The sequence below is a fragment of the Variovorax boronicumulans genome, assembly GCF_009811375.1.
Taxonomy (GTDB): domain Bacteria; phylum Pseudomonadota; class Gammaproteobacteria; order Burkholderiales; family Burkholderiaceae_C; genus Variovorax; species Variovorax boronicumulans.
On record NZ_BKDH01000003.1, the window covers coordinates 451,803 to 508,327 of the forward strand.

Here is a 56,525-nt window from a genome sequence, read left to right on the forward strand (position 1 = left end):
CAGCGCATTCATGCGCGGCAGCGGGTCTTCGTTCGTGCCATCGACGACGCGCGGATGCACGTCGTTCCAGAAAGCCTGCAGCACCGCATCGACCTGGCGCAGCCCGTCGACATAGCCCGGCAGGCCGCGGCTTTCGGTCCATGCGAGCGTGAGCGGCACCAGCACGCGCAGGTCGCGCGTGCGCACGCACAGCTGTCGTGCGATGCGGTCTACACGCGCCCAGTCGGGCGGCTCGGCGGGAATGATCGTGTCGCCGAACTGCTGCTCGCGCTTGCCCGTGGCCGCCTGTTGGAGCGCCATGAAATCGGCGTCGTATTCCAGATCTTCACCACAGGGAAGCGGGCCCTCGACGGGCGTCTGCAACAGATCGATCTCATTCGGCAGCAACCACGACTCCCTTGATTTATCCACTCGCGATGGTAGTCATCTTGAGGGTAAGAAGAGGCATGGTCAACCGCAACAGAATGCAAAGTGCAGCCTCTGAATTCCAAAGGAGTACATCTGCTTTTAAAGTGCAGAAGTACGGGCTACAGCAGCCGACGCGACGCGAGGTTGCGCATCAACGCACCGAGGCCGAAAGACCACCGTGGCGCCTGGTCTGCATGCACGACGCGGTTGTTCAACGCACCCAATTCAGGGGCCGCGATGCGCACATGGTCGCCCACGACATGCGTGAATCCTTGCCCCGGCCCGTGACGGTCTTGTGTCGGCGCGAACATCGTGCCCAGAAACAACATGAAACCGTCTGGGTAGGCGTGGTGGCGGTTGAGTGTCTGTGCCACGAGGTCGAGCGGATCGCGGCTGATCTTCGACAGCGAGCTCGAGCCTTCGAGCGTGAAGCCCTCGGGGCCTGTCACGTTCAGTGCGACCGTGATGCGGCGCACATCGGCAATACCGAAGTGCGCATCGAACAGACGGATGAACGGGCCGATGGCGCACGAGGCGTTGTTGTCCTTGGCCTTGCCCAGCAGCAGTGCGCTGCGGCCTTCGAAGTCGCGCAGGTTGACGTCGTTGCCGAGCGCGGCGCCGAGCGTCTCGCCGCGGCTGTTCACCGCGAGCACGACCTCGGGCTCGGGGTTGTTCCAGGCCGAGTCCGCGTGGATGCCCACGTCGGCGCCCGTGCCCACGGCCGCGAGCACCGGCGCCTTGGTGAAGACCTCGGCGTCGGGGCCGATGCCCACTTCGAGGTACTGCGACCACATGCCTTGCGCGATCAGCACGTCCTTCACCTTCATGGCTTCGGGCGAGCCCGGCACGATATCGGCGAGGTTGTCACCCAGCACATCGCCGATGGCCGCGCGCGTGGCTTCGGCGCGCGAGGCATCGCCGCGTGCCTGCTCTTCGATCACGCGTTCGAGCAGGCTCGCGACGAAGGTCACGCCGCTGGCCTTCACGACCTGCAGGTCGCAGGGTGCGAGCAACCAGGCCTGGTGGCTGTCGCGCGTGCTTTCGTCGCTGTTGGCGAGCACGGCATCGAGTGCGGCGATGCGTGGCGCGGTGCCACTCTGCAATGCAGCGCGCACGGCTTCGGCCGGCGAGCCCTGGCCTTCGAGCAAGTCGCTCATGGTGGGCGCGAGCTTTGACAGGTCGTGCAGGCCATCGCCTTGCACGGCCACCAGCACCGGGCCCACGCCGGGTTGCCAGAGACGACCGACAAGGGTGGCGCGCTCGGCGTCGCGGGGCAGGCTGGAAGCGGTCGAAAGGTCCAAAGGCATGGTGGGGTGTCTCCGTGAATAAGGTCTGCGCGCCATCGTAGCCGCGGCCGCGCGCGCCGCGGGTCAGTGGCCCGGCGTGGCCCGCACGCGCGCCACGTCGGCGGGCAGGTTCGGCCACGGCGCTTCCTGCGGCGCGAAGCGTGCGCGCATGTAGCCGGCGAGGTCGGCGATCTGGCGGTCGTCGAGCGCCTCGCGGAACGCGGGCATGAAGCCGATGTCGCGGTGCGCGGGCCCGCGCACGCCGTCGAGGATGGTGCGCAGCAGGTTGTCGGGCCGTGTGCTCGTGAGGCTGCTGTTGAGTGCGAGCGGCGTGTTCACGCCCAGCAGCGTGGGGCCGTCGCCGTCGTGGTGGCACGAGGCGCAGGCGCTGTCGAACATGCGCTGCGCGGGGCCGAGCAGCTGGCCCTGCGTGCGCGCGGCGTTGTCGATGGCCTGTTGCGCGAGCGCCTGCGGTTGCGCGACCGGCGCGGGGTTGAACGCGCCGAGGTAGACGGCCATCGCGCGCACGTCGGCATCGGGCACCTGCGCGAGTTCGCGCACCACCTCGGCCATCGGCCCGCCCGCGATGCCGTGGCGCGGCGAGTGGCCGTTGCGCAGGTAGCGGTACAGCGCATCGGTGTCCCACGGCACGGCGGCCTTCGACAGCTGCGTGAGCGCGGGCGCTTCCCAGCCATCGACCATCGCGCCCGAGAGGAACGCGCTGCCGCCCTGCTCCGCGCCGAGCGCGTTGCGCGGCGTGTGGCAGGCGCCGCAATGGCCCAGGCCGTTGACGAGGTAGGCACCGCGGTTCCACTCGGCGCTCTGCGTGGGCACGGGCGGAAGCGGCGCGGGGTCGTGGAACAGCGCGTTCCAGCCGGCCATCAGCGGGCGCAGGTTGAACGGGAACTTGAGTTCGGACTTGGGCGTTGGCGCACGCACCGCCGGCATCGCCATGAAGTACGCATAGAGCGCCTGCAGGTCGTCGTCGCTGGTCTTCGCGAAGGCGGTGTAGGGGAACGCGGGGTACAGGTGGTGGCCGTCGCGCGAGACGCCTTCACGCATCGCGCGCTGGAAGGCGCTGAAGGACCAGCGGCCCAGGCCCGTCTCGGCGTCGGGCGTGAGGTTGGTGGTGTAGAGCGTGCCGAAGGGCGTGTCCATCGCACGGCCACCGGCGTTGGGTGCGCCGCCCGGCGCGGTGTGGCACACGGCGCAATCGCCGAGCGCGGCGAGCACGCGGCCGCGTTCGATGGTGGACTCGCTGTAGACCGGCGCGCTGAGTGACACCGGCGCGATGGCCGCGCGCCAGCCGAGCAGGCCGGCGATGACGCCGAGGCCGCCGATGAAGAGCGCGGCGCCGGTGGCCCACAGGCCCTTGCGACGCGGCCACAGGGCGTCCCGCACACCTGCGCCTGAGGCAGGTGCGGGAGAGGGTCCGGCGGCATCGCCCTTCGCGCGTCCCTCGCCCTGCCCCGGCGGCGGTGGCAGCGACCCACGGTTCAATTCCGCCAGCACCGTCTCCGGCGTGAACGGTGGCGAGCGGAAGCGCACGCCCGTCGCATCGAAGATCGCATTCGCGATCGCCGCCGTGCCCGGCACCGACGACGACTCGCCCGCGCCCAGCGACGGCTCGCCGGGGCGCGGCATGTGCATGACCTCGATCACCGGCACGTCGCGGAAACTGAGGATCGGGTAGCTGCCCCATTCGCGGCTCGCGACCACGCCCGAAGGCAGCACGCCCGGCAACTGCGCACCGCCCGTTGCAGCGCCCTGCTGCGGCGCGAACTGCACCTGCTCCTTGAGCGCGCGGCTCGTGGTCTGGATCACGTTGCCGTGCACCTGGTGCTCGACCCCCGCCGGGTTGACCAGCAGCCCCGCGTCGTGCCCCACCACCACGCGGCGCACATGCACCTCGCCGGTCTTCTGGTTGACCTCGACATCGGCCACCCACGCGGCCCAGGCCGCGCCGAAGCCCGGCCACTTGCTGTGGATGTAGCGCGCGTACGCGAAGCCCTGGCCAAAGAGGATGTCGCCGCCTTCGCCGAGCCCGCCGTCGGCGTTCTCCTGCGGCCCGGTGCGCATGCGCCAGCCGGCCTTCTGCGCGGTGGCCTGCACGAGTTCGACCGCGCGCGGGTCGTCCAGGTGCCGCAGGCGGAACTGCACGGGGTCGACACCGGCGGCCGTCGCCAGCTCGTCGATGTACGACTCGTGCGCGAACGAACTCGGCAACGCCGACACGCCGCGCAGCCACGAGGCGCGCACGATCGGCGCCATGTCGTTGACCTTCACGCGCAGGTTGTCGTAGCTGTACGGCGGGCGCGCGGTGCGGTCGCCCATCTCGTAGGCCTGCGCCACGGGCTCGACCGTGCGCGTGAGCAGCAGCGCCAACGTGGGCGCGCCGTTCGAGGGGTACGAGGTTTCGAAGTCGTAGGCCGCGACGCGGCCGTCGGCCATGAGGCCGCCGTCGACCTCCATGAGCTGCGCGGCGCCCTTGGGCTCCCACGCATGCTCCTGCTCGCGCGAGAGCTGCACGCGCACCGGGGCGCCCACGGCGCGCGCGAGCAGCGCGGCATCGGCCGCCACGTCGTCGGCGCCGTTGCGGCCGTAGCAGCCCGCGGCCTCCATGCGCACCACGTCGACCTGCACGTCGTCCACGCCCATGAGCTTGGCCAGATCGGCGCGCAGCCCGTGCGGGTTCTGCGAGCCGGCCCAGCAGCGCAGCTGCATGCCGCTGCCGTCGGCGGGTTGCCACTCGGCCAGCGCGCACGAGGGGCCGATGGACGCATGCATCTGGTAGGGCCACACATACGTGCGCTGCATCGGCTGCGCGGCGGCGGCCATGGCACCGTCGACATCGCCTTCGTCGACCAGCAGGCGCTGCGTCGAGGGGTTGTCGCGCAGGGCCTGTGCCACGTCGCGCAGGTCGGGCATGCCGGGCCAGGGCTTCCAGGTCACGCGCAGTTCGCGCATCGCCTGCTCGGCGTGCTCTTCGCGCTCGGCGACGATGCCGACGAAGTCGCGCACCACGACCACGGCGCGGATGCCGGGGATGTGCGCGATCGACGATTCGTCGACCGCTTCGAGCGTGTTGCCGATGAACTCGCCGTGGTCCGCGCCCGCGTACGGCGGGCGCACCACGCGGCCATGCAGCATGCCGGGCACGCGCATGTCGTGCACGAACACGAGGTCGCCCGCGAGCTTGGCCGGGATGTCGACACGCGCCTGGCGCGTGCCGACGAGGCGGTAGTCGGCCGGGTTCTTGGGTGTCGTGTCGAGGTCCAGCCGCAGCACCGTGCGCTGGTGCGCCACGAGGTCCGCGTAGTTGAGGTGGCGCTCCGGCGCCTCGGCCACGCGCACCACGCCGTTGCGCACCTGCAGCGCATCGACGGCCACGCCCAGCCGTTCGGCCGTGCGCGCCAACAGCCAGGCGCGTGCCTGCGCCGCGGCCAGCCGCAGCGGCTGCGCGTGGATCTGGATCGACGCGCTCGCGATGGTCGCGCCCTGATTGGGCGCGCGCGCGGTGTCGCCGAGCATCATGCGCACGCAGGGCATGCCGAGGTCGAGCTCTTCGGCCACGATCTGCGCGAGCGCGGTCTGGATGCCGGTGCCCAGGTCGACGTGGCCGTTGAGCGCGGAGACGCTGCCGTCGTCCCACAGCGCGAGCAGCACCTCGTCGCCTTCGACGGGGTTGCTGGCGATGAAGGCGGGCTGGCCTTTGGCGGGCGGTGGCGGCGGCGGGGCGTCGCGCACCACCAGCAGCACGCCGTCGGCAGACAGGAATTCCGCCCGAGTCTGCGGCAGGTCGGCGCGGCGCGTCATGCGGCGGTGGCGTCCGGCGGGGCCGCGCGCATTCGCACGGCGGCGCGTTGCACGGCGTCGAGGATCTCGATGTGCGTGCCACAACGGCACAGGTTGCCCGACAGCTCGCTGCGGATGCGCGCTTCACTCGCGTGCGGATCACGCGCGAGCAGCGCCGCGGCCTGCATGACCATGCCGCTCAGGCAGTAGCCGCACTGCGCAGCCTGCGCGTCTTCAAAAGCGGCCTGCACCGGATGCCAGCGCCCGCGCATGCCGAGCCCTTCGAGCGTCGTGATGCTGCGCCCCGCCACGCCGTGCGCCGGAATCACGCAGGACCGCGCGGCCACGCCGTCGACGTGCACCGTGCACGCGCCGCACTGCCCGAGCCCGCAGCCGTACTTGGGCCCGTTGAGCCCGAGGTCGTTGCGCAGCAGGTGCAGCAGCGAGGCTTCGCGCGGCACGCCGGCGAGCGCGTGGGCCCGGCCGTTGACCTGCAGGTGCAGCGGCTCAGCGCCGCAACTGGCCGTCACGGGTGTACATCTCCAGGTCCACGAAGGTCGAGCCGTTGTGGTTCTTCGCGCTGTAGTCGACGGGGAAGTCGCCGAAGCGCGTGCTGCCGATGCTCTCGAGCCCGGCGATGAAGCTGTCGCGCGTGAGTGCCTTGCCCGCGCGGCGCAGGCCCTCGGCCATCACGCGCGCGACGATGTAGCCCTCGAGTGCGGTGTAGCTGTCGATCTTCTGGCCGAACTCGGCGCGGTCGCGCTGGTAGTCGGCCACGATGGGCACGCGCTGCGCACCGGGCGGCGGCACGATGCTGGCCGTGACCAGCCCGGCGAGCTTGCCGTCCAGCCGCTTGGCCGAACCCGCCGCGTCGGTGATGCCGACCGACAGCGTGTACAGCGGCGCGGCCGCGCCGCTCGCGCGGTAGTCGCGGATGAAGACCTCGGTCATGCGCCCGGCCATGATCATCACGACGGCGCCGGGGCGGCCTTCGGCGAGCCCGCCGATCACCTGCTTCGCCTCTTCGGCGGCGATGGCCATGGGCAGCGTCTGCACCACCTTCACCTTGTACTCGGCGGCCAGCTGCTCGCAGGTGGCGAGGTTCGACTTGCCGAAGGCGCTGTCCTGGTAGACCACGGCGATCGACTGGATGCCCAGCGTCGAGAGGTGGCTGATGATCTTGCGCAGCTCCAGGTCGTAGCCCGCGCGCACGTGGAACAGGTAGCGGTTGGTTTTTGTGCGGAACGACGTGGTGCCCACCAGCGGCGCGAACATCGGCACGCCGGCCTTCTCGGCCAGCGGCATCGCGGCCGCGAGGTTGCCCGTGGCGACGTAGCCGGTGAGCGCGAAGACCTTGTCCTCGTCGATCAGCTTGGCGGTGTTGACGGCCGTCTTCGCGGGCTCGTAGGCGTCGTCGTAGGTGACGAGTTCGATCTTGCGCCCGTGGATGCCGCCCGACTTGTTGACGCGGTCGAAGTACAGCTGGATGCCCGCGCGATAGTCGACGCCGAAGTCTTTCGCCGGGCCGCTGAACACGGCCGACTGGCCGATGCGGATGGTCGTGTCGGTCACGCCGTTGTCTGCGCGCGCCGGCCGCAGCAGGCCGGGGCCGAGGGCCAGGGCCGCGCCGCCCGCCACCAGGGTGCGCCTTGAAATCGAAAGCTTCATGCGTCGTCTGTCTCTTTGTTGTTGTCGTCGGAGGGGTGTTGCCGCGGCGGCGCCGCGGACTTCGGGGTCGTCAGCCGGCCTGGATGTCGCCCGACTGGATGCGCTTGACGCCCTTGGCCGTCATCTGCTTCCAGGCGGCGGCCAGCGAGCCGTTGAGGTCGATGCCGCGCGTGGCGTCTTCGATCACGTAGGCCTCGAAGCCGGCCTTGCGCGCGTCCATCGCGGTCCAGGCCACGCAGAAGTCGGTGGCCAGGCCGGTGACGAACACGGTCTTGATGCCGCGCGCCTTGAGGTAGCCGGCCAGGCCGGTGGCCGTCTTGTGGTCGGCCTCCTCGAAGGCGGAGTAGCTGTCCATGTCCTTGTGGAAGCCCTTGCGGATGATGAGCTGCGCGGTCGGCACCTTCAGCTCCTTGCCGAGCGCGGCATCGTCGGTGCCCTGCACGCAGTGGTCGGGCCACAGCACCTGCGTGCCGTAGTTGAGCTTGGTGGTCTCGAAGGGCTTCTTGCCGCTGTAGGTGCTGGCGAACGAGGCATGGCCCGCCGTGTGCCAGTCCTGCGTGACGACGATGTTCTGGAACGCGGGCGCCAGCGCGTTGATGACCGGGATCACCTCGTTGCCGCCCTTCACCGCGAGCGTGCCGCCGTCGAGGAAGCAGTTCTGCACGTCGACCACGATCAGCGCGGCCTTGCCACCGGGCTTGATCTTGCCGGCCGCGAAAGCGGAGAGGCCGAAACTGCCGAGGCTGCCGACGAGCCCCAGGGCAGCGGCGGACTTCAGGACGGTTCTGCGATGCATGGTGTGGACTCCGGTGGGTTGAGGAAACGAAATGATCAGACGCTGAGGTAGGCCCTGCGCACTTCTTCGTTGGCCGCCAACTCGGCCATCGTGGCGTGGTAACGGATCTGCCCCTTCTCGAGCACGTAGGCGCGGTCGGAGACCAGCTCGGCGAAGTGCATGTTCTGCTCCGACAGCAGGATGCTCACGCCCTGCGCCTTGAGCTCGAGGATCATGTTGGCCATCTGCTCGACGATGACGGGGGCCACGCCCTCGGAGGGTTCGTCGAGCAGCACGAGATACGGGTTGCCCATCAGCGTGCGCGCCACGGTGAGCATCTGCTGCTCGCCGCCGCTCATGCGACCGCCGGGGCGGTTCGGCATCTCGCCGAGGTTGGGGAACAGCTGGAACAGGCGCTCGGGCGTCCACAGCGGCGCGGCCGTGCCGTCGGCCCACTGGCGCGCGGGCTGCTTGCCGACCTCGAGGTTCTCCATCACCGTGAGGTCGGTGAACACGCGCCGGTCTTCGGGCACGAAGCCCAGGCCCAGGCGCGCCGCGTGGTGCGGCTCGCTCTTCGAAATGTCGTGGCCCAGGAAGCGCACCGCGCCGCGGCGCTTGGTGAGCATGCCGATGAGCGTCTTGAGCGTGGTCGACTTCCCGGCGCCGTTGCGGCCCATGAGCGCGACGACTTCGCCGCGCCGCACTTCGAGGTCGACGTCGTAGAGGATCTGCGCGGCGCCGTACCAGGCGCACAAGGCCTTGGCTTCCAGAAGAGGTTCATGCGTGCTCATGCGGTGACTCCAAGCGCTGCGGCTTTCTCTGCAATCTTCTCGAAGGTCTTGCCGCTGCCGAAGTACACCTCCTGCACCTTCGGGTGGTCGCGGATTTCCAGCGGCTTGCCCTGCGCGATGAGGCGCCCGCGCGCCAGCACGATCATGCGGTCGGCGTACGCGAACACCACGTCCATGCTGTGCTCGGTGAAGAGCACGGCCATGCCGCGCTGGATGACGAGGTCCTTGGTGAGCGCCATGAGCGAGTTGCGCTCCTGGGGCGCCATGCCGGCGGTGGGCTCGTCCATGAGCAGCAGCTTGGGCGAGTTGGCCATGGCAATGGCGAGTTCGACGCGCTTCACGTCGCCGTAGGCCAGCACGCTGCAGGGCCGGTCGGCCTGCGCCTTCATGCCGACCTGGTCGAGCAGCGCCAGCGCTTCGTCGCGCTTGTGGTCGGCCGCGCGGCGCCACATCGAGAACAGCTTGTGGTCGTGCGAGAGCAGCGCCATCTGCACGTTCTCGACCACGGTGAGCGAGGCAAAAGTTTCGGCGATCTGGAAGGTGCGGCCCACGCCCTTGCGCCAGATCTCGCGCGGCTTGCGGCCCACGAGTTCGTGGCCGTCGAGCGTGATCGAGCCCTGGTCGGCCTTGAGCTGGCCGTTCACCATGTTGAAGGTGGTCGACTTGCCGGCGCCGTTGGGGCCGATGAGCGCGAGCAACTCGCCGGGCGGCAGCTCGAAGCTGATGCCGTCGACGGCCTTCACGCCGCCGAAAGACTTGCCGAGGTTGGTGACTTTGAGGAGGCTCATGCCTTCACCTCCTTGAGCTTGGCGTCTGCTTCATCATGCTTCGGTGCGCGCCACCGGTCGACGAGCTGCTTGATCGAGCCTGCAATGCCCTGCGGGAACAGCAGCACCAGGATCAGGATGATGGCGCCGAGCATGGCGCGCCAGTAGTCGGTGTTGCGCGCCACGGTGTCGTGCAGCCAGGTGAAGGTGACGGCGCCGACCACCGGCCCCGCCAGGGTCTGGATGCCGCCCAGCAGCACCATCACGAGGCCGTCGACCGACTTGCCGACCGACAGGCTCTCGGGCGAGATGCTGCCCTTGGAGAACGCGTAGAGCGCGCCCGCCAGGCCGGCCACGGTGCCGGCGATGACGAAGGCCGCCCACTGCATGCGCTTGACGTCGATGCCGATGGCGTCGGCGCGCAGCACCGAATCGCGGCCCGCGCGCAGCGCATAGCCGAAGGGCGAGAACAGCACGCGGCGCAGCCACCACACGCCCGCGCCCACGAGCACCAGCGTGAGCCAGTAGTACACCTGCTTGTTCGACAGCCACTCCGAAGGCCACACGCCGGTCAGGCCGTTGCTGCCGCCCGTGAAGCTGTCCCACTGGTAGGTGACGGCCCAGGTGATCTGCGCGAAGGCCAGCGTGAGCATCGCCAGGTACACGCCCGACAGCCGCACGGCGAACCAGCCGTAGACGAAGGCGCCGAGCGCGGCCACCAGCGGCGCGACCACCAGCGCCAGCTCCATCGGCAGGTGCAGCGCGCGCACCAGCAGCGCCGCGCCGTAGGCCCCGAGGCCGAAGTAGGCGGCGTGGCCGAAGGAGTGCATGCCGGCCGGCCCCATGATGAAGTGCAGGCTGGTGGCGAACAGCGCGGCGATCAGCAGGTCGATCATCAGCACCGTGGTATAGGGCGAGCCGGCCGTCAGCAGCGGCAGCGCGGCCAGCACCAGCGCGAGCCCGGCGGCGGCCACGATGTAGGCGGTGCTCGGGCGGCGCAGCGGCTCTTCCTGCATGCCGACGTAGCGGCTCGGCGCCTGCGGCCGGCCGAACAGGCCCCAGGGACGCCACACCAGCACGATGGCCATCACGAGAAAGTCGACCATCAGCGTGAGCTTGGAGAACGACACGTCGATGCCGAAGATCTGCACCACGCCCAGCCAGATGCACACGGCCTTGATCTCGGCGATGAGCAGCGCGGCCACGTAGGCGCCGGGCAGCGAGCCCATGCCGCCGACCACCACCACGACGAAGGCGGCGCCGATGGTGTTCAGGTCCATCTCGAGCGTGGCGGGTTCGCGCGGCAGCTGCAGCGCGCCGCCCAGGCCCGCGAGCAGTGCGCCGAGCGCGAACACGGCGGTGAAGAGCCAGGCCTGGTTGACGCCCAGTGCGCTGACCATCTCGCGGTCTTGCGTGGCGGCGCGCACCAGCGTGCCGAAGCGCGTGCGCGTGAGCAGCAGCCACACGAGGCCGAGCACCAGCGGGCCGACGACGATCAGGAACAGGTCGTAGGAAGGAAACTGGCGACCGAGGATTTCGACCGAACCCTTCAGGCCCGGCGCGCGCGGGCCAAGCAGTTCGTCAGGCCCCCAGAGCCACAGCACCGCGTCCTTGATGACCAGCACCAGCGCGAAGGTGGCCAGCAGCTGGAACAGCTCGGGCGCCTTGTAGATGCGGCGCAGCAGCAGCACCTCGATGAGCGCACCCAGCACGCCCACCGCGAGCGCGGCGATCAACAGCGCAGGCCAGAAGCCCACGCTCGGGCCGAGCTTCTCGACCAGCGTGTACGCGACGTAGATGCCCACCATGAAAAAAGATCCATGGGCGAAGTTGACGATGCGCGTCACGCCGAAGATCAACGAGAGGCCGGCCGCCACCAAGAACAGCGAAGACGCGCCGGCCAACCCGTTGAGCAACTGAACAACGAAGCCTGAAAAGCTCATGAGGGACCCTGAGGAAACTGGAGACACCGCGCCCCGCCGCAAACGATCGACGGCGGCAGGCGCGTTGCGGGAGCCGCGCGATCAGTCCGCGGGGCGCATCTTCTTCACTTCGTCGTCCGTCGGCTGGAACTTGGCGCCATCCAGATAGACGTAGTCGACCATCACGCCCTTGCCGCCGTCGTTCTTGGTCTTGCCGACGTACGCGCCCATGGTGGACTGGTTGTCCTGCGCGCGGTAGCTGATCTTGCCGAAGGGCGTGTCGACCTGCAGGCCCTTGAAGGCGGCCACGAGCTTCTCGGTGTCGGTGCTGCCGGCCTTCTTCACGCCGGCGGCGATCGAGTAGATGGCGCTGTAGCCCACCACCGAACCCAGGCGCGGGTAGTCCTTGAACTTGGCCTGGTAGGCGTCGTTGAAGGCCTTGTGCTCGGCGGTCTTCACGCCGTACCAGGGGTAGCCGGTGACGACCCAGCCGTTGGGTGCTTCGTCCTTCAGCGGGTCGAGGTACTCGGGCTCGCCGGTCAGCACGCTCACGACCTCGCGGTCCTTGAACAGGCCGCGCGTGTTGCCTTCACGCACGAACTTGGACAGGTCGGCGCCGAACAGCACGTTGAAGATGGCGTCGGGCTTGGCATCGGCCAGGGCCTGCACCACGCTGCCCGCATCGACCTTGCCCAGCGGCGGCGCCTGCTCGGCGACGAACTCGACGTCGGGCTGGATCGCCTTGAGCAGCGTCTTGAAGGTGGCGACCGACGACTGGCCGTACTCGTAGTTGGGGTACACGATGGCCCAGCGCTTCTTCTTGAGCTTGGCAGCCTCGGGCACCAGCATCGCGACCTGCATGTAGGTCGAGGGGCGCAGGCGGTAGGTGTACTTGTTGCCGTTGCTCCAGACGATCTTGTCGGTGAGCGGCTCGGCGGCGAGGTAGAAGAATTTTTTCTGCTTGGCGAAGTCGGTCAGCGCCAGGCCGGTGTTCGACAGGAAGGCGCCGGCCAGCACGTCGACCTTCTCGCGCGAGATGAGCTCTTCGGCCACGCGCACGGCATCGCCGGGGTTGGCGTTGTCGTCGCGGCTGATGAGCTCCAGCTTCTTGCCGTTGACGCCGCCCTTGGCGTTGATCTCGTCGACCGCCAGTTCCATGCCCTTCTTGTAGGGCTCGAGGAAGGCGGGCTGCGCCTTGTAGCTGTTGATTTCGCCGATCTTGATCACGCCCTGCGCATGCGCGGGGACGAGGGCGGTGGCCAGCGTGACGACGGAAGCGGCGCAGAAGGCAAGGCGCAATGGATTCATCGGGAAGCTCCTAGAAGTTCGAACAGAAAACACGATGCGGGTGACGATGCAATGACAGGTCAGCGAAGACCGTCTTCGCCCTTGATTTCGCTGGCTTGCAGGCCGCCGACGCGCGGCAGCGGGCGGCCGCTGTCGGTGACGGCCACGGCCACGACGATCTCGTTGGCGCGCGGCGCGTCGCTCACGCGGGCTTCGACGGCGTCGAAGTGGCTGCGCACGAAGGCGGCGTCTTTATGGCCCAGCGGCACGTCGATGGCGGTGCCCAGCGTGCCCTGCTTCTTGGCCGAAGGCACGAGCGCGGCGCCCTTTTCGACCGCCACGCGCAGCGGCGCGCCCAGCTTGGGATGCAGGATGGCGGCGGCATGCTCCAGCTCGCCGCGCTCGCCGACGATGGCGGCCTTGCCGTAGCTCTGCGCCTGGCCGGGTTCGATGCCCAGCGCCTTCACGGCCTTCTGGCCGAGCAGCGCGCCGAGCTCTTCGCCGATGGCGATGAGCTCGTCGAGGTTCTCGCTGTAGCGGCCGGCGTAGGGGTTCTCGATCACGGCGATGGCGACGGCGCGGCGCGTGGGCGGCGTGACGTCCTGGCCCATTTCCTTGCGGGTTTCATCGACCTGGATGACGAGCTTGCGGATGTTGGCGGTCATGTCTGTGTGTTCCTTGTCTTGTCTCTTGTCTTGTGCGGTCAGCGCAGGCCGTCCCACTTGCTGATGTCCTTGGCGAGCAGGCCGCCGACGCGCGCATGCACACGGTAGCCGGTGCTCATCGCGAGGATGAAGACGATCTCGTCGGCCATCGGCGCGCCGGGCACGCGCACCTCTATGGCGTCGAACTGGCCGCGCACGTAGCTGGCGTTGATGTTGGTGAGCGGCACGTCGAGCGCGGCGCCGGGCGGGCCGACCTTCTTGGTCGAGGGCACGATCGACAGCGCGTTGCCGGGCTGGCCGGTTTTCTCTTCGGCCTTGCCCGCGGTGTAGGCGGCGCGGCTGCCCTTCCAGCCGAGCAGCTCGCGCATCGCGTAGCCGCCGGGCACGTGCCACAGCGCGCCGTGCTCCAGCTCGCCGTCGGCGCCGACGATGGCGCCCTTGCCGTAGGTGGCGATCTGCTCGAGCGGCACGTCCATGGCGGCGTGCAGCTGGTGCGCCATGTCGACGCCCACGGGGTCGAGCAGCGCCATCATCGGCAGGATGTCGGGCTCGTAGCGGCCCGCGAAAGGATTGGTCAGCACCGCGCCGATGGCACCGCGCACCAGCGGGGTTTCGGCACGCGGTCCGAACTCGTGGTGGATGTGCTCGACATGGGTGAAGACGCGACGGATTTCGATCATGAAAAAGAACCTTGCTTTTCGTTAAGCAAATACTGAACCAACTGCTTCGGGCAGCGCGATGTCCAGCGACTTCGAGCATAAGGGTTCCACCCGCCGCCACTGCCCCTGGCAAACGAGCAGAACGGCCCACACGAGCCCCCTTTTCTGCAGCATGCGGGCGCAAGCCGCGCCCGCATCGAGTGCATGGTGCACCTGCGCGGGCGCCAGCGGCGGCACGTCGACGGTGACGAGGGTGTCGCCGAGGTCGCTGTCGTCCTTGCAGGCGCTGGCGGGCAGGCGCTGGATGGCGGCGTCGGCCACGTCGACGGCATTGGCGATCACGGTGGCGGCGGCGTCGGCCTGCGCCGCGGTGGCGGCCAACACCGTCACGCTGTCGGCGATGCCCAGCGAGAAACTGCGCCCGCGCCAGCCGCTGGTGGCGACGCCGCGCACGAGCTGGCCGGCGTGCAGCTCGAACTGGCCGTCGGTCGTGAGCATGCCGCTGTCGCGCCAGTCGAAGCGCGCGAGGTCGGCAAACAAGCCCACGCGCGCCGTGTGGCCGGGCGCGAGGTGCAGCGCGATGTCGCCGCCGTTGTTGACCCACGCACGCTCGATGCCGGGCCGGTCGTAGAAGGCGATGAGTTCCTGCGCCACGCTGCCGGCCACGGCCGCCATGGGCGTGAGGAACAGCGGCGAGAAGGCATCGCAGGCGTCCCACATGCGGCGCGCGACCACGCCACGCGGGCGCTGGCGTGCGGCCACGGGCAGGCGCAGCTGCGGCAGCTCGCGCACGAGTTCATCAAGCACATGGCCGAAGCGCGCCCAGGCCGCGTCGTGCGCGGCCGCGACGGCGTACGGGTCGCCGTGTGCTTCGGCCACGATGTCGATCGGGCCGTGGTTGAAATGCCAGCGGCCCGCGTCGAGCGCCGTGCGTTGGGCGGACATGGTTTCAGCCCAGCATCGGGGCGTGGCCCAGGGGCCACGGGTTGGCATCGTCGATGACGAGCCATTGGCGCGCCAGCGGTGCGCCGTCTTCCTGCCACGCACCGCGCGCGAGCGCCTGTTCGAGCGGGAAGATGTGTTCGACGTGGCCGCCGAGCGCCTCGTAGTCGTCGCGCCGCATGCTGAACTCGATGGGCGCGACGATGGCCGGCGTGGGCACGGTGCCGAAGCTGTTGTCGGGCATGCGCATGACGTCGGCCATCACGGTGATGCCGCCGCCGGGCCACACATAGGCCGGCGCGCCGCCGCAGGTGACGTTGACCAGCGCGCGCTTGATGGCGCGCGTGAGCAGCACCGGGTTTTCGGTGACGCCCGCGCGCAGGCTGCCGCCGGCGCCGCCGAGGAACAGCACGGTGCACAGCGAGGGCTCGCAGTTCTCGCCGATGCGATCGACGATGCGGCGCACCTCGGGCGGCATGGGCTGCTCGACGGGCTTCAGGGCCTCGTCGAGCACGTACCACTGCGCGTGCTCGCCGGTGGTGGAGGTCATGAGCAGGCGCAGGCCGGGGCGGGCCACGCCCTCTTCCCAGCCTTCGATGATCGCCAGCGGGTCGGCGATGTCGGTGCCGCCCCAGCCGTTGCCGGGATTCGCGACCTGGAAGTAGCGCCCCGGCGTCGACTTGCGCCCCAGCATCTGGATGCCCGAAGGCGTCATGTCGAGGCAGCGGCCGGCCTGGTGCTCGGTCAGCACGCCGGTGATGTGGTCGTCGACCACCACCACCTCGTCGGCCACGCCGGCGAACTGGCGCGCGAAGATGCCCACGGCGGCCGAGCCGCAGCCCACGCGCATGCGCTGCTCTTCGACGCCGTTGACGATGGGCGCCTTGCCAGCCTGGATGACGAGGCTGGCGCCGCCGTCGATCGTGCACTCCACCGCCTGCTTGTTGCCCAGGAGCTGCATGAGCTCGGCCGTCATGCGGCCTTCCTTCTTGCTGCCACCCGTGAGGTGGTGCACGCCGCCCAGCGACAGCATCTGCGAACCGTACTCGGCCGTGGTGACATGGCCCACGACCTCGCCCTTGTAGCGCACGTTGGCCTGCTCGGCGCCCAGGAAGCGGTCGGTGTCGATCTTCACCTTGAAGCTGCAGTAGCTGAAGATGCCTTCGGTGACGACGGTGACCATGTCGACGCCCTGGGCTTTGGAGGCCACGATGAAGGGCGCCGGCTTGTAGTCGGGGTAGGTGGTGGACGAGCCCACGCCGGTGACGAAGACCTCGTCGGCGTGCAGCAGGTCGCCGTTCCAGTCAGGCGTTGCATCGGCCTCGGCCGCCTCGGCGCCGGGGCGGTCGAAGGGCACGAGCGCCGGCTGCTCGCTGGCGAGCGTGCGGCGCAGCAGCACCACCGGGTCGACGCGCACCAGCACGCCCTGGCGGTTGGCGTAGCGGTCGCAGGCACCGGTGCGGCCGTCGGAGATCTGGCACAGCACCGGGCAGGCGTTGCACTCGACCTTGGCGGTGCTCATCTTCTCGTTGCGCGGCGGCGCCTTGCCGAAGGCGGCGCCGCCGGCCTGCGCGACCAGGGGCATGTCGATGCCGGGCAATCCGTCTGTCTTGGTGTGTTCAGTCATCGGGGCGATCTCGTGGTGTGGTGCTGTCGGAGCGGGTCTTCAGGCTCCGGAGGTTTGCAACAAACGTGCCGTGCAGGTGCTTGTGCGGCGGCTTTCGTTTGTGTAGCATCCCCTACACTTTCATGTTGCGTTCACTACATCAAAGGTCAATGTAGCAAACAGGCCCGATGCTTGCAATGGTGTTTTCTCGCGGTGTTCATCGGGGTTTTTCCGACCAACGACAATGGAGGGTTGCTAGCCGGCCGATGGCGGACGCCCCAAAGGCGTGCATTTCGGCTCAGCCACCCTTTTCTGTCTTCAACCAACACTTGAGTTCTGTATGAGTGCATTCAGCGAAGAACGCGTCCTGAGCGTCCACCACTGGACCGACCGCCTGTTCACCTTCACCACCACGCGCGACCCGGCGCTGCGCTTCTCGAACGGTCATTTCACGATGATCGGCCTGAAGGTCAACAACAAGCCCCTGCTGCGCGCCTACAGCATCGTGAGCCCGAACTACGAGGAGCATCTCGAGTTCCTGAGCATCAAGGTGGAAGACGGCCCGCTCACCTCGAAGCTGCAGCACATCCAGGTGGGCGACACCGTGATCGTGGGCCGCAAGCCCACCGGCACGCTGCTCATCGACTACACGCTGCCGGCCAAGCGCCTGTACCTGTTCGGCACGGGCACCGGCCTGGCGCCGTTCATGAGCATCATCCGCGACCCCGACACGTACGAGAAGTTCGAGCAGGTCATCCTGGTGCACGGCGTGCGCCAGGTCGACGAGCTGGCCTACCACGACCTCGTGACCGACCACCTGCCCAAGCACGAGATCCTGGGCGAGATGATCGCCAAGCAGCTGCTGTACTACCCCACGGTCACGCGCGAGGAGTTCCGCAACCAGGGCCGCGTCACCGACCTGATCGAGAGCAACAAGCTCACCGACGACCTGGGCCTGCCCCCGCTGAACGTCGAGGAAGACCGCGTGATGCTGTGCGGCAGCCCCGGCCTGCTGGTCGACCTGAAGCACATCCTGGAAAAGCGCGGCTTCAAGGAAGGCAACACCTCGACGCCGGGCGACTTCGTGGTCGAACGCGCCTTCGCCGAGAAGTAAGCAATAGAAGAGGCGCTGCGCGCACGATGGCCGACTCCCGCTCCGTCAGCAAGCCCAAGCCCCAGCGCCGCACCGGCGTGCGCGAGGCCGCGGCCCAGGCCACGCGCGACAGCATCCTCAAGGCGGCGACCAAGGTGTTCGCCAAGTACGGCTACGACGGCGGCAGCGTGGAGAAGATCTCCAAGGCCGCCAAGTCGTACGACCGGATGATCTACTACTACTTCGGCAGCAAAGAGGGCCTGTTCATCGCGGTGCTCGAAGGCATCTACCAGCGCATGGACGACGCCGAGGCCGCCATTGCGCTCGATGCCTCGCGGCCCGTGGAAGCGCTCACCGAAGTCATCCGCTTCGTGCTCGGCTACTACCGCAAGAACCCCGAGTTCGTCACCCTGCTGAATACCGAGAACCTGCACAAGGGCCGGCACATCTCGAAGTCGCTGCGGGCGCGCGAGTACTCGTCGCGGGCGGTGGCCATCATTTCGGAAATCCTTGCCAGCGGCGCGGCCCAGGGCCTGTTCCGCACCGACCTCGTGGCGCGCGACATCTACCTGCTGATCGCGTCCACCGGCTATTTCTACACCTCGAACCGGCACACGCTCACGGCCTTCCTCGGCGAGCCGCTGGAGTCGCCGGAAGCCGTCGCGCACTGGGAAGACTTCGTCATCGAGACCCTGCTGCGCACCGTGCGCGCGGACGACATCCAGGAACAAGACAACAACTCCCCACCCCACGACGAGGACACCACGAAATGGCAGAAATCGCAGCCGGCGCAAAGTCGGGCAAGGTCGTCATAAAGAACATCGGGCTGCTGCTCTCGGGCGACATCGACAAGCCCATCCTCGACGCCGACACCCTGGTGGTGAACGACGGCCTGATCGTGGCGGTCGGCAAGGAGAAAGACTGCGACCTCGAAGGCGCACAGACCGTCATCGATGCGCGCAAGACCTGCGTCGCGCCCGGCCTCATCGACAGCCACGTGCACCCGGTGTTCGGCGACTGGACGCCGCGCCAGGGCCAGATCGGCTGGATCGACTCCACCATGCACGGCGGCGTGACCACCATGATTTCCGCCGGCGAGGTGCACCTGCCCGGCCGCCCGAAGGACATCGTCGGCCTGAAGGCGCTGGCCATCACCGCGCAGCGCGCCTTCGACAACTTCCGCCCCGGTGGCGTGAAGGTGCTGGCCGGCGCCCCAGTCATCGAGAAGGGCATGGTCGAGAGCGACTTCAAGGAACTCGCCGAAGCCGGCGTGGGCCTGCTGGGCGAAGTGGGCCTGGGCTCGGTGAAGGCCGGCTACGAGGCGAAAGAGATGGTGGCCTGGGCGCGCAAGTACGGCATCCAGAGCACGATCCACACGGGCGGCCCGTCGATCCCGGGCTCGGGGCTGATCGACAAGGACGTGGTGCTCGAAGCCGACGCCGACATCATCGGCCACATCAACGGCGGCCACACCTCGCTGCCCGAGGCGCACGTGTGCGAGCTGTGCGAGAAGAGCACGCGCGCCATCGAGATCGTGCACAACGGCAACGAGAAGGTCGCCATCGCGGCGGCCCGGGCGGCGCTCGAACTGAAGTGCCCGCACCGCGTGATCCTGGGCACCGACGGGCCCGCGGGCTCGGGCGTGCAGCCGCTGGGCATCCTGCGCATGGTGGCGATGCTGTCGTCCATCGCGAACATCCCGGCCGAGCTGGTGTTCTGCTTCGCCACGGGCAACACGGCGAAGATCCGCAAGCTCAACTGCGGCTTGATCGAAGTGGGCCGCGCGGCCGACTTCGTGTTCATGGACCGTGCCCAGCATTCGCCCGCGCCGGGCCTGCTCGAAAGCGTGCAGCTGGGCGACATCCCGGGCGTGGGCATGGTGATGATCGACGGCCTCGTGCGCTGCGGCCGCAGCCGCAACACGCCGCCGGCCACCGAGATCCCGGTGGTGGTGTCGGGCGGGCACTGAACCTGAGTGCACGCGCCCGGCGGCCTCAGCCGCCGCTGCGGTGCGAGCGGAAGACCAGATAGCGCGCCGAGAGAAAGTTGGCGCCCATGCCCGCGATGCTGCCCAGCGCCACGCCGAGCGCGGCGGCCCAGCGGCCTTCCACCCAGTGCAGCGTGAGCACGTAGGTGCCGTAGTTCAGCACCGCGCCGGCCAGCATGGTCGTGAGGTAGCCCAGGTATTCGCGCCAGACCGAACGCCCCGTGGCGGCGCCGGCCGCGCTCGCCGCGAAGGTGTAGCGGCGGTTGTAGAGCCAGGTGGTGGTGGCGGCGGCCAGGAACGACACGACGCGCGCGCCGTACCACCCCAAGAGCGGTGCCAGCAGGTAGAGCACCGTCACGTCCACCACGAAGCCGATCACGCCGGCCACGGCGAACGAGAGGAACTCGCGCCCGATCTTCATCGCGCCGCCGTCAGTGCGCGCGCAGGCTCTTGCGCAAGCTCTCGCGCACGCAAGGCTGCGCCAGGTAGCGCAGCCGCTTGGCCTCCTGCCGGCCGAGCGTGACGGTGTGCATCACCACGCCGCAGACGAAGGACAGCAGCGCCGCCAGCATCGCGCCGGTGGCGAGCACCGCCGTGGGCAGCCGCGGCACCAGGCCGGTGTGGGCGTAGGTCATGAACAGCGGCACGGCCAGCGCGAGCGCAGCGATCGCGAGCACGGCCGCGACGATCGAGAAGAACTGCAGCGGCCGCTCGCTCACGAACAGCTTGCCGATGGTCTTCAGGATGCGCCAGCCGTCGCGGTAGGTCGAGAGCTTGCTGTGCGAGCCTTCGGGGCGCGTGCTGTAGGCGGTGGCTTCCTCGGCGTAGGGCATGCGCAGTTCGAGCGCGTGCACGGTCAGCTCGGTCTCGATCTCGAAGCCCTGCGACAGCGCGGGGAACGACTTGGCATAGCGGCGCGAGAACACGCGGTAACCCGAGAGCATGTCGGTGAGGCCGCCGCCGAAGAGCTGCGCCACGGTGCCCGTGAGCAGCCAGTTGCCGAAGCGGTGGCCGGCGCGGTAGGTGAGCGCGTCCTGGCCGTCGTCCACGCGGCTGCCGACCACCATGTCGAGGTTGCCCTCGACCAGCCGCGCGATGAGGCGCGGCGCGGCGGTGGTGTCGTAGGTGGCGTCGCCGTCGACCATCACGTAGATGTCGGCCTCGACGTCGGCGAACATGCGCCGCACCACGTTGCCCTTGCCGCGCGCGGCCACGTGCGTGACGATCGCGCCGGCCGCGCGGGCCACGGCGGCGGTGTCGTCGGTGGAGTTGTTGTCGAAGACGTGGATCTCGGCGCCGGGCAGGGCCGCGCGGAAGCCCTCGATCACCTGGGTGATGGCCAGGGCCTCGTTGAAGCAGGGAATGACGGCGGCAATGCGCGGCATGGCGGACACGGGGGCGGGTCGGTGGTCGGTCGTCATGGGGCGGTCGTCGGAAGGAGTCGGTAGGCGCGGCTGCCGTCTTGGTCGTGCAGCAGGCCATAGTACTGGTCGAAGCCGGGCCGCACGCTGAGCACTTTCACCATCTCGGGCGACATGACGACGGTGGTGAAGCCCTCGGCCGCCAGCTTGCGCGCCGTGTCGCCGGGCGACATCAGCAGGTAGTCGCGGTAGCGCCAGCGCCCCAGCGTGTCGCCCCAGATCGGGTTGGGGCCGTAGTAGATCGCCTCGTTCAGCGCGATCTGGTAGACGCGGCCGGTCACGTTGCGGCGCACGTAGTCCATCACGCCGTAGCCCGGCACGTGCTTGCGCAGGAAGGCCTCGCGCGACTCGGGCGTGAGCGAGATCATCGACACCTTGGTGGCCGTCTGGCCCACCGACACGGCGGCCAGCACGGCCAGCAGCAGCACCACGACCCAGTCGCCGACGCCGGCGCCACTGCGCGGGCCGTCGGCTGCGACGGCAGCGGACGCGCCGCGCAGGCGGCGCACGCCCGCCGCGATCCAGCCGAACAGCACCTGCCAGCCCACGGCGGCCGTCATGGCGAGCAGCGGGAACGAGGCCATGAGGTAGCGCGGGTAGCGCGAGGTCACGACCCACACGGCCACCGAGTACAGGCAGAACCAGCCCGCCGCGCGCACCGCGGCGGAGCGCTTCCACCACACGCTGAAGGGCGCGAGGAACACCGACCAGATCAGCGCGTTGGGCATCTCGGCGTGGTCGCGCACGTCGGCCACCTGCTGCACGTAGTCGGCCGGCACCCATTCGGTGAAGCCGAACACGCGCGCGCCGATCGGGTTGAAGGGGTCGCCCGTCATGATCGCGTTGCGTGCGTACCAGTAGATGCACGGAATCAGGAAGCACAGCAGCGCCGGCGCCCAGGCCTGCAGCAGGCGGCGCTCGTGGCGCACCACGAACAACGCCACCAGCGGCAGGAAGATCAGCGCCTGGTACTTGGAGCCCGCCGCCACGCCGAGGCAGAACGCCGCCAGGCAGAGCCAGCGCGAGCCGTCGCGCAGCGGTTCGGATTCGCGCCACCACCACAGCGCCACGAAGGCCGACAGCACGAACAGCGCGACGCCCATGTCGATCAGCGCGTTGGCGTAGTCGCCCATGCCCAGCCAGATGGCCGCACCGATGCAGGCGGTGAGCCGGTTGGCGTGCAGGATGCCCAGGCGGAAGATCATGAGCACCGACAGCGCGCCCGCCAGGGCGTTGAGGAAGTGCGGCAGCACGTCGTCGCCCACCTGCAGTGCGGCGGCGTACAGCAGGTTGTAGTTGTACGGGAACCAGGGGTAGCGCAGCCAGTCGTGGATGCCCAGCGTGCCCTGCTGCGCCACGAGGCGTGCATACGGCAGGTGGTACATCAGCTCGTCGAAGGCCGCCGGCGGCGCGAGCGGCGCCACCAGCGCGGGCAGCGCGACCAGTGCCAGCGCGATGGCGGCGATGCGTTCGAAGCGGGTCCACGGCGGCGTGGCGGGCGCGGCCGCGCGCAGCGCACGCACCTCGGCGCGCCAGCCGCGCCACTGCCACGCGGCGGCCACGACACCCGCGCCGATCAGGCCCAGCGTGGCCTCGCGGCGGAAGAGCCCGAAGATCGCCAGCGCCTGGAAGGCACAGATGTAAAGGCCGACGCCGAGCGCGGCCGATATGGCCGCCTCGAGCCAGGCGTCGCGGCGCGAGGGCGGGCGCAGGCGCGCGAGCACCGCGCGGCCGGCACCCCAGCAGGCAATCACGAAGATCGCGAACTGGGCGTAGTGCGCGGCGGCAAAGATCAGCTTCTGAATATCAACTCCCGTGGCCGGTCACTCCGGTCGCGCCGACCGGCCGGCAGGTTCAAAGGTTCGGCGCCAGCAGGCGCTCGAGCTCCGCTTCGCTCGTGCGGCGCCGCGCGGCCTGGTCCTGCAACTGGTCGTGCCCGATCTTGCCGACGTTGAAGTACGTCGCATCGGGGTGCCCGAGGTAGAAGCCGCTCACGCTGGCGGCGGGCATCATAGCGAGGCTCTCCGTCAGGGTCATGCCAATGTCCGCGCAGTTCAGAAGGTCGAACATCGGGCCCTTCACGCTGTGGTCGGGGCAGGCCGGGTAGCCGGGCGCGGGACGGATGCCGCGGTACTTCTCGGCAATCATGTCGTCGTTGCTCAGGCCCTCGTGGGGCGCGTAGCCCCACAGGTCGGTGCGCACGCGGTGGTGCATGGCTTCGGCAAAAGCCTCGGCCAGCCGGTCGGCCAGGGCCTTGAGCATGATGGCCGAGTAGTCGTCGAGGTCGTCGATGAAGAACTTCTCTTTCTTCTCGACGCCCAGGCCGGCCGTGACGGCGAACACGCCGACGTAGTCCTTCACGCCGCTGTCCTTGGGCGCGACGAAGTCGGCCAGGCAGCGGCTGGGGCGCATCACGCCGTCGATCATCTGCTTCTCGGTCTGCTGGCGCATGCCGTACCAAGTGAGCGCGACCTCGCTGCGCGTCTCGTCGGTGTACAGCTCGATGTCGTCGTCGTTCACCGTGTTGGCGGGCCAGAAGCCGACCACGCCGCTGGCGCTGAGCCAGCGCCCTTCGATGAGGCGCTTGAGCATGCGCTGGCCGTCGGCGTACACGCGCACGGCCTCGGTGCCGACGATCTCGTCCTTCAGGATGGCGGGGAACGGGCCGGCCAGGTCCCAGGTCTGGAAGAACGGGCCCCAGTCGATGTACTTGGCCAGCTCGGTGAGGTCGAAGTTCTTGAACACGCGCCGGCCGATGAACTTGGGCACGGTGGGCACGAAGTTCGCGAAGTCGACAGGCGTCTTGTTGGCGCGCGCCTTGGCCAGCGGCCACATCGGCACCTGCTTCTTGTTGGCGTGCTGCGTGCGCACCTTCTCGTAGTCGGCGTTGATCTCGTCGATGTACGCGGTGGCCTGGTCCGAGAGCAGGCTCTGCGCCACGCTCACGCTGCGCGAGGCGTCGGGCACGTAGACCACGGGGCCTTCGTAGTGCGGCGCGATCTTCACGGCCGTGTGCACGCGGCTGGTGGTGGCGCCGCCGATGAGCAGCGGGATCTTCTTGATGCGGAAGTGGTCGTCCTTCTGCATCTCGCCGGCCACGTACTGCATCTCTTCGAGGCTGGGCGTGATGAGGCCCGACAGGCCCACGATGTCCGCGCCCTCGACCTTGGCCTTCGCCAGAATTTCGTGGCACGGAACCATCACGCCCATGTTCACCACTTCGAAGTTGTTGCACTGGAGCACGACGGTGACGATGTTCTTGCCGATGTCGTGCACGTCGCCCTTCACGGTGGCGATGATGATCTTGCCCTTGGTGCGCACGTCGCGGCCCGCGGCCTCGTCCTGGCGCTTTTCTTCCTCGATGTACGGAATGAGGTGGGCCACGGCCGACTTCATCACGCGCGCCGACTTCACCACCTGCGGCAGGAACATCTTGCCCTGGCCGAACAGGTCGCCCACGATGTTCATGCCGTCCATGAGCGGGCCTTCGATCACGTGCAGCGGACGCCCGCCCTTGGCGAGGATCTGCTGGTAGGCCTCTTCGGTGTCCTCGACGATGAAGTCGGTGATGCCGTGCACCATCGCGTGCGACAGGCGCTGGTTGACGTGCACCGGGTGCTCGGGCGTGCCGCGCCATTCGAGCTTCTTGCTGTCGTCCTTGGCGCCGCTCTTGGCGGTCTCGGCCACTTCGACCAGGCGCTCGCCCGCGTCGGGGCGGCGGTTGAGCACCACGTCTTCCACGCGCTCGCGCAGCGTGGGTTCGAGGTCGTCGTACACGCCGACCATGCCGGCGTTGACGATGCCCATGTCCATGCCCGCCTGGATCGCGTGGTACAGGAACACGGTGTGGATGGCCTCGCGCACCGGGTCGTTGCCGCGGAAGCTGAAGCTCACGTTGCTCACGCCGCCCGACACCTTGGCGCCGGGCAGGTTCTGCTTGATCCAGCGCACGGCGTTGATGAAGTCGACCGCGTAGTTGTCGTGCTCCTCGATGCCGGTGGCAATGGCGAAGATGTTCGGGTCGAAGATGATGTCTTCGGGCGGAAAGCCCACCTCGTCGACCAGCACGCGGTAGGCGCGCTCGCAGATCTCGATCTTGCGTGCGTAGGTGTCGGCCTGGCCCTTCTCGTCGAAGGCCATGACCACGGCGGCGGCGCCGTAGCGCTTGACCAGCTTGGCCTCGTGCTTGAACTTGTCCACGCCCTCCTTCATGGAGATCGAGTTGACGATGCCCTTGCCCTGGATGCAGCGCAGGCCGGCCTCGATGACCTCCCACTTGGAGCTGTCGACCATCACCGGCACGCGCGCGATGTCGGGCTCGCTGGCGATGAGGTTCAGGAAACGCACCATGGCAGCCTTGCTGTCGAGCATGGCCTCGTCCATGTTGATGTCGATCACCTGCGCGCCGTTCTCCACCTGCTGGCGCGCGACGGCCAGGGCGTCCTCGAACTGGCCGTTGAGGATCATGCGCGCGAAGGCCTTGGAGCCGGTGACGTTGGTGCGCTCGCCGATGTTGACGAACAGCGAGCCTTCGCCAATGGCGACCGGCTCGAGGCCGGACAGCTTCATGGGAGGGGGAGCGACGGGAGCGGAAACGGATGCGGGAATCTGGGACATGGCCTCACCTGCGGAAGAGTCGGACAGGCGAGCGTCGTTGTCGCCCCAAGCCTGACGATTCACCTCTGTGGCGAACCGCTGCAACGCTCCTTGGGAAGTCGCGCATTTTAGGTCGATTCGATTGCGCCCTGGGAAAACCCCAGTTTTCATTCCTGCACGTGTCAACAGAATGCGCCCACCGTTTCTGAACGAACGTTCGTGTTTTTAACCAAACGTAAGGGAGTTCGCCGATGGCCAGGAAGTGGAATGTCCGGTTGCAGCATGCAGCCACCCCGATGCGCGCCGTGGCCCTGAGCTGCGGCCTCCTGGCCGCCGCGGCCCTCGCGGTTCATGCGCCACCGGCGCGTGCCGCCGCCGGCGACAGCGCCACCCGCGTCGAGGCCCGCGTCACCTCCGACACGGCGAAGACGAAGTACCCGATCGTGCTGGTCCACGGCCTGCTGGGCTTCGACAACCTGCTGGGCGTCGACTACTTCTACGACATCCCCGGCAGGCTGGCCGCTGCGGGCGCCAAGGTGTACGTGGCGCAGGTGTCGGGCACCAACACCTCCGAGATCCGCGGCGAGCAGCTGCTGCAGGAGCTCAAGACCATCCGCGCGCTGGAGCAGAACCCCACGCTCAAGTTCAACCTGATCGGCCATTCGCAGGGCTCGCCCACGGTGCGCTACGTGGCGGCGGTGGCGCCCGACATGGTGGCCTCGGTCACGTCGGTGGGCGGCGCCAACGGCGGCTCGAAGGTGGCCGACCTGCTGGCCAAGCTGCCCGAGGGCGGCATCGGCCAGACGCTGGTGGTGAAGGCCGTCGGCCTGCTGACGGGGCTGATCGGTTTTCTCTCGGGCAAGGACCCGAGCCAGCTGCCCGAAGTGCCGCTGAACGCGCTGGCCTCGCTGACCACGGCGGGCGGCGCGGCCTTCGACGCCAAGTTCCCGCAGGGGCGCCCCGCGCCGGGCTCGTCCTGCGACGTGAAGAGCGGTGCGGCCGTGGCCAACGGCGTGCGCTACTACTCGTGGTCGGGCGTGTCGACCAGCTTCAACCTGTTCGACCCGAGCGACACGGCGCTGTCGACGCTGGGCAGCCTGTTCTTCTTCGGCGAGGCCAACGACGGCCTGCTCGCGGTCTGCACCACGCGCCTGGGCACCCACCTGGGCGACTACCGCCAGAACCACCTGGACGAGGTGAACCAGGCCTTCGGCAACACCTACGGCAGCCAGTTCCCGTACTACGAGAAGAAGCCGCCGGAGCTGTTCAGGGAACAGGCCGCACGGCTCAAGAGCGCGGGGCTCTGAGGACGCTGCGCATGCGCGGCGTGGCCTTGACCATCGGCGCCGTCGCGCTGGTGGCCGCGGGGACCGGCTGGCTGGCACTCGGCCCGGGGGCGGTCGACGCGCCGCAGGCCGCCGCGCCGCGCGCCACGGCGGAGGTCGCGGTGCCCACCGCGCCTCGTCCGGCGCAGTCCACCGCAGCGGCCCCCGACGCCCTGCTCACCAGCGACCTCATCACCCTCTTCGACCAGGTGCTCGCCGAAGCGCAGGCCGACAGCAAGGCCACGCTGATGGCCCGCGCGCCCGCCCTGCTCGCCCAGCGCCTGCGCGAAGACTGGCGCGTGCGCGCGCTGGGCCTGCTGGAGCGCTACGTCGACATGCAGGAGGCCCTGCGCACCCTGCAGCCGCCCGCGCCCGGCGACCCGGCCTTTTTGCGCCGCAGCCTGGAGGCGCGCGAGGCGGTGCGCCGGCAGTTCTTCGCGCCCGAGGAAATCGAAGGCCTGTTCGGCGACCAGATCCGGCAGGACCAGTTCATGGCCGAGAAGATGGAGCTGCTGTCCAACCCCGACCTCACGCCCGAGCAGCGCGCCGCGGCGCTCGCGCAAAGCGAGCAGGCCTGGCTGTCGCCCGCGCAGCGCGAGGTGCGCAAGGAGGCCGTGGCCCATCTGGACGTGATGCGCCAGACCGAGGCGCTGCAGGCACGCGACGCCAGCCCCCAGGAGCGCTTTGCCGCGCGCAGCGAGGCCTACGGCTACGAGGTGGCGCGCGGCCTGGCCGCGCTCGACCAGGAAACCCAGGAATGGAACGCCCGGCTCGACCGCTACGCCAGCACGCCCGAGGCCGAGCGGGCCCAGCTGCGCGAGACGCTCTTCAACGAAAACGAGCGCCTGCGCCTGAGCGGTGCCCTGGCGATGCGCTCGGCCGCCGCGTCCAAGCCGGCGAAGTGAATCGGCTAAGTAAGCGCAGGCTTACGCAGGCTGCGCTTCGCCCATGGCCGAGGCCGGCAGGCCGAACACGCGGTCGAAGGCCCAGTTGAAAACGAAGGTGTAGACCAGGAAGAACACCACCAGGCCCAGGTCCATCACCAGCGCCTGCCAGAGCGACACGCCCAGGCCCCAGGCCAGCATCGGCACCAGGAAGGCGATCAGGCCGCCCTCGAAGCCGATGGCGTGGGCGATGCGGCGCTTCAGGCTGCGCCCGCGCACCGCCTGGCGCGACTCCCAGCGCTCGAACAGGGCGTTGAAGGTCAGGTTCCAGATCACCGCGATGACCGAGGCGCCCACGGCCAGCAGGCCCGAGTGGCCGAGCCCCGCATCCGACATCAGGGCCAGGCCGGCGCTGGCCGCCACGATGGCGATGCCCTCGTAGAGGGAGATGTAAACGATCCGACGCTGAAGGCCCTGCATGACTGTTTCTCTGTGTGTTTGACTGCGATGGAGGGACTTTATTTGCTTTTAGTTGATATAAAAAGTTAACTTATTTCAGTTTTATTGATAGATCGGGGCGCCATGGCTTTCTCCAGCGACAACGTCGAGGTCTTCCTGGCCGTGATCGACCACGGCTCTTTCTCGGCCGCCGCGCGGGCGCTGCGCAAGGTGCCGTCGGCCGTGAGCATGGCCATCGCCAACCTGGAGGCCGAGCTGGCGCTGCCGCTGTTCGACCGCAGCGGCCGCGAGCCCCAGCCCACGTCCGCCGCGCGCTCGCTCGAGCCGCAGGCGCGGCTGCTCGCGGCCCAGTTGCGGCAGTTGCAGGTGCAGGCGCTGGCGCTCACGCAGGGGCTGGAAGACCGGCTCACGCTGGCCATCGCGCCCGAATTGCTGGCCGCGCCCTGGAGCGGGCCCCTGGCCGCGCTGGCCGACGACTACCCGCTGCTGCAGGTCGAGGTGCTGGCCGCGCCGCAGGCCGACGCGCTGGCGCTGCTGCACAGCGGCCGGGCGCAGCTGGCGCTGGTGTTCGAGCGCCCCAGCCTCGACGGCCGCGAGGGCTTCCAGGAGGTCGGCAGCGACACCATGGTGGCCGTGATGGCGCCCGAGCACCCCGTGCTGCGCGCCGCGGCCGGCGGGCGCCTGCGCGAGGAGCACCTGACCAACACGCGCCAGATCGTGGTCGCGGGGCGCGACCTGGCCACCAGCGACCCGCGCTTCGTGTTCGCGCGGCATGTCTGGCGCACCGACAACGCGCTGGCCGCGCTGAGCCTGATCACCGCCGGGCTGGGCTGGGGCTGGCTGCCGCGCAACTTCGCGCGGCCCCACGTGGCGGCGGGCGCGCTGGTCGAGATCCCGTTCGAGAACCTCAGCAACGGACTGGACCTGTGGGTGGACGTGGTGTGGTCGCGCGAACGGCCGCTGGGCCTGGGCGCGCAGCGCTTCGTGGCGCTGATCGCGCGCGACCGGCAGGCGGCGGCCGGCATCGGGACGCCGGCCGTGTGAGCCGGGTCAATTCTTTCCGTGGCCGTGGCCGTGCCCGCCTCCACCGCCGTGCCCACCGCCCCCGCCGTGCGGACGCCCTCCTCCGCCCCCGCCGCCCCCACCGGGCCGGCCCCCGCCCGGATGCGGATGCGACACGCCCGGCGGCGGCCCGGGCCGGAAGCCCGGCTGCGGGCGCGGCGGGCGGAACCCGGGGTCGACGGGCGGTCGGATGCCCGGCCCGTGCGGGGGACGGACCCCAGGCCCATGAGGCGGACGGACCCCAGGTCCGTGGGGCGGACGCACGCCAGGCCCCGGCCAGGGCCGCGGCTGCCAGCCCGGGTGCACGGGCGGCGGCGGACGCCAGCCCGCGATCGGTGGCGGCGGGGGCCGGTGGCCCCACCAGCGCCGGTCGCCGTACCAGGGGCGGTCGCGGTAGTAGTCGGCCCAGTAGCTGCCGATCACGAAGCTCACGATCGGCACGCCGATGACCGCGCCGTAGGTGGCCAGCGGCACGCGCTGCTGCTGGTAGGCGTAGTCGAGGTTCCTGGCCCAGACCCAGCCGCGCCCGCCGTCGGGCAGCACCACGTCGCACCAGCCGTAGCCGCTGGTGCAGCCGACCACGTCGACCGGCTGCCCCGGCCCGAGCCGCGCCACCAGTGGGTAGTCGCCCGAGGGCCCGGCGCGCAGGTTGACCGCGCCGCGCGTGAAGGCCTGCTGCGCCGCCGCCGCAAGCGGCAGCAACAAAACGAGCGCGCCCAAGGCAGCGCGGCGCAAGAAGGATGTGGCGTTCATGGGAGGCTCCTGTGCGCCCCAGCGTAGGCGTGGGGCGGGGAGCCGTCAATCAGCCGAGGGCGCGCGCGGCGCCCGGCTTCAGGCGGCTTCTTTGTAGAAGCCGTTGCTGTTCAGGAGGCGGCCCTTGGCAGGCGCCACGGCCGCACCGATCGCCGCGATGTGGTCCGGCGTGGTGCCGCAGCAGCCGCCCACGATGTTCACCAGCCCCTCGGCCGCGAACTCGTGCAGCAGGCGCGAGGTGACGTCGGGCGTCTCGTCGAAGCCGGTGTCGCTCATCGGGTTGGGCAGGCCGGCGTTCGGGTAGCAGCTGATGTAGGTGTCGCCCGCCACGCGCGCCAGCTCCTGGATGTAGGGGCGCATCAGCGTCGCGCCCAGCGCGCAGTTCAGGCCGATGGCCAGCGGCTGCGCATGGCGCACGCTGTGCCAGAAGGCGGTCACGGTCTGGCCGCTGAGGATGCGGCCCGAGGCGTCGGTCACCGTGCCGCTGATGATCAGCGGCAGGCGCTGGCCGCTGTTGTCGAAGTACTCGTCCACCGCGAACAGCGCGGCCTTGGCGTTGAGCGTGTCGAAGATGGTCTCGACCAGGATCACGTCGGCGCCGCCTTCGACCAGCGCTTCGGTCTGCTCGTAGTACGCCGCGCGCAGCGATTCGAAATCGACATTGCGCGCACCCGGGTCGTTCACGTCGGGGCTGATGCTCGCCGTCTTGGGCGTCGGGCCGAGGGCGCCGGCCACGAAGCGCGGCTTGTCCGGCGTGCTGTACTTGTCGCAGGCCGCGCGCGCCAGCTTGGCCGATTCGAGGTTCATCTCGCGCGCCAGGTGGGCCATCTTGTAGTCCTCCTGCGCGATGGTGGTGGCGCCGAAGGTGTTGGTCTCGATGAGGTCGGCGCCGGCCGCGAGGTAGGCCTCGTGGATGTCGGTGATGACGTCGGGGCGCGTGAGCGACAGCAGCTCGTTGTTGCCCTTCACGTCGCGCTCGAAGTCCTTGAAGCGCTCGCCGCGGTATTGCTCTTCGGTGAGCTTGAAGCGCTGGATCATCGTGCCCATCGCGCCGTCGAGGATGGCAATGCGGTTGGCGAGGATGCCCGGCAGCGCCTGGCCGCGGGTATAGATGAGGGGCTTGGTCATGTCCGCGATTGTAAAAACCCCGGTCTGGCCCGGCGCGCAGGCGGGTCTTGGCGACCCGGCCCCAGTGTCAGCCTTGCCCGCCCGCGATCTCCGCCAGCGCCTGCACGAAGCGCGCGTTGTCCGCGTCGGTGCCCACCGACACGCGGATGAAGGTCTCGAAGCCCGGCTCCTTCCAGGGCTTGACGATGATCCCGCGCGCCAGCAAGGCCTCGTTGACCGGCGCGTTGGGCCGGCCGAGGTCGACGAACAGGAAGTTGGCCGCCGACGGCGCGATGCGCAGGCCCGGCCAGACCGACCCGGCCAGGGCGCGAAGCTGCGCCGCCAGCGCCTCGCGCTGTTGCACGGTGCGCGCCACCGCCTGCGCCATGAAGGCCTCGTCGCCCCAGGCCGCCAGCGCCGCGGCCTGCGCCGCCAGGTTCACGTTGAAGGGCGTGCGCACGCGGTCGAGCAGCTGCACCAGCGCCGCGTCGGACGCGATGCCGTAGCCCACGCGCAGGCCGGCCAGGCCCCAGGCCTTGGAGAAGGTGCGCAGCACGATCCAGGGGGCGCGGCCTTCGCCGGCCGCCTGCCATGCGCGCAGCAGGGCGAGCACGTCGGGGTAGCCGGGCGCCAGCCGCGCATATTCGTAATAGGCCTCGTCCACCACCAGCAGCGTGCCCGCGGGCACCGCCGCGAGCAAGCGCGCGAAGTCGTCCGCATCGAACATGCAGCCGACCGGGTTCGAGGGGTTGGCCAGCATCACCACCTTGGGCCCGCGCGCGAGCGCGGCGCACCAGGCGTCGAGGTCGAAGCCGAGTTCCGGCGTGAGCGTCAGCAGCTCGACCTGCGCGCCCATCATGCGCGGGTAGATCTCGTGCAGGCCGAAGGCCGGGCGCTGCGTGAGCACGCGGTCGCCCGGCGACAGCAGCGCCTGGCACAGCATCTGCAGGATGTCTTCCGAGCCGTTGCCGATCACCACCTCGCCGGGCTGCGCGCCGGTGCGCTGCGCGATGGCGGCACGCAGCGCCGTGGAGTTGGCGTCGGGGTAGGTGCCCGCGCGCGCCGCCAGGTCGACCAGCGCCCGCGCCACCGCGGGGCTGGGGCCGTACGGGTTCTCGTTGCTCGCCAGCCGCGCGATCTCGCTGACGCCGTAGCGCGCGCGCACGGCCTCCGAGGACAGCCCCGCGTTGTAGGGCGGCAGCGGCGGCACCTCGGGGCGCGCGAACGCGTGGATGGCGGCGCTCACCGGGCGCCGCCTTCGACGAAGGCCAGCACCGCTTCCAGCATGCGGCGCACGTGCGGCTTCACGCCCGCGGCCACGTCGGGCAGGTAGTCGAAGGGCAGCGCTTCCTGCATGTAGCTCGACTGGGTCATCTCCAGCTGCACCGCGTGCACGCCGCCGGCCGGGTTGCCGTACTGGCGCGTGATGTGGCCGCCCTTGAAGCGGCCGTTGAGCACGCCGGTGTAGCCCGGCGCCGATTCGGCGATGCCGCGCAGCGTGGCGGCCAGCGCGGGGTCGCAGCTCTTGCCGTCGGCGGTGCCCAGGTTCAGGTCGGGCAGCTTGCCTTCGAAGAAGCGCGGCAGCACGGAGCGGATCGAGTGCGCGTCCCACAGCGCGACGGTGCCGTGCGCGGCCGTGAGGCGATCGAGCTCGGCCTGCAGCTGCTGGTGGTACGGGCGCCAGACGGCCTCACGGCGTTCGGCAACTTCTTCGTCGGACGGGTGGTCTTCGGGCTTCGCGTAGACCGGCGTGTCGTCGAAGGTGTCGACCGGGCACAGGCCGGTGACGCTCTGGCCCGGGTACAGGCTGGCGCCGTCCGGCGGACGGTTCAGGTCGACCACGTAGCGCGAGTGCGTGGCCACGAGCACCGACGCGCCGAGTGCGTCGGCGAAGTCGTAGAGCTGTTCGAGGTGCCAGTCGGTGTCGGGCACATGGCGTGCCTCGTCGGTGAAGCGCGCGGCCAGCGCGGGCGGCACGTGCGTGCCGACGTGCGGCATCGAGATCAGCAGCGGGCGCGTGCCCTGGCGGAAGCGGAACGCCGGTTCGGTGGTGGTGAAGGCCATGGGAATTCAGTCCTTGAGGAGTTGGGTGCGCGCGGCAACGAAGGCGGCGGCGGCATCGCCATGCAGCGCATGCCGGCCCGCCGTGACGCGTGGGCGGCCCGCCACCCAGACCGCGTCGACGGCCGAGGTGCGGTGGCTCGCGAACACATGGGCCGAGAGCATGTCAGGCGCCGACAGGCCCTGCAGCGCGAGGTGATGGGCGTCGAGCACGACGAAGTCGGCCTGCTGCCCCGCGGCCAGCCCGCCGACCGCGCGGCCCGCCGCCTGCGCCCCGCCCTGCACGGCTTCGAGCGTGAGCGCGGTGGCCACGTGCGGTTGCGCCGCGCTGGCGCCGACGTTGCGCTGGCGCCGGCCCAGGCGCTGGCTGTACTCGAGCATCAGCAACTCCTCGGCCGCGTTGACGCTGGCGTGGCTGTCGGAGCCCACGCCCCAGGCGCCGCCGTGGCTGCGCCAGCGCGCGAAGTCGAAGATGCCGTCGCCCAGGTTGGCCTCGGTGGTCGGGCACAGGCCCGCGACCGCACCGCTCTGTGCCGCGTATTCGTACTCGGCGTCGTTCATGTGCGTGGCGTGCACGAGGCACCAGCGCGCATCGACGGCCGCGTGGTCGAGCAGCCATTCGACCGGGCGCAGGCCGCTCCACTCCACGCAGTCGTCCACTTCCTTCGTCTGCTCGGCGATGTGGATGTGGACCGGCGCGGTGCGGTCGATGGCGTCCAGGCCGGCGAGCGCCTCGCGCAGCGCCTCAGGCGGCACGGCGCGCAGCGAATGCGGCGCCAGGCCCAGGCGCGCGCCCTGCGTGTCGCAGTCGGGCTTGAGCGTGTCGAGCAGGCGCAGCATCGATTCGGTCGAGCGGATGAAGCGGCGCTGCCCCTCGGTGGGCGGCTGGTCGCCGAAGCCGCTGGTCTGGTAGAGCACGGGCAGCAGCGTGAAGCCGATGCCGGTGTTGTGCGCAGCGCGCAGCAGCGCGCGGCTCAGCGCCGCGTCGTCGGCGTAGGGACGCCCGTCGGTGTCGTGGTGCACGTACTGGAACTCGCACACGCTGGTGTAGCCCGCCTCGAGCATCTCGGCGTAGAGCCAGGTCGCGATGGCCTCCATGTGCTGCGGGCCGAGGCGCGCGGCAAAGCGGTACATCAGCGTGCGCCAGCTCCAGAAGCTGTCCTGCTGCTCGGCGCGGTGCTCGGTGAGGCCCGCGAACGCGCGCTGGAAGGCGTGCGAATGCAGGTTGGGCATGCCCGGGATCACCGGGCCGGTCGCCACCTGCGCGCCCGCGGGCGGTTGCGCGCCGGCCTGCACCTGCGTGAGCTGGCCGGCGTCGTTCCACGACAGCAGGACGTTCTTCGTCCAGCCTGCGGGCAGCAGCGCATCGGCTGCGAAAAGCGTGTGTGTCATTCGGTGGCTCCGATGGCGATGCGTCCCTGGCGCACCACGGCGCGCACCGGCTGCTGGCCGAACCAGTAGGCCAGCTCGGCGGCGTCGTGCAGGTTCCAGAGCACGAAGTTGGCGGGCATGCCGGGCGCGATGGCGCCGTGCGTGTCCTGCAGGCCGAGCGCGCGCGCCGCGTGCACGGTGACGCCGGCGAGCGCCTCGGGCACGGTGAGGCGGAACAGCGTGCAGGCCATGTTGACCATCAGCAGCAGGCTCAGCGTCGGCGAGGTGCCGGGGTTGTGGTCGGTCGACACGGCCATCGGCACGCCCGCGGCGCGCAGCGCGTCGATGGGCGGCAGGTGCGTGTCGCGCAGCGTGTAGTAGGCGCCGGGCAGCAGCACGGCCACGGTGCCCGACTGGCGCATGGCCGCGATGCCGTCGGCCGACAGGTGCTCGATGTGGTCGCACGACAGCGCGCCGTAGCGCGCGGCCAGCGCCGCGCCGCCCATGTCGGAGAGCTGCTCGGCATGCAGCTTCACGGGCAGGCCCAGCGCCTGGGCGGCTTGGAAGACCTGCTCGGTTTCCGCGAGCGAGAAGGCGATGCGTTCGCAGAACACGTCGACCGCATCGACCAGCCCTTCGGCGGCGAGCGCGGGCAGCATCTCCTTGCAGACGAGGTCGATGTAGTCGCCACTGCGGCCGGCGTATTCGGGCGGCAGCGCGTGCGCGCCGAGGAAGGTGGTGCGTACGGTGACGCCGTAAGCCTCGCCCAGTCGCCGCGCCACGCGCAGCTGCTTGCGCTCGTGCTCGAGCGCCAGGCCGTAGCCCGACTTGATCTCGATGGCGCAGACGCCGTCGGCCAGCAACTGCTCGAGGCGCGCAGCGGCCTGGGCGAACAGCGTGTCTTCGTCGGCCTCGCGCGTGGCGCGCACCGACGAGACGATGCCGCCACCGGCCTTCGCCACCTCTTCGTACGTGGCACCCGCCAGCCGCATCGCGAACTCGTTGGCGCGCTGGCCGCCGTAGACCAGGTGCGTGTGGCAATCGACGAGGCCGGGCGTGACGAGCGCGCCGCCGCCGTCGTGCGACGCGAGCCCCGCGAACTCGGCGGGCAGGTCGGCGCGCGCGCCGACCCAGCGGACCGTGCCCTGCGCGACCACGAGGGCGGCTTCGGCGTCGGGCGCCAAGGTGACGCCGGGCGCCGCACCGGGCGCCAGGCGCAGGCCGGTCCACAGGCCGTCGGCCGAGGGGAATTCGCTGGGGGGTGTCATCGTCATCTCCTGTTCTTTGCTTGGGCCGCTCAGGCCGGCACGAAGCGCACGGCCACCAGCCGCGCGCCGTCGCTCGCCGGCGCGGCCTGCCATGCCTGCGCGGCGTCGGTCCAGCACAGGCCCTCGCCTTCAGCCAGGGCCTCGCCGTCATTCAAGCGCCACTCGCCGCGCAAGGCCAACAGCACGCCGTGCGGCGCGGGCGCGATGTCGGCGGCGCGTTCCAGCACCTGCACGTCGGCGCGCCATTGGCCGCTGCGCGCCATCACATTGAAGTCGTTCGAGGCGCCGCCGAGCAGCGTGCAGTCGATCGGGTCGTCGCCGGAAAAGGCGAAGGGCTGGTGCGGCACGTCGAGCCGGTGCGACACGCGGCCGTCGTGCGTGAAGAGGCGCACGCCGTCGCCTTCGAGCAGCATGATCTGGCGCTCGATGCCCGGGAACACCGAGAACGGGCCCGGCGACGCGATGGTGGCGATGCTCACGCGCCAGCCGAAGCTGTCGAGCCCCGCGCCTGGCGGCCAGCTGGCGATTTCCTGCGTGGTGCCGCCGCCGTTCTTCCAGGGCGTGGCGCGCAGGGTCGCGCGCGAAAAACGCTGCACGCTCATCGCATCAACCCGCCCTGGCGCAGCTTCTGTTCGAAATGCCGCAGGATCAGGGTCATGGTGCCCGTGAGCATGAAGTACACGAGCGCGATGGCCAGGTACACCTCGAGCGAGCGGTACGACACGCTGATGATCTTCTGGCCTTCGTGCATCACGTCGTGGATCGTGAGCAGCGACACCAGCGCCGAGTTCTTGATGAGCGCGATGAACTCGTTGCCCAGCGGCGGAATCATGCGCACCACGGCCTGCGGCAACACGATCTGGCGCATCGCCACGCCGGGCGTCATGCCCAGCGACTGCGCGGCCATGGTCTGGCCCTTGTCGATCGACTGGATCGCGCCGCGCACGATCTCGGACACATAGGCGCCCGAGTACACGCCGAGCCCCAGCACGCCGCACACGAAGGCCGGCAGCAGGATGCCGAAGTGCGGCAGGCCGAAGAACAGAATGAACAGCTGCACCAGCAGCGGCGTGCCGCGAATCGCCGCCACGTAGGCGGTGCACACGCCGTAGATCCAGCGCCGCTTCGGGTTCAGCCGGCCGATGCCGACCAGGAGGCCCAGCACGCAACCGAGCGCCAGCGCGCAGGCGGTGATCTCCACCGTGACCAGCGCGCCGCGCAGCAGGTCGGGCCAGCCCTGCCAGACGGGCGAGAAATCGAAGTCCATGGCGCGCTTACTTGGCGGTGGCGCTGAACCACTTCTTCACGATGGCCGCGTAGGTGCCGTCGGCCTTGAGCTTCTCGATCGCGCCGTTCACGGCCTTGGTGAGCTCGGGCGTGTCCTTGCGGATGGCCATGCCGTACTCCTCGGTGGTGATCTGCTCGTCGAGCACCTTCAGGCCGCCGCGCGTGCGCACGTACTGGAAGGCGGCGGGCTTGCCGGTGACGGCGGCGTCGGCGCGGCCGATGTCCACGAGGTTGAACATCTCCTGGTTCTTCTCGACTTCCATCAGCTGCACCTGCGGGAATTTCTCCTTCGTGTACGACACGGACTTGGTGCCCACCTGCACGCTGACCTTCTTGCCGTTGATGTCGGCCGGCTTCTTGATGGTGGTGTTGTTGTCCTTCACCATGACCACGAGGCCGCCGGCGTAGTACGGCACGGTGAAGTCGACGACCTTCTTGCGCTCGTCGGTGATGTAGATGCCCGACACGGCCATGTCGAAGCGCTTGGAGATGAGGCCCGGCACGAGGCCCTTGAAGTCGATGTCGATCCACTCGATCTTGCGACCCAGCGTCTTGCCGATGGCCTCGACCAGCTCCACGTCGAAGCCGGTGCGCTTGCCGTTTTCCACGAACTCCATCGGCGGGAAGGTGGCGTCGGTGGCCACGCGCAGCGGCTCGCCCTGGGCTTGCGCGGCGCCAGCGAAACCGAAGAAGGCGAGGCCGGACAGGGCGGCGGCGACGAGGGTGCGACGGGTGTTCATGGGAGGGCTTTCGTGGAGGTGAGGGAGGGAGAAAGAAAAAGAAAAGCGGCGACTACTGCAGTGCGCGCGAGATGCGGGCCGCCGTGACGACGGTCATGTGGACCAATGCAGCTTCCATGCCTTCGACGCGCGTGAGTGGCGCCATGAGCGTGATCGCCCCGCGCAGGCGCCGGCCCGCGGCCAGCACCGGCGCGCTCGCGCCCCAGACGCCGGCATCGACCTCGCCGTGGGTCACGGCATGGCCGGCGGCGCGGATGGCGTCGAGTTCGGCGGCGCGCTCGGCGCGGCGTTCGGGGCCTTCGTCAAGGCCGTCGAGCAGCAGGTCGCGCGCGTCGTCGGGTGCGTGGGCCAGCAGGCACTTGGCGCTGGCGCCGTCGCGCGCGGGCACGCTGCGGCCGCGGTCGAAGGAGCAGCGCAGCGACTGTTCGCTGTCGATCATCTCCAGGCACACGACGCGCTCGTTCACCAGGGTGACGAGCGCCACGCTCTCGTGGCTTTGCTGTGCCAGCAGGCGCATGTCGGCGCGCGCGGCCATCACGAGGTCGGAGTTACCGTCGAAGCCGCTGGCCAGCTGCACGCTGACGGGCCCCGGCGAGTAGCGGCCCTCGGACTCCATCACGAAGCCCCAGCGGCGCAAGGTGGCGACCTGGCGGTACAGCGTGCTCTGCGACAGGCCGGTGGCCTGCACGAGCTCGGCCGCCGTCATCGCCGCCTTGCTTTGCGCCAGCACCGACAGCACGAACAGCGCGCGGTCGTTGTGGGCGGGAGCGTCAAGGGGGGTCGTCATCGGGGGCAATCGCTGGGCGGTCGAAAGTGGATGCGGCGTGCAGTATCTTGCTCGCCGTTCTCACGACCAAGCCCGAATTCCCACTCGATGGGAATGAGCGCGTTTTTTCTTTCTACCTTCGTCTTACCGGGGCTCAGCGCACCAGCAGCGGAAAGAGCGGATCGTCCATCGGCGCGCCGGCCGGCAGGCGCTCGGCCAGGCCCGGGAAATCGGGCGAGGTCTTCCAGCTGCGCGGCGCGTGGCGGATGTCGTCGCCCATAAAGCGCACCGAGAACACGCGGCGCCGGTTCGGCCCCTCGACGCCGGCGGCCGCATGCAGCGTGAGCATGTGGAAGCAGACGAAGTCGCCGGGCTCGATGTCCCAGCCGACGATGGGAAAGCGCTCGCGCGCGCCCTCGATGTCGGGCAGGTCGTCCAGGCTGCCTTCAGGGAACCACTTGGCGTGGTTGTCCATGAAGGTGCGCGGCATGAGCCACGGCCCCTTGTGGGAGCCGGCCACGAACTCGAGCGTGGCGGCACGCGACACCGGATCGACCGGAATCCACATGCTGACGTTCTGCATGCCCTCGATGTTGTAGTAGGGCTGGTCCTGGTGCCACGGCGTGCGCTGGCGCGTGCCGGGTTCCTTCACGAGCAGGTGGTCGTGGTACAGGCGCACGGTGTCCGAGCCCATGAGCCGCTGCGCGAGGGGCGCCAGCGGCGCCTGCCGGATGAAGCGGCCGAAGGCGTCGATCTCCTGCCAGTTGCAGAAGTCCTCGAAGAAGCGGCCCGGGTCGTCGGGCCGGCTCGCGACCTTGGCGCGCGGGCTGGGCGCCGCCAGGTTCGCCTCGATGCCGTCACGCAGCAGCGCGAGTTCGTCGGCCGTGAGCAGCTGGCGGATGCAGACCGCGCCGTCGCGCTGGAACTGCGCCACCAGCGCGTCGTCCACGCGTTCGCGCACGCGGCGCTGCAGGTCGCAAGCATCGAGGGTCATCGTCGGGTCTCCTTCGGGTGTCGGGTGTCGGGTGACCCGCTTTTTTACTTCACCTGCGGCGCCTGCCGGCGTTACTTGATCATCGGCAGCTTCAGGCCCTGCTTCTTCGCGGTGGCGACCGCGATGTCGTAGCCCGCGTCGGCATGGCGCATGACGCCGGTGGCCGGGTCGTTGAAGAGCACGCGCCCGATGCGCTTGGCCGCAGCGTCGGTGCCGTCGCACACGATCACCACGCCCGAGTGCTGGGAGTAGCCCATGCCCACGCCGCCGCCGTGGTGCAGGCTGACCCAGGTCGCGCCGCCGGCCGTGTTGAGCAGGGCGTTGAGCAGCGGCCAGTCGGAGACGGCGTCGGTGCCGTCCTTCATGGCTTCGGTCTCGCGGTTCGGGCTGGCGACCGAGCCGGTGTCCAGGTGGTCGCGGCCGATGACGATGGGGCCCTTGAGCTCGCCGTTCTTCACCATCTCGTTGAAGGCCAGGCCTGCGATGTGGCGCTCGCCCAGGCCGAGCCAGCAGATGCGCGCGGGCAGGCCCTGGAAGGCGATGCGCTCGCGCGCCATGTCGAGCCAGCGGTGGGTGTGGGTGTTGTCGGGGAACAGCTCCTTGATCTTGGCGTCGGTCTTGTAGATGTCTTCCGGGTCGCCCGAGAGCGCCACCCAGCGGAACGGGCCCTTGCCTTCGCAGAACAGCGGACGGATGTAGGCCGGCACGAAGCCCGGGAAGTCGAAGGCGTTCTTCACGCCTTCGTCGAACGCGACCTGGCGGATGTTGTTGCCGTAGTCGACCGTGGGGATGCCCATGGCCTGGAAGTCGAGCATGGCCTGCACGTGCACGGCGCACGACTTCGCGGCGGCCTTCTTCAGGGCGTCGTGTTGCGACGCGTCCTTCATGGCGGCCTGCCATTGCGGCACGGTCCAGCCCGAGGGCAGGTAGCCGTTGATCAGGTCGTGCGCGGAGGTCTGGTCGGTCACGAGGTCGGGCTTGAGGCCACCGGCCTTCGCGCGCTTGACCAGCTCGGGCAGGATGTCGGCCGCGTTGCCCAGCAGCGCGATCGACACGGCTTCCTTGGCGTCGCAATGCTGCTTGATCAGTTCGAAGGCGTGGTCGATGTCGCGTGCCTGCTTGTCGACGTAGCGCGTGCGCAGGCGGAAGTCGATGCTCGACTGCTGGCACTCGATGTTCAGCGACACGGCGCCGGCCAGCGTGGCCGCGAGCGGCTGTGCGCCGCCCATGCCGCCCAGGCCTGCCGTGAGGATCCACTTGCCCGCGAGGCTGTTGTTGTAGTGCTGGCGGCCGGCTTCGACGAAGGTCTCGAAGGTGCCTTGCACGATGCCCTGGCTGCCGATGTAGATCCAGCTGCCCGCCGTCATCTGGCCGTACATGAAGAGGCCCTGGCGGTCGAGCTCGTTGAAGTGCTCCCAGTTGGCCCACTTCGGCACGAGGTTCGAATTGGCGAGCAGCACGCGCGGTGCGTCGGCGTGCGTCTTGAACACACCCACGGGCTTGCCCGATTGAATGAGCAGCGTCTCGTCGTCTTCCAGTTCCTTCAGCGAGGCGAGGATCTGGTCGTAGCAGGCCCAGTCGCGCGCGGCGCGGCCAATGCCGCCGTACACCACGAGGTCCTGCGGGCGCTCGGCCACCTCGGCGTCGAGGTTGTTCTGCAGCATGCGGTACGGCGCTTCGGTGAGCCAGCTCTTGCAGTTGAGCTCGGTGCCGCGCGGGGCGCGGATCACGCGGGTCGGGTCATGGCGCGGATCGGCGCCGGTGGGGGTGTTCAGGGCGAATTTGTCGGGTGCGTTCATGGCGTGGTTCTCCTTGTCGGGTGGCGGTCGGTACGGATCACTTCGAGTGGCTGGGCAGGATGTCGAGCAGCGCGGCCGGCAGGTCGGCCGCGAGCGCCCACAGGCGCATGGCTTCGATGTCGGGTGCGAGGTAGCGGTCGGTCTCGAGGAACGCGACCTTCTGGCGGATGCGGGCGAATTCCGCTTCCACCAGCGGCGAACTCTTCAGCTTGCGCTTGAGTTCGATGCCCTGGGCGGCGGCCATCGCTTCGATGCCCACCACCACGGCGGTGTTGTTGACCATGTCGCCCAGGCGGCGCGCCGCGAAGGTGGCCATCGACACGTGGTCTTCCTGGTTGGCCGAGGTCGGCAGGCTGTCGACGCTGGCGGGGTGCGCGTGCGACTTGTTTTCCGAGGCGAGCGCGGCGGCCGTGACCTGCGCGATCATGAAGCCGGAGTTCAGGCCGCCGTCGCGCACCAGGAAGGGCGGCAGGCCCGACAGGCCGCTGTCGAGCAGCAGCGCGAGGCGGCGCTCGGCGATGGCGCCGACTTCGCTCACGGCCAGCGCAATGATGTCGGCCGCGAAGGCGACCGGCTCGGCGTGGAAGTTGCCGCCCGAGATCACCTCGCCGGTGTCGCAGAACACGAGCGGGTTGTCCGACGCGGCATTGGCTTCGATGACCAGCACGCGCGAGGCGTGGGCCAGGTTGTCGAGGCAGGCGCCCATCACCTGCGGGATGCAGCGCACCGAGTACGGGTCTTGCACGCGGCCGCAGTCGGCGTGCGAGGGAACGATCTCGCTGCCGTCGAGCAGCGTGCGCACGGCGCCGGCCACGGCGATCTGGCCGGGCTGGCCGCGCGCGGCGTGGATGCGCGCGTCGAAGGGCTTGATCGAACCCTGGATGGCTTCGAGCGACAGCGCGCCCGACATCAGCGCGGCGGCGAACACGTCTTCGGCGCCGAACAGGCCGGCCAGCGCCAGCGCGGTCGACACCTGCGTGCCGTTGAGCAGCGCCAGGCCTTCCTTGGGGCCGAGCACGAAGGGTTCGAGGCCGATGCTGCGCATGGCTTCGGCGCCGCTGACCTTCTTGCCGTCGGCCAGCGTCGCTTCGCCTTCGCCGATGAGCACGCAGGCCATGTGGGCCAGCGGCGCGAGGTCGCCCGAGGCGCCGACCGAGCCCTTGCACGGGATGCTCGGCGTGACGCCCGCGTTGAACAGCGCCAGCAGCGCGTCGACCAGCGCGGGCCGCACGCCCGAATGGCCGCGCGCCAGGCTCACGGCCTTGGTCGCGAGGATCATGCGCACCACCGGCGCGGCCAGCGGCTCGCCCGTGCCCACGCTGTGCGAGAGCACGAGGTTGCGCTGCAGCTCGGCCAGGTGGTCGTTGCCGATGCGCGTGCTCGCGAGCTTGCCGAAACCGGTGTTGATGCCGTAGACCACCTCGTCGTTCTCGACGATGTGGCGCACCGCGGCCTCGGCCTTGGCCATGCCGTCCTGCACCGACGGGTCGAGCGCAAGGTGCACGCCGCCGGCCTGGATGCGTCGCAGCATCGCAAGGTCGACCTTGCCGGGCGTGAGGGTCAATGTGGCGTGGGAAGTGGCGGTGTGATTGCTTGGCATGTGAACCTGTCTATACAAGTGGTTGCGAGAGAAAACGTGGGCCTCTGAGGGTCGAAAAAAAAACGGTCTGTCTAGCCGAAGGTCGGGTTGCCGTCGGACTTGAATCGGCTGCCCAGGCTGTAGCGCGAAGCGGGATGCAGGCAGCGCACCCAGGTCACGGGCGTGTTGCGGATCCAGGTGCGGCGCGTCAGCAGCAGGCAGGGGTCGGTGGGCGCCATCGCGAGCCGCTCGGCCTGTTCGGCGCTGGGCAGCACGGCATCGACGACGTGTTCGATCTGGTCGAAGGGCACGTTGCGCACCAGGTACTCGCTGGGCGGCACGGCCGTGAAGTCCTGCTCGAGAAAGTCGGGCACGACCTGCGGGTTGACGTAGCGCTCCTCGAGCTGCACGGGCGTGTCGTTGTCCAGGTGCAGGCAGGCGCTGTGGAACACGGAGTCGCCCGCGCGCAGGTCGAGCCAGGCGGCCACGTCGGGCGAGGCCGCGAGGCGCTCGACCGCGAGCATCTCGCAGCGGTAGTCGTGGCCGCGCTGGCGGATCTCGCTGGCGATGTTGGCGATCTGCAGCAGCGTGGACTGCGGCTTGTTCTCGGCCACGAAGCTGCCGACGCCGGCCACGCGCACGATGCGCCCCTGCTCCATGAGCTCGCGCAGGGCGCGGTTCACGGTCATGCGCGCCATGCCGAACTGCGCGACCAGCTCGTTCTCGGAAGGCAGGCGGTGGCCGGGCGGCCACGTGCCGTCCTGGATCTTGCGGGAGATGTGATCCTTGACTTGCGCATAGAGCGCGAGGGACGGCAGGTCGCGTTTCATCGTGCTTTCAATGTTCCGCGGCGGCCATCGACTCGGCGCGGATTTCTTCGGTCAGGCGCGCCTTGATGTCCATGAACTCGGGCGAGGTCTTGATGGTGTAGCTGCGCGGGTGCGGGAAGTCGACCGCGATCTCGGTCTTGATGCGGCCCGGCCGCGCGCTGAACACCGCCACGCGGTTGGCCATGAAGATCGCCTCGTCGATGTCGTGCGTGACGAACAGCACCGTCTTCTGCGCCGACTCCCAGATGCCCAGCAGCAGCTCCTGCATGAGCACGCGGGTCTGGTTGTCGAGCGCGCCGAAGGGCTCGTCGAGCAGCAGCATCTTGGGGTCGTTGGCCAGCGCGCGCGCAATGGCGGTGCGCTGCTGCATGCCGCCCGAGAGCTGCTTGGGGAAGTGGTGCTCGAAGCCGCGCAGGCCGACCTTGGCGATGAAGAACTCGCTGCGTTCCTTCTGGTCGGCTTCGCTCATGCCGCGCTCGCGCAGGCCGAAGCGGATGTTCTGCGCCACCGTGAGCCACGGGAAGAGCGTGTAGCTCTGGAACACCACGCCGCGGTCGGCGCCGGGGCCTTCGATGCGCTCGCCGTCGAGCATCACCTGGCCGGTGGTCGGGAAGTCGAGCCCCGCCACGATGCGCAAGAGCGTCGACTTGCCGCAGCCCGAGGGGCCGAGGATGGTGACGAAGTCGTTCTCCTTCACCTCGAAGTCGATCGGCTGCAGCGCCTGCGTGCGCTGGCCCTTGGTGCCGGTGAAGACGCGCGAGACGCCTTGAATGGAGAGTTGGTTCTTCACAGTGCAGCCCATGCAAACAGACGGCGATTCATCGCCTTGAAAGCGAAGTCGGACAACAGGCCGATGACGCCGATCACGATGATCCCGAAGATGATCTGCCCGGTGTTCAACAGCGCCTGGCTGTCGGTGATCATGTGGCCGATGCCCGACGAGGAGCCGATGAGCTCCGCCACGATCACGTACGTCCAGGCCCAGCCCAGCACGAGGCGCAGCGTTTCGGCGATGCCCGGCGCGGCGCCCGGAATGAGCACGCGCGCCACGATGCCGCGGCTGTTGGCGCCCAGCGTGTAGGCGGCCTCGACGAGGTCGCGCCGCGCGCCGCCCACGGTGACGGCCACCATCAGCACGATCTGGAAGAACGAGCCGATGAAGATCACCAGCAGCTTCTGCATTTCGCCCAGGCCCGCCCACAGGATGAGCAGCGGGATGAAGGCCGAGGCCGGCAGGTAGCGGCAGAACGAGACGAAGGGCTCGAAGAAGGCCTCGACCGTCTTCCAGGTGCCCATGGCCACGCCCAGCGGCACCGCGATGACGGCCGCCAGCAGGAAGCCGCCGAACACGCGCCACACGGTCATGCCGATGTCGCCGATGAAGCCGTACTCGGTGAAGAGCAGCCAGCCCTCCTTGACCATCGCGATCGGGCTCGCCAGGAAGGTGGGCGACACGAAGCCGCCCAGCGTGGCGATGCCCCACACCACCACGAAGAGCACGAAGAAGCCCAGCCCCAGCATCGTGCGCGCGGACGCGCTGATGGGCTCGAGCGGCGCGAACACGCGACGCCGCACGGGAGGCGCGGGCGGCGGCGTCACGGCGCGCGCCGGGGCGGCGGTCATCGGTTGCATCTGCGGCAAGGCCTTACTTGACATAGCTGGCGTCGAAGGTGGCGGCATAGTCTTCCGGCGCCTTGCGGATCACGCCGGCCTCCAGCAGGATGGCCGCGGCTTCCTTCATGAAGCTGGTGAGCTCGCCTGCGAAGAACTTCTGGTTGGCGGCCTTGTCCTGCCAGCGCAGGTAGGCCGACGACTTGGCGAACTGCTCGCCGCTTTGCTTGACGGCCGAGCCCATGAGTTCGTTGGCCTTGGCCGGGTCGGCCTTGATCATGTCCAGTGCGTCGAAGTAAGACTTGGTGAGCGCGGCGGCGGCCTTGCTGTTGGCCTTGAGCCAAGTGGGGGCGCAGCCGACGGTGTCCATCACCATCGGGTAGTCGAGCGTGGTGGCCAAAATCTTGCCGGCGGCCGGGTTGGCGCGCACGGTCGACAGGTAGGGCTCGTAGGTCATGGCGGCGTCGTTCTGGCCGGCCACGAAAGCCTGCGCGGCGGGCTGCGGCTCGAGCGAGACCACCTTCACGTCCTTCAGGCTCATGCCGTTCTTGCTGAGCATCCAGGCCAGGCCGAAGTACGGCGCGGTGCCCGGGGCGCTCACGCCGATGCTCTTGCCCTTGAGGTCGGAAAAGCTCTTCACGTCGTTGCGCACGGCCAGGCCGTCGGCGCCGTAGGACTTGTCCATCTGGAAGATCTGCACGATCGGCACGCCGTTGGCGTTCCAGGCCACGTGCGTCTCCACCGTGGTGGCCGCGCACTGGATCGCGCCGGAGGCCAGCGCCAGGTGGCGGTCCTTCTGCGGGATCATCTTGAGTTCGACGTCCAGCCCGTTCTTCTTGAAGATGCCGGCCTTGTCGGCCAGCGACAGCGGCGCAAAGCCGGTCCAGCCGGACATGCCGAGCGAAATCTTCGTGTCCTGGGCGGCGGCCGTTCCGGCCATGCCCGCTGCACATGCACCTGCTGCCAGCAGCGAAGCGACTTTCACAACTACCTTGACCATGGGGACTCCTGGTTCCATTTTTTGAGAGAGGTGATTCGGCGATACATGCCCGGGGGATATGGGCAGCACGCCTCGCATTGTTGCCAGGCGCCCCAACTTGTATATACAGGATAACCCGAAAGTCCTGTTTTGGTGCATCTCCGAGAGAAATGCCCCAGTTTGCTGTCTAGACAAGAGGGGTGCCGGGACGGGGTTCACCATTGCAAACGCCGTGCCACAGTCATATCGGAGCCGCTGGGGGACAATCGGCGTCCGCCCCGGCTCCGGCCCTTTTCTCCCCCTCTCCCGCCCTTCGCACCCCCGCCTGTGTCCTCCCTCGCTCCCCGCCCCTTCGACGCCACCAGCGACGGCAGCAGCCCCGGCAGCGCGGCCCCCGCCGACATCCTTCACGACGTGTTCGGCTACGCGCGCTTTCGCGGGGCCCAGCAGGACATCGTGGAGCACGTGGTGGGCGGCGGCGACGCGCTGGTGCTCATGCCCACGGGCGGCGGCAAGTCGCTCTGTTACCAGATCCCGGCCATCGCGCGGCAGCGCGCGGGGCGCGGCGTGGCGGTGGTGGTGTCGCCGCTGATCGCGCTGATGCACGACCAGGTCGGCGCGTTGCACGAGGCGGGGGTGAGCGCGGCCTTCCTCAATTCCACGCTCGACTGGGAACAGACGCAGGACGTGGAGCGCCGCATGCTGCGCGGCGAGATCACGCTGCTGTACGCGGCGCCCGAGCGCGTGAACACGCCGCGCTTCCTGTCGCAGCTCGATTCGTTGAACGAGCGCGGCAAGCTCTCGCTGTTCGCCATCGACGAGGCGCATTGCGTGAGCCAGTGGGGCCACGACTTCCGCCCCGAGTACCGCGCGCTCACCGTGCTGCACGAGCGCTACCCGGGCGTGCCGCGCATCGCGCTCACGGCCACGGCCGACGACCTCACGCGCGCCGACATCGTCGAGCGGCTGCAGCTCGAGGAGGCGCGCCAGTTCGTCTCCAGCTTCGACCGTCCGAACATCCGCTACACCATCGTCGAGAAGAAGGACGCCACCACGCAGCTGCTGCGCTTCATCGAGCGTGAGCACGAGGGCGATGCGGGCGTGGTCTATTGCCAGTCGCGCAAGCGCGTGGAAGACCTCGCGACGACGCTGCAGGGCGCCGGCATCAACGCGCTGCCGTACCACGCAGGCCTGGACGCGGCGGTGCGTCAGAAGCACCAGGACCGCTTCCTGCGCGAGGAAGGCATCGTGATGGTCGCGACCATCGCCTTCGGCATGGGCATCGACAAGCCCGACGTGCGCTTCGTCGGCCACGTCGACATGCCCAAGAACATCGAGGGCTACTACCAGGAAACCGGTCGCGCGGGCCGCGACGGCGCCCCCGCCGACGCCTGGATGGCCTACGGCCTGAACGACGTGGTGAACCAGCGCCGCATGATCGACGAGAGCCCGGCCGGCGAAGAGTTCAAGCAGGTGATGCGCGGCAAGCTCGACGCCCTGCTCTCGCTGGCCGAGGCCAGCGACTGCCGCCGCGTGCGCCTGCTGGGCTACTTCGGCGAGAAGAGCACGCCCTGCGGCAACTGCGACAACTGCCTGAACCCGCCGCAGGTGTGGGACGGCACCGATGCCGCGCGCAAGCTGCTGAGCACCATCTACCGCGTGCAGCAGCTCAGCGGCATCAGCTTCGGCGCGGGCCACATCATGGACATCCTGCGCGGCAAGGCGACCGAGAAGGTCAAGCAGTTCGGGCACGAGCGCATCAGCACCTTCGGCATCGGCGCGGAGTTCAGCGAGGTGGCGCTGCGCGGCGTGCTGCGCCAGCTGATCGCCACCGGCGCGCTGGCGGTGGACGCGGAAGCCTTCAACACACTGAAGCTCACCGAGGGCTCGCGCGCGGTGCTCAAGGGCGAGACCTCGGTGTCGCTGCGCGAGTCGGTGTCGTCGCCCGCCGAGCGCAAGCCCCGGCGCGAAAAAGCCGCCAAGGGCGCGCCGTCGCCGGCTGCGGCCTCGCTGGACGACACCGGCAAGAAGCGCTTCGAGGCGCTCAAGGCCTGGCGCGCCGAGGTGGCCAAGGAACACAACCTGCCGGCCTACGTGATCTTCCACGACGCCACGCTGGCCGCCATTGCCGAGCGCGCGCCCGCGACGCTCGAAGACCTGCAGGGCATCAGCGGCATCGGCACGAAGAAGCTCGAGGCCTACGGCGCCGAGGTGCTTCGCGTGTGCGAGGCCTTCTGACCCTCTCCGGCTAGAGCAGGCGGGCGGCCTTCGAGAAATCGATGGACGCGAGCACCGCGGCGCGCATGGCCGTCAGCAGATGGCGCTCGTCGTTGCTGCGCTTCTGGAAGGTGTAGGTCAGCGCGGGCAGGGCCTGGCGGGTCTTCAGGATGCGCAGGTCGCCGCGGCGCGACAGCAGGCGCGCCCAGCCTTCCGGCAGGAACCCGACACCGATCCCCTCGATCAGCAGGCCGGCGACAGCGCCCCAGCTGTTGCAGCTGAGGCGGTGCGGCGCCTCGAGGTTCTCGGCCATGAGCCATTCGTCGAGCAGGCGGCTGGTGCCCGCGCCGGTCGGCAGCGTCACGATGGGATGTTGCGCGAGCAGCGGCGCGCCGAGGGTCGTGGTCTTGCCCGCCAGCGCGGGCGCGGCCACCCACACGAAATGCGCCTGGCCCACGGTGTGCGACGAGATCAGCCCGTGGTGCGGTGAGCGCCCGGCGATCACCGCGCAGTCGAGCTCGCCGTTGCGAAGGCGCTCGTCCAGCGCCGAGCCGAAGTTGACGTGCGGCTCCAGGCGCAGGTCGGGCAGGTGCCGCCCCACATGCGCGACGAGCTGGGGCAGCCAGGTCAGCGCGCTCAGTTCGCCGATGCCGAAGGTGCAGCGACCTCCGAGGCTGGCGGGCGCGCCGATCGACCGCTTCGTTTCGTCGGCCGCCAGCAGCAGCGCGGCGGCGCGCGGCAGGAAACGCTCGCCCGCGTCCGTGAGCGTGGCCCGCTGCCCGGCGCGGTCGAACAAGGGCGCGCCGAGCGACACCTCCAGCTCGGCCAGGCGCTTGGACAGCGACGAGGTCGACAGGTGCAGCCGCTGCGCCGCGAGCGCAAAGCTGGCGCAGGTCGCGGCCCAGTAGAACGCCTCCAGTTGCTTCAGCGTCATGCGCCGTTCCCCTCTGTCATTTCGAAAAAAGCGAAATGGCAAATTACCATAAATTCGCTTTTTCAAAACCTTCTGCACGCCTACAGTCCGCGCGGACCGAACGACTGACTGGATGACGGACATGACTGTTTTCTCGCGTGCCTTCGATGCCCCGCGCCCCGCGCCGGCGCAAGCCCCCGCTGCTGCCGCCGCGACACCACGGCGTCTGGCCGGCATCCTGTCGCTGCAGGACTTCGAGCACGCGGCCCGGCGCCGGCTGCCGCGCCCGCTGTTCGGCTACATCGCCGGCGCGGCGGAAGACAACCGCTCGCTGGACGCCAACCGCGCCGCGTTCGACGCGCACGACTTCCTGCCCCGGGTGCTGGTCGATGTCTCCCGGCGCTCGCAGGAGGTCACGCTGTTCGGCCAGCGCTACGCGTCGCCCTTCGGGATCGCGCCGGTCGGCATCAGCGCGCTGTCGGCCTACCGCGGCGACCTGGTGCTCGCGCAGGCGGCGCAGGCGGCCGGCATTCCCGCGGTCATGAGCGGCACCTCGCTCATTCCGATGGAAGAAGTGGCCCAGGCCGCGCCCGGCACGTGGTTCCAGGCCTACCTGCCGGGCGACGCGGCGCGCATCGACGGCCTGGTGGCGCGCATTGCCGGCGCGGGCTTTCGCCACCTGGTCGTCACGGTCGACATTCCCGTCTGGGCGAACCGCGAAAACAACGTGCGCGCCGGCTTCACGACGCCGCTGCGGCCCAGCCTGCGGCTGGCATGGGACGGCCTCGTGCGGCCGCGCTGGCTGCTCGGCACGCTCGCGCGGACCTTCGTGACGCAGGGCATGCCGTATTTCGAGAACTCGTTCGCCACGCGCGGCGCGCCTCTTTTCTCCAGCACCGCGATCCGCGACACGACCGGCCGCGACCACATCCACTGGGACCACATCGCCCGCATCCGCCAGCAGTGGCGCGGGCCGCTGATCCTGAAGGGCATTCTTCATCCGGCCGATGCGCGGCGCGCGCGCCAGCTCGGCGCCGATGGCCTCATCGTCTCCAACCACGGCGGCCGGCAGCTCGACGGCGCGGCCCCGGCGCTGCGCGCGCTGCCGCAGGTGCTGGACGCCGCGGGCGAGCTGCCCGTGATGGTCGACGGCGGTGTGCGCCGCGGCAGCGACGTGCTGAAGGCACTGGCGCTGGGCGCCAAGGCCGTGTTCGCCGGCCGGCCGTTCATGTATGCCGCCGCCGTGGGCGGCCACGCGGGCGTCACGCACGCGATCCGGCTGCTGCGGGACGAGGTCGATCGGAACATGGCCATGCTCGGCGTCAACGACCCGGGCGAACTCGACGCGAGCTGCCTGATCCCTCGGCGCCCCTGACCTGTTCCCCCTCATCCCACCCATTCCATCAATCCAAGAGGAGGAAGACACCTTGCCAAAAAAACCCACCCTGTTCGCCCTCGCCTGCCTGCTGGCGGCAACCGTGCCCGCCCACGCGCAGGGCTACCCCGACAAGCCCGTCAAGCTGCAGGTGCCGTTCGCGCCGGGCGGCACGACGGACATCATTGCGCGCGTCATCTCCGAGCCCCTGGGCAGGCACCTGGGGCAGAGCGTCATCGTCGAGAACAAGTCGGGCGCGGGCGGTGCGATCGGGGCCGCCGAGACCGCGCGCGCCACGCCCGACGGCTACGCGTTGGGCATCGGCACCGTGTCGACGACGGCGGCCAACCCGGCCATCAACCCGAAGGTGCCCTACAACCCGAAGACCGACTTCACGCCGATCATCAACCTGGCGGCGACGCCCAACGTCATTTCGGTCCACCCCAGCTTTCCGGCCCGGGACTACAAGGGCTTCATCGAGGTGCTGAAGAAGAACCCCGGCAAGTACGCCTACGCCACCGCAGGCACGGGCAGCATCGGGCACCTGCAGATGGAGCTGTACAAGGGCATGGCCGGCGTGTCCGTCACGCACATCCCCTACCGCGGGTCGGGCCCGGCGCTCAACGACACCGTCGCGGGCCAGGTCGCGATGATCTTCGACAACCTGCCGTCGGCGCTGCCCTTCATCAAGGACCGTCGGCTGATCCCGATCGTCGTGGCGGCGTCCGAGCGCCTGAAGGACCTGCCCGACGTGCCGACCTTCAAGGAGGTCGGGCTCGCGCCGGTGAACCGCATGGCGTACTACGGCATCGTGGGCCCCAAGGGCCTGCCCAAGGACGTGGTGGACAAGGTGCACGCGGCGGCGCGCAAGTCGCTCGAAGAGCCTGCCGTGCGCAAGCGCATCCAGGACACCGGCTCCTTCGTCGTCGGCAACACGCCGCAGGAATTCACGCAGCAGATTGCCGCCGAGTTCGACGTGTACAAGAAGGTGGTGGACTCCGCCGGACTCACGCCGGACTGAACCAGCGAGTGCCTCGTCAGGCCACCGACGCCCAGAGCGGCGCCATCGCGCGGTAGAGCGTGCGGAAGGCCTCGAGCCGCGGCTGGTAGGCCGCGTGCAAGGCGGCGTCGGGCGCGAGCACCTGGCGCACGGCCGGCGCGACGACCACACCCGCCGGGTCTTCGCCCGTGACCGCCAGCCGCGCGAGCCGCGCCGCACCGAAGGCCGGGCCACGGTCGGCGGATTCGTACAGCACCAGCGGCACGTCCAGCACCGACGCGATCAGCTGCGCCAGGAAGGCGGAGCGCGCGCCGCCGCCAATCAGCGCCAGGCGCTCGGGCCGCGCCGTCTGCGCGCTCAGCGCTTCCAGCCCGTCGGCGAGCGAGAAGGCGATGCCTTCGCAGACCGCCTGCATCAGGTCGGCGCGCGTGGTGGCGCCCGACAGGCCGACGATCGCGCCGCGCGCGAAGGGGTTGTTGTGCGGCGTGCGCTCGCCGAACAGATAAGGCAGCGCGAGCAGGCGCGAGGGCCCGGCGTACGCGGCCTCGACCTCGGCCAGCAGCGCGCCGACCGATGCACCACCGGTGCACGACGCCAGCGCCGCGAGCGGGCTCGCGCCGTTGAGCAGCGCGGCCATGCGGTACCAGCGCTGCGGCAGCGCGTGGCAGAAGGCGTGCACCAGCCGCTCGGGGTCGGGGCGGTGCGCGGTGTCGGCCACCAGGATCTGCGCCGAAGTGCCGAGCGACACGAAGCCGTCGCCCGGCCCGACCACGCCGATGCCGACGCCGCCCGCCGCGGCATCGCCCGCGCCGCCCGCGATCGGCACGCCGCGCGGCAAGCCCCAGCGCGCGGCCAGCGCGTCGCGCACGGTGGCGCAGGGCTCGCACGACTCGACCACGCGCGGCAGCCAGGCGGGATCGACCCCGCAGGCGGCGAGCGCCTGTGGCGACCAGCGGCGCTGCGCCTGGTCGAACAGCCAGGTGCCGGCCGCGTCGGTGACGTCGGTCACCTTGTCGCCCGACAGCTGCAGGCGCACGTAGTCCTTGGTCAGCAGCAGCGAGCGGGCGCGCGCCACGGCCTCGGGCTCGTGGGTGCGCAGCCAGCGCAGCTTGGGGCCGGTGAAGCCCGCCATCGGCTGCACGCCGACGGCGCGGCGCAGTGCGAGGTCGGTCTGCATGAGATCGGCAGCCTCGGCGGCGGCGCGGCCGTCGTTCCAGAGGATCGCAGGGCGCACCGGGCGGTCGGCCGCGTCGAGCAGCACGAGCGAGTGCATCTGGCCCGACAGGCCGATGCCTTGCACGCCGGCCATCGCTGTCGGGTGCGTGCGCGCCAGCTCGTCGAGGCCGTCCGCCACGGCGGCCCACCACTGGTCGGGGTCGTGCTCGCACCACAGCGGCTGCGGGTACTGCGAAGTGAGCGGCCGATCGACCGTGGCCACGACCTGCAGCAGTTGCAGGTCGGTCAGGACGATCTTGACCGCGGAGGTTCCGATATCGATGCCGATCAGCATGCGTGTGTTCCCTGTTCGAGGGCCGAAGTATCGGCGCTCCGGCCCCGCGCGCCGGCTGACGGCAGGTGGTTTACGAGCCGCTCGCCGGCAGCGTGATCGGCACCGGCCGCGTGAGCAGGTCGATGTAGAGCTCGAAGAAGCGCGCGTTGTCGAACTTCTTCACCACCGTCATCTTCTGCAGCGGCACGCCCGCGGGCGGCGTGGTGTAGCCGATGGAGCGGCCGTTGTCGGCCGCGCCGGGCTTGGCCACCACGTCGACATAGCGCTCGACGGTCTGCGTGGCGTAGCGCGGATCGATGAGGTAGGCCAGCACCAGCGTGTCCCAGATGTTCTGCGTGTAGTTCGGGTTGTTCTCGAAGCCGTTGGTGCCGCTGAAGCCGTAGCCGTTGAGCTTGCGGAACACCTCGGTCACGGCCGTGGGCTTGGCCGGGTGCGCGATGCGGTCGTAGACGGGCTTGGTGAGGAACACGGTGTCGGTCACGTCCAGCGGCACCACCACCTGCGGGATCGGCAGGCGCACCACGAACTGCGCGGCCTCGGGGTCGAACCACCAGTTGAACTCGGCGAAATGGGTGGTGTTGCCGGCCACGTCGACGGCGCCGCCCATGTAGATGATCTTCTTGATCAGCGGCACGATCTCGGGGCTCTTCTTCGCGGCCAGCGCGATGTTGGTGAGCGGGCCGATGGCCAGGATGGTGATCTCGTTCGGGTTGGCCTTGACGGTGTCGATGATGAAGTCGACCGCGCTCTTGCGCTGCACCACGGTGCGAGTGGCGAAGCCGTCGGGCGAGGGCTTGAGGTCGGCGTCGGTCTTGGGCTCGGGGCCGCTCCAGGCGCCCAGGTAGCCGTCGCCGCCTGCGCCGGCCTTCATCTCAGCCTCGATGTCCGCGAAGGTGTGGTTCAGCGCGTAGTTCTCGCCCACGTAGACGCCGATGCGCTGGCCCACGCCCAGGCGCTCGACCGACATCAGCGCGTCGGCCACGCCCTGCTTGAGCCACTGGTTGCCCGACACCACGCTGATGCCCATCACCTGCACCTTGCCCTCGGCCTGCAGCTGCGCGGCCATGACGCCGAGCTGGCCGTCGTCGCTCATGGTGTTGTAGTCGCTGTCGATGATGACTTTCTGCGCCACCGGCGTCGCCGCGTACCCGGGCGCCAGGCCGATGCCGCCACCACCATCGCCCCCGCCGCCGCATGCCGTGAGCACGGCCACGGCGACGAGCCAGAAGGCCCTCACTGTCCATTTGCGCATCTGCTTCTCCTAAGTGTTTGGTTTTCAACCCGGTTTCCAGAGGGGCGCCAGGGGGTGGAAACGTTTGCGCAAACCTTTGCGCAAACGTTTGCCAAACTCTAAGTGGCAGGCCACAGGCGTGGCAATGGGGTGCGGCTAGGGGTTTTCCGCGAGGCCGGAGCGTCGGCCTCGCGCGGGGGTCAGGGTGTCCTCAACCCGGGTTGGGCACGGGGTCGATCAGCCGGTTCTCGCGCAGCGGCGAGCGGGGACGCAGGAAGGGTTCGTCTTCTTCTGCCGACGTGGCGGCCTTCTCCAGGCCCGGGACATCCGCGGCCTTGGCGGACGCAGTCGGTGCCGTGCACGACCCGGTGTCGCGCAGCCGCAGCGCCGCGGCCAGCCGGCCTTCGGCAGCGTCGCCCAGGAGGTGGTCGAAGTCGTCGGCCACGGCGCAGCTGGCATTGGGCGCAAAGCCGTCGCCGTAGTCGCCGAACCCGGCCTGGTTGACGCCCTTGAAGTTGACCGCGAAGTAGGTGGTGCCGCAGTTGTCCTGCGGAACGAACCCGTAGGGCTTGCCGCAGGTGGTGGCGCCCACGAGGTTGACCGTGACGCCCACGCCGCGCAGGCTGTTGATGACCGACTCGCTGGCCGAGCAGGTGCTGCGGCCCGTCAGCAGCGTGACGCGCGACAGGCCCAGCGTGGGCAGGGGCTGGTTGGCGCGGGTGGTCGTGAAGAAGGGCGTGAGGTTGTCCGCGAGCGTGGTGCGGTACGGGTTCTTGTCGTTGAAGGTCAGCAACTCGAAGGTCTTGCCGTTCGTCGGGCCCGGCCCGGCCACCATGTAGGCCAGCTGGCTTGCGATGCGCAGCTGGCCGCCGCCGTTGTAGCGCATGTCGATCACGAGGTCCTGGACGCCGCCGTCCTGCTTGAGCGTGTTCATGGCCGTGACCAGCTGCCCCTCGGCGGTCGAGATGTGGTCGTTGAACAGCAGGTAGCCCACGCGGTTGCCGGCCGGCCCGATGGTGCGGGTGTAGAGCACCGGGGTGCTCGTGATGCGCTGGGCCGTGAGCTCGATCGGGCTGCCGCGCGTGCCGCTCACCTCGAAGGTGAAGGTGTGCTTCTCGCCGAGGTTCTGCGGCGAGATCGCGCGATTGATGATGTCGACGTTGGCCTGCCCGGTGCTGGCCACCACGTCGACGCCGTCGACCGCGACCAGCTTGGCCCCGCGCGCCAGGCCGGCCGCCGCCGCCGGCGAACCCGGCTCGACGAAGGCGAGGCGGATGTTGCGCGGCGGCGAGCTGCGCACCGCCGCCGTGTCCATGCCGTAGCCGACCGACACGCCGCCCTCCGACTCCAGGCGGTACGCCTCGGTGTCGAGGTAGAAGTGGAAGCGATCCTTGAGCTGGCCCGAGGGCGTGGTGGCCTGCGTCTTGAGCACACTGAACCAGGTCAACGGCGTGGCGTAGTCGGACGCCTTGAGGGTCGTGGGCACCTCGTTGTACCAAAGGTAGGTTTCGTCGATCCAGCCGCGCACCCAGCTCTTCTCGTTGTCGACGGTGCCGGCGGTGTCGGGGTACGCGCGGCCCGTCGCGGGGTTGGTGCCCCGGCGCGGCGCGACGCACTGGCCGGCGACGGTCGCGGACGCGACGATGCCGCCCTCGCCCCCGTTGCCCCCGCCTCCCGGCGCGGGCGTCGGCAGCACGCCGATCGGGAAGCCACCGCCGCCACCTCCTCCCCCGCCG

Annotated in this window: 49 protein-coding genes and 1 riboswitch (2 of these 50 cut by a window edge); of the genes, 9 read left to right on the top strand and 40 right to left on the bottom strand. The window is 69.6% G+C overall.

Annotated features, from left to right (window positions below; genetic code table 11):
- The 14 genes from tssA to VHAB30_RS24820 form a co-directional block, all read right to left on the bottom strand.
- A protein-coding gene (gene tssA / locus VHAB30_RS24755) for a type VI secretion system protein TssA (RefSeq protein WP_159278907.1) crosses the window boundary here: on the bottom strand, positions 1–387 show its beginning. The gene continues 699 nt to the left of window position 1, outside the view; 387 of the gene's 1,086 nt are visible here — the first part of the coding sequence; the start codon lies at positions 385–387; its stop codon lies beyond the left edge, outside the window.
- A gap of 140 nt (positions 388–527) precedes the next feature.
- Positions 528–1,715 carry a fumarylacetoacetate hydrolase family protein gene (locus tag VHAB30_RS24760; RefSeq protein WP_159278908.1) on the bottom strand — a complete coding sequence of 396 codons (1,188 nt, stop codon included), beginning with the start codon at positions 1,713–1,715 and terminating at the stop codon, positions 528–530.
- Between the two features lie 63 nt (positions 1,716–1,778).
- Entirely contained in the window at positions 1,779–5,510 is a 3,732-nt protein-coding gene (locus VHAB30_RS24765; protein WP_159278909.1) for a molybdopterin cofactor-binding domain-containing protein, read from the bottom strand.
- Positions 5,507–6,019 (bottom strand): (2Fe-2S)-binding protein, encoded by a 513-nt coding sequence (locus VHAB30_RS24770; protein WP_159278910.1) that lies wholly within the window; start codon positions 6,017–6,019, stop codon positions 5,507–5,509. Before VHAB30_RS24770 ends, VHAB30_RS24765 begins: the two co-directional genes overlap by 4 nt.
- A complete protein-coding gene (locus tag VHAB30_RS24775) occupies positions 5,997–7,157 on the bottom strand; it encodes an ABC transporter substrate-binding protein (RefSeq protein WP_174250281.1) in 1,161 nt (386 codons plus the stop codon). The genes VHAB30_RS24770 and VHAB30_RS24775 overlap by 23 nt, the downstream gene beginning before the upstream one ends.
- Positions 7,158–7,227: 70 nt before the next feature.
- Entirely contained in the window at positions 7,228–7,953 is a 726-nt protein-coding gene (gene pncA / locus VHAB30_RS24780; protein ID WP_095949848.1) for a bifunctional nicotinamidase/pyrazinamidase, read from the bottom strand.
- A 35-nt stretch (positions 7,954–7,988) separates the two neighbouring features.
- On the bottom strand, positions 7,989–8,723 hold the full coding sequence (locus VHAB30_RS24785; protein ID WP_139703387.1) for an ABC transporter ATP-binding protein: 735 nt from the start codon (positions 8,721–8,723) through the stop codon (positions 7,989–7,991).
- Positions 8,720–9,511: an ABC transporter ATP-binding protein gene (locus VHAB30_RS24790; protein ID WP_095949850.1), complete on the bottom strand. Its 792-nt coding sequence runs from the start codon at positions 9,509–9,511 to the stop codon at positions 8,720–8,722. Before VHAB30_RS24790 ends, VHAB30_RS24785 begins: the two co-directional genes overlap by 4 nt.
- The gene (locus VHAB30_RS24795) at positions 9,508–11,433 is read right to left on the bottom strand and encodes an ABC transporter permease (protein ID WP_070063549.1); all 1,926 of its coding nucleotides are present in this window, start codon (positions 11,431–11,433) and stop codon (positions 9,508–9,510) included. Before VHAB30_RS24795 ends, VHAB30_RS24790 begins: the two co-directional genes overlap by 4 nt.
- Before the next feature lie 81 nt (positions 11,434–11,514).
- Positions 11,515–12,720, bottom strand: a complete 1,206-nt coding sequence (locus VHAB30_RS24800) for an ABC transporter substrate-binding protein (protein WP_062473975.1) — start codon at positions 12,718–12,720, stop codon at positions 11,515–11,517.
- Between the two features lie 59 nt (positions 12,721–12,779).
- Positions 12,780–13,364: an amino acid synthesis family protein gene (locus tag VHAB30_RS24805; RefSeq protein ID WP_062473977.1), complete on the bottom strand. Its 585-nt coding sequence runs from the start codon at positions 13,362–13,364 to the stop codon at positions 12,780–12,782.
- Between the two features lie 38 nt (positions 13,365–13,402).
- Positions 13,403–14,044: an amino acid synthesis family protein gene (locus tag VHAB30_RS24810; RefSeq protein WP_095743158.1), complete on the bottom strand. Its 642-nt coding sequence runs from the start codon at positions 14,042–14,044 to the stop codon at positions 13,403–13,405.
- A gap of 21 nt (positions 14,045–14,065) precedes the next feature.
- On the bottom strand, positions 14,066–14,968 hold the full coding sequence (locus tag VHAB30_RS24815) for a UPF0280 family protein (protein ID WP_159278911.1): 903 nt from the start codon (positions 14,966–14,968) through the stop codon (positions 14,066–14,068).
- Positions 14,969–14,972: 4 nt separating this feature from the next.
- Positions 14,973–16,592 (bottom strand): 6-hydroxynicotinate reductase, encoded by a 1,620-nt coding sequence (locus tag VHAB30_RS24820; RefSeq protein ID WP_159278912.1) that lies wholly within the window; start codon positions 16,590–16,592, stop codon positions 14,973–14,975.
- A 319-nt stretch (positions 16,593–16,911) separates the two neighbouring features.
- Between VHAB30_RS24820 and VHAB30_RS24825 the strand changes: the two genes are divergently transcribed.
- Genes VHAB30_RS24825 through VHAB30_RS24835 form a run of 3 tightly spaced genes read left to right on the top strand, consistent with a single transcriptional unit; the run spans position 16,912 to position 19,633 of the window.
- Complete coding sequence (locus VHAB30_RS24825; protein ID WP_062473986.1) at positions 16,912–17,685, top strand: ferredoxin--NADP reductase; 774 nt, start codon at positions 16,912–16,914, stop codon at positions 17,683–17,685.
- Positions 17,686–17,711: 26 nt separating this feature from the next.
- The gene (locus VHAB30_RS24830) at positions 17,712–18,479 is read left to right on the top strand and encodes a TetR family transcriptional regulator (RefSeq protein ID WP_095743155.1); all 768 of its coding nucleotides are present in this window, start codon (positions 17,712–17,714) and stop codon (positions 18,477–18,479) included.
- Positions 18,434–19,633, top strand: coding sequence for an amidohydrolase family protein (locus VHAB30_RS24835; RefSeq protein WP_159278913.1), 1,200 nt, complete (start codon positions 18,434–18,436; stop codon positions 19,631–19,633). The genes VHAB30_RS24830 and VHAB30_RS24835 overlap by 46 nt, the downstream gene beginning before the upstream one ends.
- 25 nt (positions 19,634–19,658) lie before the next feature.
- Here the strand turns inward: VHAB30_RS24835 and VHAB30_RS24840 are convergent, their stop codons facing one another.
- The 4 genes from VHAB30_RS24840 to metH all read right to left on the bottom strand — a co-directional run bounded on the left by VHAB30_RS24840 (position 19,659) and on the right by metH (position 25,689).
- Positions 19,659–20,072, bottom strand: a complete 414-nt coding sequence (locus VHAB30_RS24840; RefSeq protein ID WP_159273447.1) for a GtrA family protein — start codon at positions 20,070–20,072, stop codon at positions 19,659–19,661.
- A 10-nt stretch (positions 20,073–20,082) separates the two neighbouring features.
- Positions 20,083–21,072, bottom strand: coding sequence for a glycosyltransferase family 2 protein (locus VHAB30_RS24845; RefSeq protein ID WP_159278914.1), 990 nt, complete (start codon positions 21,070–21,072; stop codon positions 20,083–20,085).
- Positions 21,069–22,826: an ArnT family glycosyltransferase gene (locus tag VHAB30_RS24850; protein WP_235926908.1), complete on the bottom strand. Its 1,758-nt coding sequence runs from the start codon at positions 22,824–22,826 to the stop codon at positions 21,069–21,071. Before VHAB30_RS24850 ends, VHAB30_RS24845 begins: the two co-directional genes overlap by 4 nt.
- A 100-nt stretch (positions 22,827–22,926) precedes the next feature.
- Complete coding sequence (gene metH, locus VHAB30_RS24855; protein ID WP_082818090.1) at positions 22,927–25,689, bottom strand: methionine synthase; 2,763 nt, start codon at positions 25,687–25,689, stop codon at positions 22,927–22,929.
- 22 nt (positions 25,690–25,711) lie between these two features.
- Positions 25,712–25,787: riboswitch (S-adenosyl-L-homocysteine riboswitch) on the bottom strand.
- A 132-nt stretch (positions 25,788–25,919) separates the two neighbouring features.
- On the opposite strand from metH, the gene VHAB30_RS24860 reads away from it, so the two are divergent.
- Positions 25,920–26,975 carry an esterase/lipase family protein gene (locus VHAB30_RS24860; RefSeq protein WP_235926910.1) on the top strand — a complete coding sequence of 352 codons (1,056 nt, stop codon included), beginning with the start codon at positions 25,920–25,922 and terminating at the stop codon, positions 26,973–26,975.
- Positions 26,976–26,986: 11 nt separating this feature from the next.
- The gene (locus VHAB30_RS24865; RefSeq protein WP_159278915.1) at positions 26,987–27,898 is read left to right on the top strand and encodes a lipase secretion chaperone; all 912 of its coding nucleotides are present in this window, start codon (positions 26,987–26,989) and stop codon (positions 27,896–27,898) included.
- A 21-nt stretch (positions 27,899–27,919) separates the two neighbouring features.
- On the opposite strand, the gene VHAB30_RS24870 is transcribed toward VHAB30_RS24865, so the two are convergent.
- Positions 27,920–28,357 (bottom strand): PACE efflux transporter, encoded by a 438-nt coding sequence (locus VHAB30_RS24870; protein WP_062473998.1) that lies wholly within the window; start codon positions 28,355–28,357, stop codon positions 27,920–27,922.
- 102 nt (positions 28,358–28,459) lie between these two features.
- Here VHAB30_RS24870 and VHAB30_RS24875 point away from each other — a divergent pair, with 102 nt between their 5' ends.
- Positions 28,460–29,380 (top strand): LysR family transcriptional regulator, encoded by a 921-nt coding sequence (locus tag VHAB30_RS24875; RefSeq protein ID WP_062474000.1) that lies wholly within the window; start codon positions 28,460–28,462, stop codon positions 29,378–29,380.
- Between the two features lie 6 nt (positions 29,381–29,386).
- On the opposite strand, the gene VHAB30_RS24880 is transcribed toward VHAB30_RS24875, so the two are convergent.
- From VHAB30_RS24880 to VHAB30_RS24960, 17 genes are all read right to left on the bottom strand, one after another.
- On the bottom strand, positions 29,387–30,151 hold the full coding sequence (locus VHAB30_RS24880; RefSeq protein ID WP_159278916.1) for an SH3 domain-containing protein: 765 nt from the start codon (positions 30,149–30,151) through the stop codon (positions 29,387–29,389).
- Between the two features lie 78 nt (positions 30,152–30,229).
- The gene (locus VHAB30_RS24885; protein WP_070064057.1) at positions 30,230–31,279 is read right to left on the bottom strand and encodes a homocysteine S-methyltransferase family protein; all 1,050 of its coding nucleotides are present in this window, start codon (positions 31,277–31,279) and stop codon (positions 30,230–30,232) included.
- A 67-nt stretch (positions 31,280–31,346) separates the two neighbouring features.
- Positions 31,347–32,504 carry a histidinol-phosphate transaminase gene (locus VHAB30_RS24890; protein ID WP_159278917.1) on the bottom strand — a complete coding sequence of 386 codons (1,158 nt, stop codon included), beginning with the start codon at positions 32,502–32,504 and terminating at the stop codon, positions 31,347–31,349.
- Positions 32,501–33,322 carry an N-formylglutamate deformylase gene (hutG, locus tag VHAB30_RS24895; protein ID WP_062482294.1) on the bottom strand — a complete coding sequence of 274 codons (822 nt, stop codon included), beginning with the start codon at positions 33,320–33,322 and terminating at the stop codon, positions 32,501–32,503. Before hutG ends, VHAB30_RS24890 begins: the two co-directional genes overlap by 4 nt.
- A 6-nt stretch (positions 33,323–33,328) precedes the next feature.
- Complete coding sequence (locus tag VHAB30_RS24900) at positions 33,329–34,711, bottom strand: formimidoylglutamate deiminase (RefSeq protein ID WP_159278918.1); 1,383 nt, start codon at positions 34,709–34,711, stop codon at positions 33,329–33,331.
- Entirely contained in the window at positions 34,708–35,958 is a 1,251-nt protein-coding gene (gene hutI, locus VHAB30_RS24905) for an imidazolonepropionase (protein WP_159278919.1), read from the bottom strand. The genes VHAB30_RS24900 and hutI overlap by 4 nt, the downstream gene beginning before the upstream one ends.
- 29 nt (positions 35,959–35,987) lie before the next feature.
- Complete coding sequence (locus VHAB30_RS24910) at positions 35,988–36,560, bottom strand: HutD/Ves family protein (protein ID WP_159278920.1); 573 nt, start codon at positions 36,558–36,560, stop codon at positions 35,988–35,990.
- Complete coding sequence (locus VHAB30_RS24915) at positions 36,557–37,225, bottom strand: amino acid ABC transporter permease (protein WP_062482282.1); 669 nt, start codon at positions 37,223–37,225, stop codon at positions 36,557–36,559. Before VHAB30_RS24915 ends, VHAB30_RS24910 begins: the two co-directional genes overlap by 4 nt.
- A gap of 7 nt (positions 37,226–37,232) precedes the next feature.
- The gene (locus VHAB30_RS24920) at positions 37,233–37,985 is read right to left on the bottom strand and encodes a transporter substrate-binding domain-containing protein (protein WP_062482279.1); all 753 of its coding nucleotides are present in this window, start codon (positions 37,983–37,985) and stop codon (positions 37,233–37,235) included.
- A 52-nt stretch (positions 37,986–38,037) separates the two neighbouring features.
- The gene (locus VHAB30_RS24925) at positions 38,038–38,772 is read right to left on the bottom strand and encodes an IclR family transcriptional regulator (RefSeq protein WP_159278921.1); all 735 of its coding nucleotides are present in this window, start codon (positions 38,770–38,772) and stop codon (positions 38,038–38,040) included.
- A 133-nt stretch (positions 38,773–38,905) separates the two neighbouring features.
- Positions 38,906–39,745: a phytanoyl-CoA dioxygenase family protein gene (locus VHAB30_RS24930; protein WP_159278922.1), complete on the bottom strand. Its 840-nt coding sequence runs from the start codon at positions 39,743–39,745 to the stop codon at positions 38,906–38,908.
- 71 nt (positions 39,746–39,816) lie between these two features.
- Entirely contained in the window at positions 39,817–41,544 is a 1,728-nt protein-coding gene (gene hutU / locus VHAB30_RS24935; protein WP_159278923.1) for a urocanate hydratase, read from the bottom strand.
- Positions 41,545–41,581: 37 nt separating this feature from the next.
- Entirely contained in the window at positions 41,582–43,144 is a 1,563-nt protein-coding gene (hutH, locus tag VHAB30_RS24940) for a histidine ammonia-lyase (RefSeq protein ID WP_095951037.1), read from the bottom strand.
- Positions 43,145–43,215: 71 nt separating this feature from the next.
- Entirely contained in the window at positions 43,216–43,953 is a 738-nt protein-coding gene (gene hutC, locus VHAB30_RS24945) for a histidine utilization repressor (RefSeq protein ID WP_062481289.1), read from the bottom strand.
- A 7-nt stretch (positions 43,954–43,960) separates the two neighbouring features.
- Entirely contained in the window at positions 43,961–44,755 is a 795-nt protein-coding gene (locus VHAB30_RS24950) for an ABC transporter ATP-binding protein (protein ID WP_062481286.1), read from the bottom strand.
- Positions 44,740–45,585 (bottom strand): ABC transporter permease, encoded by an 846-nt coding sequence (locus VHAB30_RS24955; protein ID WP_390904034.1) that lies wholly within the window; start codon positions 45,583–45,585, stop codon positions 44,740–44,742. Before VHAB30_RS24955 ends, VHAB30_RS24950 begins: the two co-directional genes overlap by 16 nt.
- A 13-nt stretch (positions 45,586–45,598) precedes the next feature.
- Entirely contained in the window at positions 45,599–46,564 is a 966-nt protein-coding gene (locus VHAB30_RS24960; RefSeq protein WP_159278925.1) for an ABC transporter substrate-binding protein, read from the bottom strand.
- 306 nt (positions 46,565–46,870) lie between these two features.
- Between VHAB30_RS24960 and recQ the strand changes: the two genes are divergently transcribed.
- Positions 46,871–48,781, top strand: a complete 1,911-nt coding sequence (gene recQ / locus VHAB30_RS24965; protein WP_174250282.1) for a DNA helicase RecQ — start codon at positions 46,871–46,873, stop codon at positions 48,779–48,781.
- Positions 48,782–48,791: 10 nt separating this feature from the next.
- On the opposite strand, the gene VHAB30_RS24970 is transcribed toward recQ, so the two are convergent.
- Positions 48,792–49,694 (bottom strand): LysR family transcriptional regulator, encoded by a 903-nt coding sequence (locus VHAB30_RS24970; RefSeq protein WP_062481283.1) that lies wholly within the window; start codon positions 49,692–49,694, stop codon positions 48,792–48,794.
- A gap of 112 nt (positions 49,695–49,806) precedes the next feature.
- Here VHAB30_RS24970 and VHAB30_RS24975 point away from each other — a divergent pair, with 112 nt between their 5' ends.
- Together VHAB30_RS24975 and VHAB30_RS24980 are read left to right on the top strand one after the other, a co-directional pair.
- Complete coding sequence (locus tag VHAB30_RS24975; RefSeq protein ID WP_390904035.1) at positions 49,807–51,048, top strand: alpha-hydroxy acid oxidase; 1,242 nt, start codon at positions 49,807–49,809, stop codon at positions 51,046–51,048.
- 52 nt (positions 51,049–51,100) lie between these two features.
- Positions 51,101–52,069, top strand: coding sequence for a tripartite tricarboxylate transporter substrate binding protein BugE (locus VHAB30_RS24980; protein WP_159278927.1), 969 nt, complete (start codon positions 51,101–51,103; stop codon positions 52,067–52,069).
- Positions 52,070–52,085: 16 nt separating this feature from the next.
- Here VHAB30_RS24980 and xylB read toward each other — a convergent pair whose 3' ends face one another.
- From xylB to VHAB30_RS24995, 3 genes are all read right to left on the bottom strand, one after another.
- Positions 52,086–53,558 carry a xylulokinase gene (gene xylB, locus VHAB30_RS24985; RefSeq protein WP_159278928.1) on the bottom strand — a complete coding sequence of 491 codons (1,473 nt, stop codon included), beginning with the start codon at positions 53,556–53,558 and terminating at the stop codon, positions 52,086–52,088.
- A 70-nt stretch (positions 53,559–53,628) separates the two neighbouring features.
- Entirely contained in the window at positions 53,629–54,810 is a 1,182-nt protein-coding gene (locus VHAB30_RS24990) for a nucleoside hydrolase (RefSeq protein WP_159278929.1), read from the bottom strand.
- A 190-nt stretch (positions 54,811–55,000) separates the two neighbouring features.
- Positions 55,001–56,525 carry the 3' portion of a S41 family peptidase gene (locus VHAB30_RS24995; protein WP_159278930.1) on the bottom strand. The gene runs 107 nt beyond the window's last position, so 1,525 of the gene's 1,632 nt are visible here — the last part of the coding sequence; its start codon lies beyond the right edge, outside the window; it ends in the stop codon at positions 55,001–55,003.

Bases quoted from the DNA above. Each gene is read 5' to 3' on its own strand.
- VHAB30_RS24760 (WP_159278908.1), bottom strand. From the start codon at position 1,715: ATGCCTTTGGACCTTTCGACCGCTTCCAGCCTGCCCCGCGACGCCGAG.
- VHAB30_RS24765 (WP_159278909.1), bottom strand. From the start codon at position 5,510: ATGACGCGCCGCGCCGACCTGCCGCAGACTCGGGCGGAATTCCTGTCT.
- VHAB30_RS24775 (WP_174250281.1), bottom strand. From the start codon at position 7,157: ATGAAGCTTTCGATTTCAAGGCGCACCCTGGTGGCGGGCGGCGCGGCC.
- pncA (WP_095949848.1), bottom strand. From the start codon at position 7,953: ATGCATCGCAGAACCGTCCTGAAGTCCGCCGCTGCCCTGGGGCTCGTC.
- VHAB30_RS24785 (WP_139703387.1), bottom strand. From the start codon at position 8,723: ATGAGCACGCATGAACCTCTTCTGGAAGCCAAGGCCTTGTGCGCCTGG.
- VHAB30_RS24790 (WP_095949850.1), bottom strand. From the start codon at position 9,511: ATGAGCCTCCTCAAAGTCACCAACCTCGGCAAGTCTTTCGGCGGCGTG.
- VHAB30_RS24795 (WP_070063549.1), bottom strand. From the start codon at position 11,433: ATGAGCTTTTCAGGCTTCGTTGTTCAGTTGCTCAACGGGTTGGCCGGC.
- VHAB30_RS24800 (WP_062473975.1), bottom strand. From the start codon at position 12,720: ATGAATCCATTGCGCCTTGCCTTCTGCGCCGCTTCCGTCGTCACGCTG.
- VHAB30_RS24805 (WP_062473977.1), bottom strand. From the start codon at position 13,364: ATGACCGCCAACATCCGCAAGCTCGTCATCCAGGTCGATGAAACCCGC.
- VHAB30_RS24810 (WP_095743158.1), bottom strand. From the start codon at position 14,044: ATGATCGAAATCCGTCGCGTCTTCACCCATGTCGAGCACATCCACCAC.
- VHAB30_RS24815 (WP_159278911.1), bottom strand. From the start codon at position 14,968: ATGTCCGCCCAACGCACGGCGCTCGACGCGGGCCGCTGGCATTTCAAC.
- VHAB30_RS24820 (WP_159278912.1), bottom strand. From the start codon at position 16,592: ATGACTGAACACACCAAGACAGACGGATTGCCCGGCATCGACATGCCC.
- VHAB30_RS24825 (WP_062473986.1), top strand. From the start codon at position 16,912: ATGAGTGCATTCAGCGAAGAACGCGTCCTGAGCGTCCACCACTGGACC.
- VHAB30_RS24830 (WP_095743155.1), top strand. From the start codon at position 17,712: ATGGCCGACTCCCGCTCCGTCAGCAAGCCCAAGCCCCAGCGCCGCACC.
- VHAB30_RS24835 (WP_159278913.1), top strand. From the start codon at position 18,434: ATGGCAGAAATCGCAGCCGGCGCAAAGTCGGGCAAGGTCGTCATAAAG.
- VHAB30_RS24840 (WP_159273447.1), bottom strand. From the start codon at position 20,072: ATGAAGATCGGGCGCGAGTTCCTCTCGTTCGCCGTGGCCGGCGTGATC.
- VHAB30_RS24845 (WP_159278914.1), bottom strand. From the start codon at position 21,072: ATGACGACCGACCACCGACCCGCCCCCGTGTCCGCCATGCCGCGCATT.
- metH (WP_082818090.1), bottom strand. From the start codon at position 25,689: ATGTCCCAGATTCCCGCATCCGTTTCCGCTCCCGTCGCTCCCCCTCCC.
- VHAB30_RS24860 (WP_235926910.1), top strand. From the start codon at position 25,920: ATGGCCAGGAAGTGGAATGTCCGGTTGCAGCATGCAGCCACCCCGATG.
- VHAB30_RS24865 (WP_159278915.1), top strand. From the start codon at position 26,987: ATGCGCGGCGTGGCCTTGACCATCGGCGCCGTCGCGCTGGTGGCCGCG.
- VHAB30_RS24870 (WP_062473998.1), bottom strand. From the start codon at position 28,357: ATGCAGGGCCTTCAGCGTCGGATCGTTTACATCTCCCTCTACGAGGGC.
- VHAB30_RS24875 (WP_062474000.1), top strand. From the start codon at position 28,460: ATGGCTTTCTCCAGCGACAACGTCGAGGTCTTCCTGGCCGTGATCGAC.
- VHAB30_RS24880 (WP_159278916.1), bottom strand. From the start codon at position 30,151: ATGAACGCCACATCCTTCTTGCGCCGCGCTGCCTTGGGCGCGCTCGTT.
- VHAB30_RS24885 (WP_070064057.1), bottom strand. From the start codon at position 31,279: ATGACCAAGCCCCTCATCTATACCCGCGGCCAGGCGCTGCCGGGCATC.
- hutG (WP_062482294.1), bottom strand. From the start codon at position 33,322: ATGGCCTTCACCACCACCGAACCGGCGTTCCGCTTCCGCCAGGGCACG.
- VHAB30_RS24900 (WP_159278918.1), bottom strand. From the start codon at position 34,711: ATGACACACACGCTTTTCGCAGCCGATGCGCTGCTGCCCGCAGGCTGG.
- hutI (WP_159278919.1), bottom strand. From the start codon at position 35,958: ATGACACCCCCCAGCGAATTCCCCTCGGCCGACGGCCTGTGGACCGGC.
- VHAB30_RS24910 (WP_159278920.1), bottom strand. From the start codon at position 36,560: ATGAGCGTGCAGCGTTTTTCGCGCGCGACCCTGCGCGCCACGCCCTGG.
- VHAB30_RS24915 (WP_062482282.1), bottom strand. From the start codon at position 37,225: ATGGACTTCGATTTCTCGCCCGTCTGGCAGGGCTGGCCCGACCTGCTG.
- VHAB30_RS24920 (WP_062482279.1), bottom strand. From the start codon at position 37,985: ATGAACACCCGTCGCACCCTCGTCGCCGCCGCCCTGTCCGGCCTCGCC.
- VHAB30_RS24925 (WP_159278921.1), bottom strand. From the start codon at position 38,772: ATGACGACCCCCCTTGACGCTCCCGCCCACAACGACCGCGCGCTGTTC.
- VHAB30_RS24930 (WP_159278922.1), bottom strand. From the start codon at position 39,745: ATGACCCTCGATGCTTGCGACCTGCAGCGCCGCGTGCGCGAACGCGTG.
- hutU (WP_159278923.1), bottom strand. From the start codon at position 41,544: ATGAACGCACCCGACAAATTCGCCCTGAACACCCCCACCGGCGCCGAT.
- hutH (WP_095951037.1), bottom strand. From the start codon at position 43,144: ATGCCAAGCAATCACACCGCCACTTCCCACGCCACATTGACCCTCACG.
- hutC (WP_062481289.1), bottom strand. From the start codon at position 43,953: ATGAAACGCGACCTGCCGTCCCTCGCGCTCTATGCGCAAGTCAAGGAT.
- VHAB30_RS24950 (WP_062481286.1), bottom strand. From the start codon at position 44,755: ATGGGCTGCACTGTGAAGAACCAACTCTCCATTCAAGGCGTCTCGCGC.
- VHAB30_RS24955 (WP_390904034.1), bottom strand. From the start codon at position 45,585: ATGCAACCGATGACCGCCGCCCCGGCGCGCGCCGTGACGCCGCCGCCC.
- VHAB30_RS24960 (WP_159278925.1), bottom strand. From the start codon at position 46,564: ATGGTCAAGGTAGTTGTGAAAGTCGCTTCGCTGCTGGCAGCAGGTGCA.
- VHAB30_RS24970 (WP_062481283.1), bottom strand. From the start codon at position 49,694: ATGACGCTGAAGCAACTGGAGGCGTTCTACTGGGCCGCGACCTGCGCC.
- VHAB30_RS24975 (WP_390904035.1), top strand. From the start codon at position 49,807: ATGACGGACATGACTGTTTTCTCGCGTGCCTTCGATGCCCCGCGCCCC.
- xylB (WP_159278928.1), bottom strand. From the start codon at position 53,558: ATGCTGATCGGCATCGATATCGGAACCTCCGCGGTCAAGATCGTCCTG.
- VHAB30_RS24990 (WP_159278929.1), bottom strand. From the start codon at position 54,810: ATGCGCAAATGGACAGTGAGGGCCTTCTGGCTCGTCGCCGTGGCCGTG.